This window comes from Bradyrhizobium sp. Ai1a-2, from assembly GCF_000426245.1.
Lineage (GTDB): Bacteria > Pseudomonadota > Alphaproteobacteria > Rhizobiales > Xanthobacteraceae > Bradyrhizobium.
Map to the genome: position 1 here is coordinate 57,672 of NZ_AUEZ01000010.1, position 56,154 is coordinate 113,825.

54 protein-coding genes (2 of these 54 running past the window's edge) are annotated in these 56,154 nt (G+C 63.3%); 36 read left to right on the top strand and 18 right to left on the bottom strand.

What is annotated here, in order from left to right; all coding sequences use genetic code 11:
* Positions 1–392 carry the 3' end of a glucose 1-dehydrogenase gene (locus tag K288_RS0109730; protein WP_027579373.1) on the top strand. 412 nt of this gene lie to the left of the window's left edge, so the window shows 392 of its 804 coding nt (coding positions 413–804); its start codon lies off the left edge, out of view; it ends in the stop codon at positions 390–392.
* 102 nt (positions 393–494) lie between these two features.
* Here K288_RS0109730 and K288_RS0109735 read toward each other — a convergent pair whose 3' ends face one another.
* Positions 495–2,039, bottom strand: a complete 1,545-nt coding sequence (locus K288_RS0109735; protein WP_027579374.1) for a sodium:proton antiporter — start codon at positions 2,037–2,039, stop codon at positions 495–497.
* 203 nt (positions 2,040–2,242) lie between these two features.
* On the opposite strand from K288_RS0109735, the gene K288_RS0109740 reads away from it, so the two are divergent.
* From K288_RS0109740 to K288_RS0109775, 8 genes are all read left to right on the top strand, one after another.
* Positions 2,243–2,956 carry a hypothetical protein gene (locus K288_RS0109740; RefSeq protein ID WP_043159565.1) on the top strand — a complete coding sequence of 238 codons (714 nt, stop codon included), beginning with the start codon at positions 2,243–2,245 and terminating at the stop codon, positions 2,954–2,956.
* A 119-nt stretch (positions 2,957–3,075) separates the two neighbouring features.
* Positions 3,076–4,983 carry a propionyl-CoA synthetase gene (locus K288_RS0109745; RefSeq protein WP_027579376.1) on the top strand — a complete coding sequence of 636 codons (1,908 nt, stop codon included), beginning with the start codon at positions 3,076–3,078 and terminating at the stop codon, positions 4,981–4,983.
* A 216-nt stretch (positions 4,984–5,199) separates the two neighbouring features.
* Positions 5,200–5,469, top strand: a complete 270-nt coding sequence (locus K288_RS0109750) for a hypothetical protein (RefSeq protein WP_027579377.1) — start codon at positions 5,200–5,202, stop codon at positions 5,467–5,469.
* A gap of 16 nt (positions 5,470–5,485) precedes the next feature.
* Complete coding sequence (locus tag K288_RS0109755; RefSeq protein WP_027579378.1) at positions 5,486–5,692, top strand: DUF6494 family protein; 207 nt, start codon at positions 5,486–5,488, stop codon at positions 5,690–5,692.
* A gap of 114 nt (positions 5,693–5,806) precedes the next feature.
* Positions 5,807–6,226 carry a RusA family crossover junction endodeoxyribonuclease gene (locus tag K288_RS0109760; protein WP_027579379.1) on the top strand — a complete coding sequence of 140 codons (420 nt, stop codon included), beginning with the start codon at positions 5,807–5,809 and terminating at the stop codon, positions 6,224–6,226.
* Entirely contained in the window at positions 6,223–6,876 is a 654-nt protein-coding gene (locus tag K288_RS0109765) for a hypothetical protein (RefSeq protein WP_027579380.1), read from the top strand. The genes K288_RS0109760 and K288_RS0109765 overlap by 4 nt, the downstream gene beginning before the upstream one ends.
* A gap of 212 nt (positions 6,877–7,088) precedes the next feature.
* A complete protein-coding gene (locus K288_RS0109770; protein WP_244443113.1) occupies positions 7,089–7,823 on the top strand; it encodes an OmpW family outer membrane protein in 735 nt (244 codons plus the stop codon).
* Positions 7,824–7,966: 143 nt separating this feature from the next.
* Complete coding sequence (locus tag K288_RS0109775; RefSeq protein WP_043159548.1) at positions 7,967–8,185, top strand: alkylphosphonate utilization protein; 219 nt, start codon at positions 7,967–7,969, stop codon at positions 8,183–8,185.
* Between the two features lie 238 nt (positions 8,186–8,423).
* Here the strand turns inward: K288_RS0109775 and K288_RS0109780 are convergent, their stop codons facing one another.
* Positions 8,424–9,122, bottom strand: a complete 699-nt coding sequence (locus K288_RS0109780) for a cell cycle transcriptional regulator TrcR (RefSeq protein WP_027579383.1) — start codon at positions 9,120–9,122, stop codon at positions 8,424–8,426.
* A 216-nt stretch (positions 9,123–9,338) separates the two neighbouring features.
* Between K288_RS0109780 and ispH the strand changes: the two genes are divergently transcribed.
* Genes ispH through rnhA form a run of 3 tightly spaced genes read left to right on the top strand, consistent with a single transcriptional unit; the run spans position 9,339 to position 11,758 of the window.
* A complete protein-coding gene (gene ispH, locus K288_RS0109785; RefSeq protein ID WP_027579384.1) occupies positions 9,339–10,307 on the top strand; it encodes a 4-hydroxy-3-methylbut-2-enyl diphosphate reductase in 969 nt (322 codons plus the stop codon).
* 6 nt (positions 10,308–10,313) lie between these two features.
* Entirely contained in the window at positions 10,314–11,294 is a 981-nt protein-coding gene (locus K288_RS0109790) for a homoserine kinase (RefSeq protein ID WP_027579385.1), read from the top strand.
* Positions 11,291–11,758: a ribonuclease HI gene (gene rnhA, locus K288_RS0109795; RefSeq protein ID WP_027579386.1), complete on the top strand. Its 468-nt coding sequence runs from the start codon at positions 11,291–11,293 to the stop codon at positions 11,756–11,758. The genes K288_RS0109790 and rnhA overlap by 4 nt, the downstream gene beginning before the upstream one ends.
* 302 nt (positions 11,759–12,060) lie before the next feature.
* On the opposite strand, the gene K288_RS0109800 is transcribed toward rnhA, so the two are convergent.
* From K288_RS0109800 to K288_RS0109815, 4 genes are all read right to left on the bottom strand, one after another.
* Entirely contained in the window at positions 12,061–12,546 is a 486-nt protein-coding gene (locus tag K288_RS0109800) for a peroxiredoxin (protein ID WP_027579387.1), read from the bottom strand.
* Positions 12,547–12,671: 125 nt separating this feature from the next.
* Positions 12,672–13,226, bottom strand: a complete 555-nt coding sequence (locus K288_RS0109805; protein ID WP_027579388.1) for a DUF924 family protein — start codon at positions 13,224–13,226, stop codon at positions 12,672–12,674.
* 20 nt (positions 13,227–13,246) lie between these two features.
* Entirely contained in the window at positions 13,247–14,935 is a 1,689-nt protein-coding gene (locus tag K288_RS0109810; protein ID WP_027579389.1) for a long-chain fatty acid--CoA ligase, read from the bottom strand.
* Between the two features lie 133 nt (positions 14,936–15,068).
* Entirely contained in the window at positions 15,069–16,535 is a 1,467-nt protein-coding gene (locus tag K288_RS0109815; RefSeq protein ID WP_027579390.1) for a D-alanyl-D-alanine carboxypeptidase family protein, read from the bottom strand.
* Positions 16,536–16,563: 28 nt separating this feature from the next.
* Here K288_RS0109815 and K288_RS53570 point away from each other — a divergent pair, with 28 nt between their 5' ends.
* Complete coding sequence (locus tag K288_RS53570; protein ID WP_160168954.1) at positions 16,564–16,734, top strand: hypothetical protein; 171 nt, start codon at positions 16,564–16,566, stop codon at positions 16,732–16,734.
* A gap of 33 nt (positions 16,735–16,767) precedes the next feature.
* Here K288_RS53570 and K288_RS0109820 read toward each other — a convergent pair whose 3' ends face one another.
* Positions 16,768–18,546 (bottom strand): glucan ABC transporter ATP-binding protein/ permease, encoded by a 1,779-nt coding sequence (locus K288_RS0109820; RefSeq protein ID WP_027579391.1) that lies wholly within the window; start codon positions 18,544–18,546, stop codon positions 16,768–16,770.
* A 163-nt stretch (positions 18,547–18,709) separates the two neighbouring features.
* Positions 18,710–19,768 carry an ABC transporter substrate-binding protein gene (locus K288_RS0109825; RefSeq protein WP_043159549.1) on the bottom strand — a complete coding sequence of 353 codons (1,059 nt, stop codon included), beginning with the start codon at positions 19,766–19,768 and terminating at the stop codon, positions 18,710–18,712.
* 239 nt (positions 19,769–20,007) lie between these two features.
* Between K288_RS0109825 and K288_RS0109830 the strand changes: the two genes are divergently transcribed.
* The 5 genes from K288_RS0109830 to K288_RS0109850 all read left to right on the top strand — a co-directional run bounded on the left by K288_RS0109830 (position 20,008) and on the right by K288_RS0109850 (position 23,398).
* The gene (locus K288_RS0109830; protein ID WP_027579393.1) at positions 20,008–20,427 is read left to right on the top strand and encodes a hypothetical protein; all 420 of its coding nucleotides are present in this window, start codon (positions 20,008–20,010) and stop codon (positions 20,425–20,427) included.
* 110 nt (positions 20,428–20,537) lie between these two features.
* Positions 20,538–20,933, top strand: a complete 396-nt coding sequence (hisE, locus tag K288_RS0109835) for a phosphoribosyl-ATP diphosphatase (protein WP_027579394.1) — start codon at positions 20,538–20,540, stop codon at positions 20,931–20,933.
* 62 nt (positions 20,934–20,995) lie between these two features.
* Positions 20,996–21,577, top strand: a complete 582-nt coding sequence (locus K288_RS0109840) for a YqaA family protein (RefSeq protein ID WP_027579395.1) — start codon at positions 20,996–20,998, stop codon at positions 21,575–21,577.
* Positions 21,578–21,667: 90 nt separating this feature from the next.
* Entirely contained in the window at positions 21,668–22,213 is a 546-nt protein-coding gene (locus K288_RS0109845) for a hypothetical protein (protein ID WP_043159551.1), read from the top strand.
* Between the two features lie 216 nt (positions 22,214–22,429).
* On the top strand, positions 22,430–23,398 hold the full coding sequence (locus tag K288_RS0109850; RefSeq protein ID WP_027579397.1) for a nitronate monooxygenase family protein: 969 nt from the start codon (positions 22,430–22,432) through the stop codon (positions 23,396–23,398).
* Positions 23,399–23,574: 176 nt separating this feature from the next.
* Here K288_RS0109850 and K288_RS0109855 read toward each other — a convergent pair whose 3' ends face one another.
* Positions 23,575–24,081: a DUF1543 domain-containing protein gene (locus tag K288_RS0109855; RefSeq protein WP_027579398.1), complete on the bottom strand. Its 507-nt coding sequence runs from the start codon at positions 24,079–24,081 to the stop codon at positions 23,575–23,577.
* Positions 24,082–24,338: 257 nt separating this feature from the next.
* Between K288_RS0109855 and upp the strand changes: the two genes are divergently transcribed.
* The 3 genes from upp (at position 24,339) to K288_RS0109870 (ending at position 28,064) form a co-directional block, all read left to right on the top strand.
* Positions 24,339–24,974 (top strand): uracil phosphoribosyltransferase, encoded by a 636-nt coding sequence (upp, locus tag K288_RS0109860; RefSeq protein WP_027579399.1) that lies wholly within the window; start codon positions 24,339–24,341, stop codon positions 24,972–24,974.
* Positions 24,975–24,985: 11 nt separating this feature from the next.
* Entirely contained in the window at positions 24,986–25,759 is a 774-nt protein-coding gene (locus K288_RS0109865) for a thioesterase family protein (RefSeq protein ID WP_027579400.1), read from the top strand.
* A 253-nt stretch (positions 25,760–26,012) separates the two neighbouring features.
* Positions 26,013–28,064 carry an ATP-binding protein gene (locus K288_RS0109870; RefSeq protein WP_027579401.1) on the top strand — a complete coding sequence of 684 codons (2,052 nt, stop codon included), beginning with the start codon at positions 26,013–26,015 and terminating at the stop codon, positions 28,062–28,064.
* Between the two features lie 154 nt (positions 28,065–28,218).
* Here the strand turns inward: K288_RS0109870 and K288_RS0109875 are convergent, their stop codons facing one another.
* Positions 28,219–29,781 carry an AMP-binding protein gene (locus K288_RS0109875; protein WP_027579402.1) on the bottom strand — a complete coding sequence of 521 codons (1,563 nt, stop codon included), beginning with the start codon at positions 29,779–29,781 and terminating at the stop codon, positions 28,219–28,221.
* 114 nt (positions 29,782–29,895) lie between these two features.
* On the opposite strand from K288_RS0109875, the gene K288_RS0109880 reads away from it, so the two are divergent.
* The 4 genes from K288_RS0109880 (at position 29,896) to K288_RS0109895 (ending at position 32,893) form a co-directional block, all read left to right on the top strand.
* A complete protein-coding gene (locus tag K288_RS0109880) occupies positions 29,896–30,873 on the top strand; it encodes a nitronate monooxygenase (protein WP_027579403.1) in 978 nt (325 codons plus the stop codon).
* A gap of 130 nt (positions 30,874–31,003) precedes the next feature.
* A complete protein-coding gene (locus tag K288_RS0109885; RefSeq protein ID WP_027579404.1) occupies positions 31,004–31,249 on the top strand; it encodes a hypothetical protein in 246 nt (81 codons plus the stop codon).
* 119 nt (positions 31,250–31,368) lie between these two features.
* The gene (locus tag K288_RS0109890) at positions 31,369–32,094 is read left to right on the top strand and encodes a hypothetical protein (RefSeq protein WP_027579405.1); all 726 of its coding nucleotides are present in this window, start codon (positions 31,369–31,371) and stop codon (positions 32,092–32,094) included.
* Positions 32,095–32,239: 145 nt separating this feature from the next.
* Positions 32,240–32,893 carry a hypothetical protein gene (locus K288_RS0109895; RefSeq protein ID WP_027579406.1) on the top strand — a complete coding sequence of 218 codons (654 nt, stop codon included), beginning with the start codon at positions 32,240–32,242 and terminating at the stop codon, positions 32,891–32,893.
* Between the two features lie 79 nt (positions 32,894–32,972).
* On the opposite strand, the gene K288_RS54665 is transcribed toward K288_RS0109895, so the two are convergent.
* Together K288_RS54665 and K288_RS54050 are read right to left on the bottom strand one after the other, a co-directional pair.
* Positions 32,973–33,275 carry a hypothetical protein gene (locus K288_RS54665; RefSeq protein WP_084799533.1) on the bottom strand — a complete coding sequence of 101 codons (303 nt, stop codon included), beginning with the start codon at positions 33,273–33,275 and terminating at the stop codon, positions 32,973–32,975.
* Between the two features lie 112 nt (positions 33,276–33,387).
* A complete protein-coding gene (locus tag K288_RS54050; RefSeq protein ID WP_201449654.1) occupies positions 33,388–33,564 on the bottom strand; it encodes a hypothetical protein in 177 nt (58 codons plus the stop codon).
* A gap of 362 nt (positions 33,565–33,926) precedes the next feature.
* Between K288_RS54050 and K288_RS0109910 the strand changes: the two genes are divergently transcribed.
* The 4 genes from K288_RS0109910 (at position 33,927) to ugpC (ending at position 38,260) form a co-directional block, all read left to right on the top strand.
* Entirely contained in the window at positions 33,927–35,261 is a 1,335-nt protein-coding gene (locus K288_RS0109910) for an extracellular solute-binding protein (RefSeq protein ID WP_027579408.1), read from the top strand.
* Between the two features lie 93 nt (positions 35,262–35,354).
* A complete protein-coding gene (locus tag K288_RS0109915) occupies positions 35,355–36,296 on the top strand; it encodes a sugar ABC transporter permease (protein WP_027579409.1) in 942 nt (313 codons plus the stop codon).
* Positions 36,296–37,147 (top strand): carbohydrate ABC transporter permease, encoded by an 852-nt coding sequence (locus K288_RS0109920; protein WP_027579410.1) that lies wholly within the window; start codon positions 36,296–36,298, stop codon positions 37,145–37,147. The genes K288_RS0109915 and K288_RS0109920 overlap by 1 nt, the downstream gene beginning before the upstream one ends.
* 21 nt (positions 37,148–37,168) lie before the next feature.
* Positions 37,169–38,260 carry a sn-glycerol-3-phosphate ABC transporter ATP-binding protein UgpC gene (gene ugpC / locus K288_RS0109925; RefSeq protein ID WP_027579411.1) on the top strand — a complete coding sequence of 364 codons (1,092 nt, stop codon included), beginning with the start codon at positions 37,169–37,171 and terminating at the stop codon, positions 38,258–38,260.
* 38 nt (positions 38,261–38,298) lie between these two features.
* On the opposite strand, the gene K288_RS45140 is transcribed toward ugpC, so the two are convergent.
* Positions 38,299–39,987 (bottom strand): alpha/beta-hydrolase family protein, encoded by a 1,689-nt coding sequence (locus tag K288_RS45140; RefSeq protein WP_043159552.1) that lies wholly within the window; start codon positions 39,985–39,987, stop codon positions 38,299–38,301.
* Positions 39,988–40,294: 307 nt separating this feature from the next.
* Between K288_RS45140 and K288_RS0109940 the strand changes: the two genes are divergently transcribed.
* Positions 40,295–42,448 carry an ATP-binding protein gene (locus K288_RS0109940; RefSeq protein WP_084799534.1) on the top strand — a complete coding sequence of 718 codons (2,154 nt, stop codon included), beginning with the start codon at positions 40,295–40,297 and terminating at the stop codon, positions 42,446–42,448.
* A gap of 240 nt (positions 42,449–42,688) precedes the next feature.
* On the top strand, positions 42,689–44,350 hold the full coding sequence (ggt, locus tag K288_RS0109945; protein WP_249762034.1) for a gamma-glutamyltransferase: 1,662 nt from the start codon (positions 42,689–42,691) through the stop codon (positions 44,348–44,350).
* Positions 44,351–44,530: 180 nt separating this feature from the next.
* Here the strand turns inward: ggt and K288_RS0109950 are convergent, their stop codons facing one another.
* On the bottom strand, positions 44,531–46,672 hold the full coding sequence (locus K288_RS0109950; protein WP_043159553.1) for a phospholipase C, phosphocholine-specific: 2,142 nt from the start codon (positions 46,670–46,672) through the stop codon (positions 44,531–44,533).
* 578 nt (positions 46,673–47,250) lie between these two features.
* On the opposite strand from K288_RS0109950, the gene K288_RS0109960 reads away from it, so the two are divergent.
* From K288_RS0109960 to K288_RS0109975, 3 genes are all read left to right on the top strand, one after another.
* On the top strand, positions 47,251–47,823 hold the full coding sequence (locus K288_RS0109960; RefSeq protein ID WP_027579415.1) for an OsmC family protein: 573 nt from the start codon (positions 47,251–47,253) through the stop codon (positions 47,821–47,823).
* Between the two features lie 208 nt (positions 47,824–48,031).
* Entirely contained in the window at positions 48,032–49,435 is a 1,404-nt protein-coding gene (locus tag K288_RS0109970) for an FAD-binding oxidoreductase (RefSeq protein WP_043159568.1), read from the top strand.
* Positions 49,436–49,574: 139 nt separating this feature from the next.
* The gene (locus tag K288_RS0109975) at positions 49,575–50,111 is read left to right on the top strand and encodes an OsmC family protein (RefSeq protein WP_027579418.1); all 537 of its coding nucleotides are present in this window, start codon (positions 49,575–49,577) and stop codon (positions 50,109–50,111) included.
* Between the two features lie 213 nt (positions 50,112–50,324).
* Here the strand turns inward: K288_RS0109975 and K288_RS45145 are convergent, their stop codons facing one another.
* Positions 50,325–51,302, bottom strand: coding sequence for a LysR substrate-binding domain-containing protein (locus K288_RS45145; protein WP_051334450.1), 978 nt, complete (start codon positions 51,300–51,302; stop codon positions 50,325–50,327).
* Between the two features lie 32 nt (positions 51,303–51,334).
* Entirely contained in the window at positions 51,335–51,493 is a 159-nt protein-coding gene (locus tag K288_RS53580; RefSeq protein ID WP_160168956.1) for a hypothetical protein, read from the bottom strand.
* Positions 51,494–51,631: 138 nt separating this feature from the next.
* On the opposite strand from K288_RS53580, the gene K288_RS0109985 reads away from it, so the two are divergent.
* Positions 51,632–52,855, top strand: coding sequence for an FAD-dependent monooxygenase (locus tag K288_RS0109985; protein WP_027579419.1), 1,224 nt, complete (start codon positions 51,632–51,634; stop codon positions 52,853–52,855).
* A 133-nt stretch (positions 52,856–52,988) separates the two neighbouring features.
* Positions 52,989–53,987 carry a tripartite tricarboxylate transporter substrate binding protein gene (locus K288_RS0109990; RefSeq protein ID WP_051334451.1) on the top strand — a complete coding sequence of 333 codons (999 nt, stop codon included), beginning with the start codon at positions 52,989–52,991 and terminating at the stop codon, positions 53,985–53,987.
* Positions 53,988–54,223: 236 nt separating this feature from the next.
* Here K288_RS0109990 and gtdA read toward each other — a convergent pair whose 3' ends face one another.
* Complete coding sequence (gtdA, locus tag K288_RS0110000) at positions 54,224–55,273, bottom strand: gentisate 1,2-dioxygenase (protein WP_027579421.1); 1,050 nt, start codon at positions 55,271–55,273, stop codon at positions 54,224–54,226.
* Positions 55,274–55,370: 97 nt separating this feature from the next.
* Positions 55,371–56,154, bottom strand: partial view of a 3-hydroxybenzoate 6-monooxygenase gene (locus tag K288_RS0110005; RefSeq protein ID WP_244443116.1) — the 3' portion only. It continues 410 nt past the right edge of the window; only the last 784 of its 1,194 coding nucleotides appear in the window; its start codon lies off the right edge, out of view — the gene reads right to left on this strand; it ends in the stop codon at positions 55,371–55,373.

Below are 56,154 nucleotides of genomic sequence, written 5' to 3' on the forward strand. Positions count from 1 at the left end.
GCGGCGGCTCGATCATCAACATCTCCTCGATCGCCTCGATCCGCCATCTCGGCATCTCCTATGTCACCTACGCCGCCACGAAGGCGGCCATGAACCAGATGACGCGCACCACCGCGGTGCAGTTCGCGCGCGACCATGTACGTGTGAACGCGATCCTGCCGGGCCTGATGAAGACGCCGATGGTGGCGAATTCCGCCGGCCTCGCCGCCAGCTATTCCGCGGGCGACGTGGAAGCGATGTGGCGCGCCCGCGACGCACAGGTGCCGATGGGCCATATGGGCGACGCCTGGGACGTCGCCAATGCTGCGCTGTTCCTGGCCTCGGATGAATCGAAATATATCACCGGCATCGAGCTCGTCGTCGACGGCGGCGTGACGCTGAAGGTGAGTTAGCGCGCAGCGCCGTAGGGTGGGCAAAGCGTAGCGTGCCCACCTTTCTTGCACCTGATGTGGATGGTGGGCACGCTGCGCTTTGCCCACCCTTCAAATTCTTCGCTACGCCTGCGCGCTCAATTCGGCACGGTCGAGTTCTTCCTCGACCTGGTGAAACGCGTCGTCGCCGATCTCCTCCGATTCACGCAGCTTCAGGAGCGATTGCCGGGCGGCGCTGATGGCGCGGCGCCGCAATGGGTCGGCGGGAAGCTCGCTCGAAGCGACGCCGCCGCTCGGATCGGTCTCGGCGCGCATCAGAAGCGCGCGGTACTCCAGCCTGAGGATTTCCGCCTCTTCGGACGGATCGCCGTCGATCTCCTCCAGCGCGGCACGAAAGGCGATGGCGCGGGCGCGCGCCGCCTCACCCGCCACCGGATCGTCGTCCTTCAGCCGCAGCGCCTCGATCAGCGGCCGCAGGGTCAGGCCCTGGATCACCAGCGTTCCAAATACGACCGAAAAGGCCGTCAGCACGATGAGGTCGCGATACGGAAAATCCTCCGGCAGCGCAAAGGCGGCTGCCAGCGTGACGATGCCGCGCATCCCGCACCACGAAATGACGAAGCCGCTCTTGATTGTCGGCGGGGGCGCCGTGCGCGACGGATGGAACAACCCCCATGCCAACAGCCGTCGAAAGACGGCGCCATAGCTCATCACCCACGCGATGCGCGCGAGGATCACGGCCGCCAGCACGCTCGCGGCAAAGATGCAATATTCCATGCGCACGTAGGCGTCGAGCCCGGCCCAGATCGGCTTGAGCTGCATCCCGATGAACATGAAGGCGAGCACGTTGAGCACGAACACCACGGTCTCCCACACCGCATAGGACGGGACACGCAGCCGGGCCGGCGTGCGTGCCGGTGCGGTGCGGGCCAGCGTGATGGCGAAGACCACAACGGTGAGGATGCCGGAAAGGCCGATTCGCTCGGCGATGATCCAGATCATGAACGTGCCGCCGAACTGGGTGATGATCGCGCTCGGCGCGTAGCTGATCCGTTGCGTCAGCAGTGCCGAAATCCTCGCGAACAGAAAGCCCGCGAGCAGGCTGCCGACGAGCGCCCACGCGACCGCGGGCGCGAATTCGTGCAGCTTCGCATGCTCGATCGCCACGGCGCCGACGGCGATGCGATAGATCAGCAGCGCGCTGGCGTCGTTGAGCAGGCTTTCGCCTTCGAGGATTTTCAGAAGCCGATAGGGCAGCTTGACCTGACGCAGGATCGCGACTGCCGCCGCTGCATCCGGCGGCGCCACGATGGCGCCGAGCGCGATCGCCGCGGCCCATGGCATATCAGGCTTGAACCAGTGCGCCACCAGGGCGACGGCCGCGGTGGTGGTTCCGACCGCAGCCAGCACCAGCATCGTCACCGGCAGCCAATTGTTGCGGAGATCGCGCAGCGAGGTGTCGAACGCAGCATCGACCAGCACGGGGGCCACGAACAGCGCCAGCGCCAGACTGGGTTCCAAGGTCCAGGACGGCCCCGACGGCAGGAAGGTCAGGAGCACGCCGCCGATCGCAAGGAAGGTCGGGTAGGGTACGTTGATCCGTCGCGCCACCGCCGACAGCGGAATGGCGACGAGCAGCAGGACGATGATCCATTCGAAGGTTGACACGCGTCAAATTCCCGTTGGCAAACGTATGCTAATCTAGCACCAGTTTGCGAGCCTGTGGGCAAGCGCGTAAATCGCGACAAATCTCCCGCTGTGCGCGGCACGCGTCGTTTGCTACCATTGGCTGAGATCAAGAATTCCTGCCGGACCAATCGATGCAATCCTGGCTCTTCATCCGACGCGTCATCGTCGCGTCGAGCTTTTGCATGGCGCTTGCGCAGCATGCAGCTGCAACCAGCGTGGAGGCGCTGAAGGATGTGCAGGCCGATCCTGCGCCATGCCTCGCCGCGGCCGGTGCAAATGATGATGACAAAACCGTCGATCTCTGCACGGCGCTGATCGACAATGAAAACACCGCCAAGGCCGATCGCGTCAAGGCGCTGACCGCGCGCGGTGATGCCTATGCCCGCAAGGACATGGTCGACCGCGCGATCTCCGATTACGACGCGGTGCTGGGACTGGATCCGACGCTTGCCGATAGCTTCAATGCGCGCGGCGAGCTCTGGCGCAGGAAGGGCGACCGACCCAAGGCGCTCGCCGATTTCGGCGCAGCGATCAAGCTGAATCCAGATCACGCCGCGGCGCGCGCCAACTACAAGTCGCTGGCCCTGGAGCTCGAGCGTCTGGGCGCGCTGATGGCCGTTGCCGGCAAGCCGAGTTTTGATTGCGCCAGGGCGCGCCGCGCCGTGGAGAAGGTCATCTGCGGCAATCCGGAGCTCGCCGATCTCGATCGCGAGATCTTTGCGGCGAATGCCAGGGCGGTCAGCGAGGCCGAGGACCCGCACGCGGCCCGCGCCCTGCAACGCGCGCAGGACGTATTCATCGCCCGCCGCAACGCCCAATTCGGCCGTCCCGGCTACGACCTGCAGAAGGCGATGAAGCAGCGGCTTGAGAAGCTGAACGGGGTCGACGGGCATTAGTTGCGGCTCTTCGCCCTGCGCTTTCGGCTTGAATCCGTGCCGCTTCCCGTGACAATGGCGGCAAGAGTGGAACGACAATCGCCGCCTCGTCACGGCCGGCGGCCGCCGGGAGGAACGCTATGAACATTCGCAAGAGCCGCTATCACGAGGTCCATGCCCGCTCGCTGGCTGATCCTGATGGTTTCTGGGGCGAGGCGGCGCAGGAGATCGATTGGATCGAACCGGCCAAGAAGATTTTCGATCCCTCGATCGGCACCTATGGGCGCTGGTTCACCGGCGCCGTCGTCAACACCTGCTACAACGCGCTTGACCGCCACGTCGCGGGCGGCCGCGCCGACCAGGTCGCACTGATCCACGATTCCCCGCTTACCGGCAGCGTCACGAAATTCACCTATGCCGAGCTTCTGAAGGAAGTGCAGACGCTCGCCGCAGTCATGCAGGATTTCGGCGTGGTGAAGGGCGACCGCGTCATCCTCTATATGCCGATGGTGCCCGAAGCGGTCGTGGCGATGCTGGCCTGCGCGCGGATCGGCGCGGTGCACAGCGTGGTGTTCGGCGGCTTTGCCGCAAAGGAGCTGGCCAGCCGTATCGACGACGCCAAGCCGAAGCTGATCTTCTCGGCGAGCTGCGGCATCGAGCCCGGCCGCATCGTGCAGTACAAGCCGCTGCTCGACGAGGCGATCAGGCTTGCGAGCGCCAAGCCGCAAGGCTGCATCATCCTGCAGCGCCCGCAGCAGGGTTGCGAGCTCACCGCGGGCCGCGATCACGACTGGGAGGGCCTGCGCCGCGCCGCGCTCGATGCCGGCAAGGCCGCGCCTTGCGTCCCGGTGCTCGCGACGGACCCGCTCTACATCCTCTACACCTCGGGTACGACGGGAATCCCGAAGGGCGTCGTGCGCGACAATGGCGGGCATCTCGTCGCGCTGAAATGGTCGATGTTCAACCTCTATGGCGTCAAGCCGGGCGAGGTCTGGTGGTGCGGCTCCGACATCGGCTGGGTGGTCGGCCACAGCTACATCGTGTACGGCCCGCTGTTACATGGCGTGACCTCGATCATGTATGAAGGCAAACCGGTCGGCACACCCGATGCCGGCGCGTTCTGGCGAGTGATCTCCGAGCACAAGGCGGTCGCGTTCTTCACCGCGCCGACGGCATTCCGTGCCATCCGCAAGGAGGATCCGGAAGGCAAGTTCATCCGGCAATACGATCTCGCAAATTTCCGCACGCTCTTCCTCGCCGGCGAGCGCGCCGATCCGCCGACGGTGGAGTGGGCGGAAGCACAATTGAAGGTGCCAGTGGTCGACCATTGGTGGCAGACCGAGACCGGTTGGTGCATTGCCGGCAATCCGGTGGGGCTTGGCATGCTGCCGGTCAAGCACGGCTCGCCGACGGTGCCGATGCCGGGCTATCGGGTCGATGTGGTCGACGAAGCCGCAAGGCCGGTGCCCGCGGGCACCATGGGTTCGATCGTGATCAAGCTGCCGATGCCGCCCGCCTGCCTGCCGACGTTGTGGGAGCAGGATGAGCGCTTCAAGGAAGCCTACCTCTCCGAATTCCCCGGCTATTACAAGACCTCGGACGCCGGCTACAAGGATGAGGACGGCTACATCTGGGTAATGGGGCGCACCGACGACATCATCAATGTCGCCGGCCACCGGCTCTCCACCGGCGGCATGGAGGAGATCCTGGCCGCGCATCCCGATGTCGCCGAATGTGCTGTGCTCGGCGTCAGGGATGCGATCAAGGGTGAAGTGCCCTGCGGCCTCCTGGTGCTGAAGGCCGGCGTCAGCCGCCCGCCCGTCGAGATCGAGAAGGAGATTGTCGCGCTGGTGCGCGAAAAGCTTGGGCCGGTCGCTGCTTTCAAGCTCGCCATCACCGTCGGCCGCCTGCCGAAGACGCGCTCCGGGAAGATCCTCCGCGGCACCATCAAGAAGATCGCCGACGGCGAAACATGGACCATGCCGGCCACGATCGAGGACCCCAAGGTCCTCGACGAGATCGGTGACGCGCTGAAGGGAAGGGTGTAATGCGGGTGTCGTTCCGGGGTGCGTCGAAGACGCGAGCTACGATGTGCAATGCACATCGGAGAACCTCGAGATTCCGCGTTCGATGCTAACGCATCGCCCCGGAATGACTGCGTTCAATTCTGAGACTCGCCCCGCGATAGCCAGGCAGGATGCCTTGATTTCGATGGATTGCCGGGGCAAATCGCGGCGATAACGACACGAACGAACGGACGGCTTATGCGACGTAACTCAACGCGATTCCCCATCGCACTCCTGCTGATTGCGCCGCTGCTCGTCGGCTGCCTCGAACGGAGAACGGCGCCGCTGGCCGATGCCGCGAGCGACGACGATGCGTTCTGCCGCGCCAACAACGTCCAGCAGGGCTCGCCCGAATATGTCGCCTGCCGCAAGGATCGCGACGTCCAGCGGCAGCAGGCCGATGCGCGCGCCGACCGCCGCCAGCGCAATCTTGGCGAATTCATGCTGAACAATCCGGTGAGGCCATGAGCCAGGGAGGAACGTCATGAACGAAGACGTCTTCAACGAAAGCCTGCGCCGATTCCTGAAGCGCGTCGGAATCACCTCGCAGCGCGAGATCGAGAAAGCCGTACGCGACGCCATCGAAGCCGGCAGCCTCAAGGGCAATGATAAGCTGACTGCGAAAATGACGCTGACGATCGACGCCGTCGGACTGAAACACGAAGTGACGGAAGAAATCGCGCTCGGATGAAGCCAGCGAGCAGCTATTGATGGCTGCTCGAGGTGAGGCAGTTGAAATCGAGCAGAGCCTATGCGAGTCTCACGCTTTGTGAATTGATATTGTTTTGGCCTTTAAACTACGGCGATGAGCGTGGAAATCGAGTTTCCGCTTGAATTCTTGGTGGCCGGAACCCCCGTTTCCTTATCTGCCAAGCGCCGGGAGTCAGTGGATCAGTGGAAGGCGCGCGTTATTGACGCGACGCGAGCGATCCTGCCAGAGGGGCATTTCGCGACGGAAGGCCCGGTCGCGGCAACATTGTTCTATTTCCCGGCTGCCGAGATGGCCGGTGATATCGATAACATTGTCAAGCCTGTGCTTGATGCATTGGGTAAGCACATTTATGTGGATGATCGGCAGGTTCATCGGGTTCTGGTTCAGAAGTTCGAACCTGGAAACGTCTTCGGATTTGGGACTCCTAGTCCGACCCTGCAGGACGCGCTAAATAGAACAAAGCCTATCCTATATGTTCGGTTGTCGAACGATCCATTCGAGGATCTGACATGACGAGTGTCCCTGGAAGCAGCGAAGCCGAAGTGATCGAAAGTCTTCTGCCCCGCTATCAGGCGGAGGGATTTGACGTCTATATAAATCCGTCCCCATCAATTCTTCCCCCCTTTATGCAGGAGTATAGGCCGGACGCCATTGCTCTCAGAAAGGACAAGAAGATCGCAATTGAAGTTGTCGGCTCAAACACAGGCTCCACTCAAAAGATAAAGACGCTGCAATCTTTGTTTGCCGATCGCGATGATTGGGAGCTCAGGGTGTTCTACGCGTCACCCGCAGTGTCCAGCAAATTGTTGGAGATCGCCTCGACTGCCGCAATCAACGAATCGATCCAGCGTATCGTTGATTTGAGTAATGCCGGCCATTCGCGACCCGCTCTCGTGATGGCATGGGCGACGCTCGAAGCCATCGGCCGAGCTTTGCTTCCGGATCAATTCCAGCGGCCGCAAACGCCTGCGCGTCTCGTAGAGGTACTTGGGTCAGCAGGATACGTTACGCCGGAAGAAGCCGATAGGTTGAGGGCAGCGATTGCGATCAGGAACGCAATAGTCCACGGTCAACTTGATTCCAGGGTTGGTCCGGAGTTGCTCGATGGCTTGGTTACCGTCCTGAAGACATTGGCGAAGCTGCTGGCGGCCGAAAACAGATAGTAACCTCGATGCGCGGTCACTCGTTACCGCTAAGACTGAATCGCATCGGCGTTTGCCGTGATACTTTTGCAACGGTGTGGCTTAATCGCGCCGTGTCCTGTCCGATTTGATCGGCATCAAATCCTTCACCGTCCCGCTTCTGGTCTGAGAGAGGCAACGCGCGACTTTCCGCGCGGACTTGGCGATGGGAAGACTTGGCGATGGGGAATTTGATGAGAACAACAAGAACAATCTGGACGGCTTCGCTGCTCGCCCTAGCGGCGGCGTTCGGCGGGGCCGCCACTTCGGCGCAGGCTGCGGATCTGGCGCCGGTCTACAAGGCGAAGGCGCCGCCGCTGGTGGAGCCCTTCAACCCGTGGATGATCCGCGTGCGCGCGCTCGGCGTGTTGCCGGATGGCGGCAACTCGGTCAACGTCTTCGGCGTTCCGGCTCTGTCGTCACCGAATTCGGGGCTCTCGATCAGCGACCAGGTGATCCCGGAGCTCGACATCAGCTACTTCTTCACCCCGAACATCGCCGCCGAACTCGTCCTCGGCGCGACCAGGCACCACATCAGCGGTACCGGGACGCTTAACGGGCTGGACATCGGTAAGGCCTGGCTGTTGCCGCCGACGCTGACGCTGCAATATCACTTCACCGGGCTCGGTGCGTTCAAACCGTATGTCGGTGCCGGCATCAACTACACCGTGTTCTTCAACCAGTCCGCGGCCAATACGCCGGTCGGCGGCCTTGCCGTGACGGATCTGCACATCAGCAACCAGGTCGGCGCCGCGGTCCAGTTCGGCTTCGACTACATGCTCGACCGCCACTGGGGTCTCAACGTCGACGTGAAGAAGCTTTGGCTGCGGCCGGATTACTCGGCAACCGTCAACAACGCGATACCAGTCACCGGGCGCGCCAATATCGACCCGTGGCTGGTGGGTGGCGGCGTCACCTACAAATTCTGACGCCGCGGGGGGGGGCGGCGCCGGGGGCCGGGCCCCGGCGCCGCCCGCCGCTTTGGTGCTGAGCCAGCATGAGATGACGGACGAGATCGAGTTGCGCTAAGACAGATCATTCCCATCTCAGCGCGCACCGCGGAAAGCATCACATGGACATCAAGGTTAGGGATTCAAACGGCACGCCGCTCGCCGAAGGCGACAGCGTCACCCTGATCAAAGACCTGAAGCTGAAAGGCTCGTCCACGGTCTTGAAACGCGGCACGGTGATCAAGAGCATCCACCTCACCGACAACGAGGACGAAATCGAAGGCCGCACCGACAAGGTCAAGGGCCTCGTCCTGCGCACGGAGTTCTTGAAGAAGGCCTGAGGGCGGCCATCCGCCGTCATCACCCGCCACCGGGTCGGCCGAACGGCCGCCCGATGACAGGCTCCGGCGGGTGATCCAGTGTTCCAGAGACGTCAGTCGTTGGACGATGAGCCGCTGAGCTGAATACCCCGTATTCGCAGGGTATGACGATGAAGCGCGGCTGCTACATCGTTCAAACAAAAACGCGGCGGTTTGATCCGCCGCGTTTCGCATGCCTCGCACCGAAAGCGAGGCAGCCTTATTCTTCCTGCTCTTCCTTCTTGCCGCCGATCGTCTTGAGTTTGGCGAACACGGCGTCGACGTTGAGATCGTCGCCGCCCTTCCTCTCGGCGGGCTCGAACTCCGGCTCCTTGCGCGTGGTCTCGGAGGCCGGCAGCAGCGTGGCACCACCATAGGTGGCGGCGGCGGGCTTCTCCTTGGCAGCGCGCTGCACCTCGAAATCGAGCTCGATCTGCGAACACAGGCCGAGCGTGACCGGGTCCATCGGGGTCAGGGTCGAGGTGTTCCAGTGGGTGCGGTCGCGGACGCTGGCGATCGTGGTCTTGGTGGTTCCGACCAGTCGCATGATCTGGGCGTCCTTCAGTTCGGGATGGTTGCGGACCAGCCACAGGATTGCGCTCGGCCGCTCATGGCGGCGCGACACCGGGGTGTAGCGCGGACCCTTGCGCTTGGCGGCCGCCGGCAGCACCACCTTGGTCTCGCCGAGCCTGAGGCGATAGTTGGGGTCCCTTTCGCCCCTTTCGATCTCGTCGCGGCTCAATTGGCCGGTCGAGATCGGGTCCATGCCCTTGATGCCCTGGGCGGCGTCGCCGTCGGCGATGGCCCGGACCTCGAGCGGGTGCATCTTGGTGAAATCGGCGACCTGATCGAAGGTCAGCGCGGTGTTATCGAGCAGCCAGACGGCGGTCGCCTTGGGCATCAGAGGTGCGTTGCTCATGGCAAATCTCCTTTGTGCTTCGCCCACCTCTTTGGAGGCGAAACCGGGGGGTCATCAGCGATGACGGGAATTAAGCCCTATATAATCCTTCGGGTACCGGGGGCGCAATGGTTCTGCTAGAGTGCCTTGACACCGCCCGAAATCGAGCCCAAGTCGTAGTCCAACTGACCGTTCCCTGCCCGCCGGCAAGGGGTGATTCGGTCGCGAGATCGCTCCATGCCAGCCAAACCAGACCTGAGAATCGTGCTTTGTTCGCCACGCGGCTTTTGTGCCGGCGTGGTCCGGGCCATCGACACCGTGGAACGGGCGCTGACCATCTACGGCGCCCCGGTTTATGTCCGGCACGAGATCGTCCACAACAAATATGTCGTGGACGGCCTGAAGAAGAAAGGCGCGATTTTCGTCGAGGAACTGGCCGAAATACCCGCGAATACCACCGCGCCGGTGGTTTTTTCCGCCCATGGGGTTCCGAAATCGGTTCCAGCGGATGCGCAGGCGCGCCATTTGTTCTCGCTGGATGCGACCTGTCCGCTGGTCACCAAGGTGCACCGGGAAGCGGCGATCCATTTCAAGCGCGGCCGGGAAATCCTCCTGATCGGGCACTCCCACCATCCGGAGGTGGTCGGCACGCTCGGCCAGCTGCCGGCCGGCGCCGTGACGCTGATCGAGACCGCCGAGGACGCTAAGACCTTCACCCCGAAGGATCCCAACAACCTCGCCTTCGTGACCCAGACCACGCTGTCGATCGACGATACCGCCGAGATCGTCGCGCTGCTGAAAGAGCGCTTCCCGAACGTCAACGGGCCGCACAAGGAAGACATCTGCTACGCCACCACCAACCGCCAGCTCGCGGTGAAGAAGGTGGCGCCGGTGGTCGATGCACTGATCGTGGTCGGCGCGCCGAACTCCTCCAACTCGCAGCGCCTGCGCGAGGTCGCCGAGCGCGAGGGCTGCCCGATCGCGGTGCTGGCGCAGCGCGCCAGCGACATCGACTGGGATCGCTTTGAGGGCATCAGGAGCCTCGGCATCACCGCCGGCGCCTCCGCGCCGGAAGTGATCGTCGAAGAGATCATGGACGCCTTCGCCGAGCGCTTCGAGCTGCATGTGGAGACGGTCTCGGCCGCGGAGGAAAACGAGTTCTTCCCGCTGCCGCGCTCGCTGCGTCCCGAAGCCGCCGCCGAGTAGTCGTTTATGGCGGTCTACACCGACGTCGCCGCCGAAGAGCTAGTGGAATTCCTCAAAGGTTACGACATCGGCGATCTCCTCTCCTACAAGGGGATTGCCGAGGGCGTCGAAAATTCCAACTTCCTGCTGCACACGAGCTGCGGTTCGTTCATCCTGACGCTCTACGAAAAGCGCGTGGCGGAGGACGACCTTCCGTATTTCCTGTCGCTGATGGCGCATCTCGCCGAGCGTGGCGTGAGCTGCCCGCAGCCGGCGCGAAACCGCAACGGCGAGGTCTATAGCCGGCTCGCGGGGCGGCCGGCTGCCATCATCAATTTCCTCGAAGGCATGTGGCCGCGGCGGCCGAACGTCGGACATTGCGGCGCCGTCGGCGAGGCGCTGGCGAAGATGCATCTTGCCGGACTCGATTTCCCGATGTTCCGGAAGAACCCGCTCTCGGTTGCCGGATGGCGGCCGCTGTTCGATCTGGCCAGCGCGCGCGCCGACAGCGTGCAGGTGGGCCTGCGCGATTTCGTCGAGCGTGAGCTCGCCTATCTCGAGGCGAACTGGCCCGCCGATCTGCCGGTCGGTGTCATCCACGCCGATCTGTTTCCGGACAACGTGTTCTTCCTCGGCGACAGGCTGTCCGGCCTGATCGACTTCCCGTTCTCCTGCAACGACATCCTGGCCTATGACGTGGCGATCTGCCTCAATGCCTGGTGCTTCGAGCCGGATCATTCCTTCAACGCGACCAAAGCGCGGGCGCTGCTGAATGCGTACGGCCGGGCGCGGCCGCTGTCGGACGGCGAGCGGGCGGCGCTGCCGCTGCTGGCACGCGGCGCCGCGTTGCGCTTCCTGCTGACGCGCCTGGTTGATTTCCTCAACGTGCCGGCCGGCGCGTTGGTGAAACCCAAGGACCCGCTGGAATATGTGCGGAAGCTGCGCTTCCATCAGAGCGTGAAGACGCTTAGCGACTACGGCGTGACGCAAGCAGGGTGCGTGGCGTGAGCGAAAAGCCGCACGTGATTGTTTTCACCGATGGCGCCTGCTCGGGCAATCCCGGCCCGGGCGGTTGGGGCGCGATCCTGAAATTCGGCGACGTCGAGAAGGAATTGAAGGGCGGCGAGACCCACACCACCAACAACCGCATGGAATTGATGGCGGCGATCTCGGCGCTGGAGGCGTTGAAGAAGCCCTGCGTGGTCGATCTCACCACCGACAGCCAATATGTCCGCCAGGGCATCACCGGCTGGATCTTCGGCTGGAAGAAGAATGGCTGGCGCACCGCCGACAAGAAGCCCGTGAAGAATGTCGAGCTATGGCAGCGGCTCGATGCCGCGCTGAAGCCGCACGACGTGCGCTGGCACTGGATCAAGGGCCACGCCGGCCACGCCGAAAACGAGCGCGCCGACCAGCTCGCCCGCGAGGGCGTCGCCATGGCGCGGCTGAAGGAGAAGGTCGGCGGTTCGTAGTTCGTAGGGTGCGTAGAGCGAAGCGAAACCCACCATCCGCGAGCTTGTGGCGCGGCTTGATGGGTTTCGCTTCGCTCTACCCCTCCTACGGGTTCTCAAGGAAACGAATTGCAGGGTAGGCAAAGCGCAGCGTGCCCACCGCTTCTTGCACCGAACGTGGATGGTGGGCACGCTTCGCTTTGCCCACCCTACGGCCTCTCCGTCGCCACCCGTCATGCGAGCGAAGCGAAGCAATCCATCTCACCGCTTGCGGAGGCGTGGATTGCTTCGTCGCCACGCTCCTCGCAATGACGGGTAGAGGCTTACAGCTGCGCCAGCAGCGTGTCGCCGCCGGAAACCTCGACCTTGCCCGGGGCCGGTTCGAGGTTGAGCTTCTTCACCACGCCGTCCTCGATCAGCATCGAATAGCGCTTGGAGCGAATGCCGAGCCCGTTGCCGGAGGCATCGAGCTCCATGCCGATCGCCTTGGTGAAATCGGCATTGCCGTCGGCAAGGAACAGCGCCTCGTCGCGCTGGTCGGTGTCGCGCTTCCAGGCGTTCATGACGAAGGCGTCGTTGACCGAGACGATCGCGATGGTGTCGACGCCCTTGTCCTTGATGGCATAGGCGTTGAGGAAGATGCTCGGCAGATGCATCTTGTGGCAGGTGCCGGTGTAGGCGCCGGGCACGGCGAACAGCGCCACCTTCTTGCCCTTGAAGACATCATCGGTGGTCCGCACCTGCGGACCTTCTTCGGTCATCACGCGAAACTTGGCATCCGGCAGTTTGTCGCCAACTTGGATCGTCATCGTCCATTCTCCCTGAATGAGCTGATGTTTTGTAGACCGTGCAGCCTGCGGGCACAATATTCGCTAACGTCGAAAATTCGCTGACGTCGAAACCGCAACGGCCGCGCGCTTTCACCGTTCCGTCATCATCCGGAAAATCCGCCTTCATCCAGGAAGGCCTGCTCATCGGGCGTGGTCGCGCGTCCCAGGATGAGGTTGCGGTGAGGGAAGCGGCCGAACCGTCGGATGATGTCGGCGTGTCCCTCCGCATATTCGAGCTGCTCCGTATTGCCGATGTTGCGGAACAGTTCGATGCAGCGCAGCTGGTCGGGCAGATGCTCCGAATGCATGAAGGGCATGTAGAGGAATTCGAGCAGGTCGGGATCAATCCGCGAATCCACCTCGCGGTCGATGGCACGGCGCGCCACATCGCGCGCCAGCAGATCGCTCGAATAGGTCAGCGCGTCGCCGCGGAACATGTTTCGGGGAAACTGGTCGAGCACGATGACGAGCGCGAGCGCACCGTCATCGCCAGCTTCCCATGACGATAATTCGCCGCCCGCCGCCTTTCGCCACAGGCCGAAATAGCGACGGCGCAATTCGGCGTCGAACGCGTCGTCGCGCGCGTACCAGCGGTCGTAGCCGGCCGCGCGCCAGAATGCCAGGATCTCGCCCGGCGTGACCTCGCAAGCGTCAGCCATGATTCAAGCGCCGGTGCGGCTCAGGCCGCCGCAGCCGGCTTCTTCTCGTCGCGCAGTTCGCGGCGCAGGATCTTTCCGACATTGGTCTTCGGCAGCTCGGTCCTGAACTCGATCTGCTTCGGCACCTTGTAGTTCGTGAGCTGGGTGCCGCAGAACTTGATGATCTCCTCGGCGGTGAGGCTCGGGTCCTTGCGGACGATGAAGGCCTTCACCGCCTCGCTGGTCTTGGCGTCGGTCACGCCGATCACCGCGCATTCGAGCACGCCCGGATGGCTCGCGATCACTTCCTCGATCTCGTTCGGATAGACGTTGAAGCCGGAGACCAGGATCATGTCCTTCTTGCGGTCGACGATCTTGGTGTACCCGTTCTCGTCCATCACCCCGATGTCGCCGGTGCGGAAATAGCCGTCCGATGTCATCACCCGCGCGGTCTCGTCCGGCCGGTTCCAGTAGCCCGCCATCACCTGCGGGCCCTTGGCGCAGATTTCGCCGGCCTGTCCAAGCGGCAGTTCATTGCCGTCATCGTCGCGGATCGAGAGATAAGTCGAGGGCACCGGCAGGCCGATCGAGCCGGAGAACTTGTCGGCGTCGGCGGGGTTGCAGGTCAGCGTCGGCGAGGTCTCTGATAGCCCGTAGCCCTCCGACAGCGCGCAGCCGGTCACGGCCAGCCATTTTTCGGCCACCGGCTTTTGCGTCGCCATGCCGCCGCCGAAGGAGGTCTTGAGCTTGGAGAAGTCGAGCTTGTCGAAGCCGGGCGTGTTCAACAAGCCATTGTAGAGCGTGTTGACGGCGGGGAAGCTGTTGATCTGGTATTTCGCGAGCTCCTTGACGAAGCCGGGCAGGTCGCGCGGGTTCGGGATCAGGAGGTTGACGCCGCCGGCGCGCACCGCCAGCAGATAGCAGGCCGTCAGCGCGAAGATGTGGTAGAGCGGCAGCGCGCAGACGATGAAGAGCTGGTCGACATGCGGTGGATTCTTCAGCGCCGGCTGCAGCCAGGCGTCGTTCTGCAAGACGTTGGCGACGATGTTGCGGTGGAGCAGGGTGGCTCCCTTGGAGACGCCCGTAGTGCCGCCGGTATATTGCAGGAAGGCGACATCGTCAGGCGTGATCCTGGGCCGGTTGAGCTTCAGGCCCCGGCCCGCAGCGACGGCGGTATTGAACGTGACCGCGCGCGGGATCGAGAACGGCGGCACCATCTTCTTCACCCGGCGCACCACCAGATTGACGATCACGCCCTTGAAGCCGAGCAGGTCGCCCATGCTGCCGACGATGACATGCTTGAGCGACGTCTTGCCCAGCACCTGCTGCACGGTAGCAGCGAAATTCTCCAGGACGATGATGGTTTCCGCGCCGGAATCCTTGAGCTGGTGTTCGAGCTCGCGCGGCGTGTAGAGCGGGTTGACGTTGACGACCGAGTATCCCGCACGCAGCACGGCGGCGGTCGAGATCGGATATTGCAGCACGTTCGGCATCATCAGCGCGACCCGCGCGCCCTTCTCGAGGCCCAGGCTCTGCAGATAGGCGCCGAGCGCGGTCGACATCTCGTCGAGCTCGCGATAGGTGATCGCCTTGTCCATGCAGATGAAGGCCTTGCGGTCGGCGAACTTCGCAAAGCTCTCCTCGAGCAGCTCAACCAGCGATGAGTATTGAGTGACGTCGATGTCGGCGGGCACGCCGGCCGGGTAGTGCTTGAGCCAGATGCGCTCCATGGGTCCCTCTCCTCGTCCCCGGACCTTGGCCCGGACTGCCTTCTTTTTGGCAGTATTGGGCTAGCCGGCTGCCGATGGCAAGCCGCCCGCGCCCGTTCGACGCATCAGCAGATCGGGGGATGTTGCGGCGCGGCTAACTGGCCGGCTTGCCGTCGCTCTTCGGCTTGGCGGCCGCCTTCGGCTTCGCCGGTTTGGCGGCGGCCTTGTCGCCCGCGGCCGCAGCGGGCTTCTCCGAAGGCTTTGCGGCAGCGCCATCCGGCTTGGCATTGGCATGCCGGGCAGCGGCAGGCTTGCCCGCTGGCTTGGCTTCCGGCTTCGCGGCTTGCTTGGTATCCGCCTTGGCCTGCTTTGCCGCCGGCTTGGCGTCGGACTTGCCATCCGGCTTGCCGTCCGACTTGGCATCGGCGGACGCGTCCGGCTTCTTGGCCGCGACATGCGTCTTCTTCTTGCGCGGCTTTGGCGTGTCCTTCTCGGTGTCCGCCGCAACCGCGGCGATCAGCGCCGCGCCCGTCCGGGTCGGGCCGGTATAGACCAAGACCGGCTCGGACCGCTCCGGCGGCTGCGCCAGCAAGTCGGCCGGCTTGAAGACAGGCGGCGGCAGGGCGGCGGCGAAGAAGCTTGCGCCGGTCTCGCCGCTGCTGGTGGTGCTGGCGATGGTGTCCTCGTCTTCGTCGCTGGCGGGCCGCTTGCGCTTGGGGCCGCACATTTCATCGCGCAGGTTCGGCGGCGTGGCGTCGATCGGCGCCAGATTCTCGACCGTGCCGAGCGAGGGCTTGAGCCAGGACAGGCCGCCGTTGTTGGCAAAACCGCGATCGAGCAGTTGCGCCGCACGCACAGCGCGCATGCGGCCGGACGAGGCACCGAGCACCACCGCGATCAGCCGCTTGCCGTCGCGCGTCGCCGACGCCACGAGGTTGTAGCCGGAAGCGCAGATGAAGCCGGTCTTGAAGCCGTCGGCGCCCGGATAGCGACCGATCAGGCGGTTGAAGTTCTGCGTGATCCGGCGGCCGAAGCGGATCGAGGGGATGTGCACGAAATATTCGTATTCGGGAAGGTCGCGGATGATGGAGCGGGCGAGGATCGCAAGGTCGCGCGCGGAGGTGATCTGGCCGTCCGCCGGCAGCCCGTTCGGATTGACGTAGCTCGTCTGCGTCATGCCGAGCCTTTGCGCCGCCTCGTTCATCATCGCCGAGAAGCCGTCGATCGATCCGCCGACGCCTTCGGCGAGCACGACCGCCATGTCATTGGCCGACTTCACCAGCATCATCTTCAGCGCATTGTCGACAGTGACCTGCGTGCCCGGTCGGAAGCCCATTTTCGACGGTGACTGCGAAGCCGCGGTCGGCGAGACCGTGAGCAGCGTGTCGAGCGAGATGCGGCCGTCCTTCACCGCTTTCAGCGTCACATAGGCCGTCATCAGCTTGGTCACCGATGCGGGGTACCAGGGCATGGTCGCGTTGTCGGCCTGCAGCACCTTTCCGCTATCGGCTTCCACCACCAGCAGCGCCTCGGCGTTGGTCGCGCGCGGCGCAAGCGCCAGCGCCGCGGCGGCGACGAAGAGGACAAGCGATCGGCGAAGCAGCGGGCGAAGAAGGTGCACTATCCTGGTCCGGTCCTTGGGGCCCGCCTTGAACAAACGCCCCGAACTAAAGGCTTTGGGCAAGGTGCGGCTTTCAGATGTGACGTTCCGGTTTCAAGCGTGTCCGGCGCCGGCCAATTTTGCGGCGGTGCAAACCCTATACCGGGTCGCCTTTGGAGAACAGAGGCCGGCCTATTTAATCGTGGACGAAATCGGCTGAATTTCGACAATTTCGCGGCCGCCAGAAACGCGGCTATTCCGCCTGCAGGCTCGCCCGCGCGTTCTCCTGGACCATGAACTGAGCCCGCGCCAGATCGGCAAAACGGCCGCCTTTCGCGACCAGTTCATCGAAAGTTCCGTCTTCGATCACCCGGCCATTGTCGAACATCAGGATGCGGGTGGCGTGGCGGATGGTGGAGAGGCGGTGCGCGATCACGAAGGTGGTGCGGCCCTTCATCACTTCATCGAGAGCAGCATTCACCTTGGCCTCGGTGACGGCGTCGAGCGCGCTGGTGGCCTCGTCGAGGATCAGGATCGGCGGATCCTTCAGAAGTGCGCGGGCGATCGACAGGCGCTGCCGCTCGCCGCCCGACAGCATGCGGCCGCGCTCGCCGGCATGGGTGTCGAATCCCTTCTCGCTGCGCTCGATGAATTCCAGCGCCTGCGCCCGGGCTGCTGCCGTGCGAAGTTCTTCGTCGGTGGCATCAGGCTTGCCGACGCGCAGGTTCTCGGCGATCGAGCGGTTGAACAGCAGCGCCTCTTGGAACACCACGCCGATATTCCTGCGCAGTGCGGTCAGCTTCAGCGCGCGGATATCCATGCCGTCGATCTTGATGATGCCCGACTGCGGATCGAAGGCGCGATGCAACAGCGCGATCGCGGTCGACTTGCCGGCGCCGGTCGGACCGACCAGCGCGATGGTCTGGCCGGGCAGCGCGGTGAAGGTCAGATCCTCCACCGCCGGCCGCTTGCCGTCATAGGAGAAGGAGACGTCGTGGAATTCGACAAGGCCCGACAGCCGGCCGCAGTCGACCGCACCGGGGCGGTCGCGCACCGCGGGCACCGCGTCCAGCACGTCGAAGAATTCCTTCAAGCGCGGCGCCTCCATGAACACGTTGTTGATGAAGCTCACCACCTGCTCGAGCTTCTGGATCAGCATGGTCGCGAACGAGACGAACATCACGATCTCGCCGACCGAGGTCAGCCCCTGCTGGTTCAGCACGATGCCGACCGTGAAGATCGCAAGCACGGTGATGGTGGTGGAGGCGCGGGTGATCACGGTCACCATTGCCCACCACGACAGCACGGGCATTTGCGCGGCGAGCAGCTTGTCGGCGACGAAGCGCAGGCCCTGCACCTCGGAGTCGATGCGCACGAAACTCTGCACCAGCGCGACATTGCCGAGCGCGTCGGAGGCGCGCGCGGAGAGATCGCTATAGTGCTCCTCGACCTCGCTCTGCATGCCGTAGGTCTTGCGCACCACCAGCGTGGTCAGCACGGTGAAGATGACGCAGAGCGCAAACAAGAGGAGCGCGAGCCGCCAGTTGATGTAGAGCGACAGCGGCAGCAGCACGACCAGCGACAGGATCGCGGCGAAATGCTCGCGGAAGAAGCCGAGCCACAGCCGCCACAGCGCATCCGTGCCGTTCAGCATAACCTTCATCAGCCGTCCCGAATGGGTGCCGGTGTGGAAGGTCATCGGCAGTTGCAGGATATGCTCGAAATAATCGGTCAGCACTGCCTGCCGCTGGCGGTGCGCGAGCCGGTCGGCATGCAGCGCCACGACGGCGCTACACCCGATCGTGAACAGGCCGAACGCGACCCAGGCCGCGAGCAGCGGCCATGGCGAGGCGGACGCGATCAGCCCGGTGACCGGCCTGCCTGAGAGTACATCGACGATCTTGCCGAACAGCACCGGCTCGGCGAATTGCGCGCAGGCGAGCAGGAGATTGGCGCCGGCCAGGATCCAGCCGAGCCGCGCCTCCTTGCCGAGCAGTTCGAGCACGCGAACGTAAAGACGAAGCAGCGACATGCCGCCATTCTAATCCGGGATCGCATGCAAGAACCAGAGCGCGATGGTCCTTCCCGCCGTTTCTCCACGTCATTGCGAGCGCGGCGAAGCAATCCATAGCGCGGCAAGCGGAAACATGGATTGCTTCGCCCCGCTCGCAATGACGGTGGTGACGCGACCTTGCTCAATTCACCGCGCGCCCGTCCGGCGGCGGCAGGAAGGCATCATCGAAAATATCCGCCGCGGTCGGCCGCTTCTGGAATTTGAAATCCTCCGCGATCTGCTCGATCGAGCGCTCGAACCTGACCGTATCGATGCCGCCAATGCCGTGTTGCTTCACTTCCGTGGTGAGGATGTTGTCGCTGATGATGGCGCGCAGCCGCTCGGCCTCGAGTTCGCGCGAACCGGCATCCATGCGGCTCACCACTTCGGTGACGGCTCGCGCGGGTTCCTTGATCGCAAGATGCGTTCCCGTGATCACCGCCCGCACAAAGCCCTTCACGGCCTCGGGTTTGGCGGCTGCCAGATTCGGATTGACGATCAGCGCGGCGCCATAGGCCTCGCAGCCGTATTCGGCGAAGCGCAGCACCGCGAGATCGTCCGCCGGCACGCCGCGATCGCGCAGATTGATCGGCGACAGATAGGAGAAACCGGTGACCGCATCGACCTGTCCGGCCGACAGCATCGGCTCGCGGACCGCGGGGCTGATGCTGCTCCGCTTCACGCTTTGCGGCTTGATGCCGTTCTGCCTGGCGACCGCGGGCCACAGCCGGATCGAGAGATCGCCCTCGGCGACGCCAAGATTCTTGCCCTCGATGTCGGAGAGCGCGCGGATGCCGCGGCTCCTGCGTGCGATGATGGCGTAGGGCGCGTGGTTGAACAGTACGAAGATCGCCTTGATCGGCGCCGCGCCATGCTGGTCGCGCGCGCGGATCAGCGTGTTGATGTCGACCAGCGCGAAATCGCTCATCCCCGCACTGACGCGCGTGATTGCATCCTGAGATCCGCCGGCGACGTTGGTGGTAACCGCAAGTCCCTCCGCGCTGAACAAGCCGGCGACGCCTGCCATCACGAAGGGCGAGACCGCCGCGTCGATCGGGCGGTCGAGCGTAAGCTGGATCGTGATGGGCTGCTTGTCTGCGCTCGCGCTCTGTGCGCGGCCTGCGCCAGACCACAGGCTGCCGCCGAGGCCGATCGCAAGGCCCAGGAAATCGCGGCGGGTGGAAGTTGAGGTTGCGCGCATGATCACGTCGAAAGGCGCGAGACAATCTGTCGCGCTGGCTATGTCGGTTTCGTGACACCGAACGCGCATTTTCAGGCGCTCAGCGGTGCCATTCTGCCGCTTCTAACCTGAATGCTTGATGACTGCCACGATTTCGCCAGGGATCGTTCAGCCTGCATTCCGTTTGGGGAACTTAGGATCGCACCAGTGGTTGGCTATTGGCGGCCCGACGGGCCGAGCTTCCACGGAGGACTACTCAAATGTTTGCGCGAAAAGATGTGTTTTCATCAATCGGTCGCGCTGCCGCGTTGGCTACCGTCGCGGCGGTCGCGCTGACGGCGGTCGAGCCGTCGATGGCCTATGCGGGCTCGGCTCCGAAAGCCAAGGAGGTTACGGCGCAGACCGGCACCAGCGACGTCACCGATATCAGCGCTCGCCGGCGATACTATCGCGGCGGCGGTGGTGGCGCGGCTGCTGCAGCGGCGTTTGCCGGCATCGTCGGCACCGGGCTTGCGATCGCCGCCGCCCAGAACCGCCGCGATTACTATGATTCCTACGGCTACTATGGTGGCGGCCCGGTCTATTACGGCGGTCCGGCCTACTATGGCGGCGGTCCGTACTACTACGGCTATGGCAGGGGCGTGCCCTACTATCGCGGTCATCCGCTCGCGAGCTGGTAAACGCAATCTTGATCGATATAACGCCACCGGCCCTCGCGGCCGGTGGATTTTTTTCGTCTACGGGCCAGCGCGTTAACACGCTCGCCAGAGGTTTGAATTAGGCTTGAGGAATGAGTGATTCGGTCGAGCGGCTCTATCAGGCGGTTCTCGCGGCCCGGCATCTTGATCCGGCGACGTCGCGCACCGCCCGGCTGTTTCAGCGCGGGCCGTCGAAGATGGCCAAGAAGCTGGCCGAGGAAGCGATCGAGGTCGTGATCGACGCCCTCAGCGGCAAGACCGACGCGGTGGTCCGCGAGAGCGCCGACCTTCTCTACAACCTGACTGTTTTATGGGCAGCCGCCGGGGTCAAGCCCGAGGATGTCTGGAAAGAGATGGAACGGCGCGAACATTTGCTCGGAATCGCCGAAAAACTGCCGAAGACCGGCGCCAGACTGCCCAAGCCGGCCGAGCCGGTTGTGCGGCGGCGAATTGTCGCGCTCGAAAGCAGCCTGCGGAAGCGGCGCTGACCCGCCAATAATCCTCCTTTGCCGGCATGGACAAATGCGCTCCATGATGGTTGATCGCGCCCATGCTGAAACGGATCTACGACTGGTGCATCGACGCCGCCGACAAACCCTACGCCGTGTGGATTCTCGCCGCGGTTGCCTTCGCTGAGAGTTCGTTCTTCCCGGTTCCGCCCGACATCATGCTGCTGCCGATGTCGCTGGCGCAGCCGAGGCGCGCCTGGTGGTTCGCGACCGTCTGCACGATCGCCTCCGTGGCCGGCGGCGTGCTTGGCTACGCCATCGGCGCACTGCTCTATGACTCGCTGGGCCACTGGCTGATCACGATCTACGGCCTCAGCGACAAGGTCGATGCCTTCCGCTCGTCCTACGCCGAATGGGGCGCGGTGATCATCCTGCTCAAGGGCCTGACCCCGATCCCCTACAAGCTCGTCACCATCACCTCGGGCTTCGCCGGCTATAACATCTGGCTGTTCGTGCTGTGCTCGATCGTTGCGCGTGGCGGCCGCTTCTTCATTGTCGCGGTCCTGCTCAACCGCTACGGCGATTTCATCCGCAAGGAATTGGAAAAGCGGCTCGGCTTCTGGGTCGCAATCGGCGCGATCGTGCTGGTGCTCGGTTTCTACATCGCCTTCAAGCTGGTCTGACGCGCGCGAAAAGTCTCTCTCCTCGGGATGAGATCGGAGGCTGTTGCGGAAAGCGCTTTGCCGCAGCGGCGTCGTCGGTTACCTTCGATCATGCTTGATCGACTCGGGCTTCTTGTTCGCATCGGACCGTCCACGGCCAAGGCGGGCCTCGCGCTGTCGATGCTGACAGCCTTCCCCGAGTTCGCCCTGCCGCAAGCTGCACCCCCGGCCTCGCTCGGGATCCAGTCTCAGCCGAACGAAACTCCGCAGCCGGCGCGCGAGAATCCGGGCCTCATCAACGAGATCAGCAAGCTGTTCGAAAAATCCAGGTCGATCCTGTCGCCCTTGAAGAGCCCGGGCCAGACCATCGACGACCTCAACAGCAGCGCCAGGGATGCCGGCGAGAGCCTGTCCGCTCTCACAAAACCGTCATTGATCGTCACCGGCCGCGCGGCCTGCCTGGTGGCGGCCAACGGCGCACCGGACTGCAAGGCCGGCGCCGACAAGCTCTGTCAGAGCAAGGGCTACAAGGAAGGCAAGAGCCTGGACACCGACGCCGCCGAGAAATGCTCGCCGATCGTGTTCCTTCCCGGCCACAAGCGCGGACCGAATGATTGCCGGACGGAAAATTTCGTCACACGGGCGATCTGCCAATAGTGCTGTAGCTCCCGTAGCCCGGGTGAAGCGCCAGCGTAACCCGGGTCCGCTCGGAGATACGGACACAGGGGTCCCGGGTTGCGCGTTCCGCTCCACCCGGGCTACGGCAATAGCGCGATGACGCAATACTTGACACTGGAAAGATTGCCTTGCTGGTATGATGTCTGGCATCTTAAGCCCAGTCTCGCTTCCAAGTAGCTCGAAGGATTTTCCCTGATGTCCATGCCTGCGTTATTCAAGGGCCGTCTGTCGATTCCGGTGATCGGTGCGCCGCTGTTCATTATCTCCGTGCCTGATCTGGTGATCGCGCAGTGCAAGGCCGGCGTGGTCGGATCGTTTCCGGCACTGAACGCGCGGCCGCCGGAGTTGCTCGACGAATGGCTGGCGCGGATCAAGGAAGAGCTCGCGGCCCATGACAGGGCGCATCCCGAGCGGCCCTCGGCGCCGTTCGCGGTCAATCAGATCGTGCACAAATCGAACAACCGGCTCGATCATGACCTCGCGCTTTGCGAGAAGCACAAAGTGCCGATGATCATCTCCTCGCTTGGCGCGCGCGAGGAGCTCAATCAGGCCGTGCACAATTGGGGCGGCATCGTCTTCCACGACGTGATCAATCAGAAGTTCGCCCACAAGGCGATCGAGAAGGGCGCCGACGGCCTGATCCTGGTGGCGGCCGGCGCGGGCGGCCATGCCGGCACGCTGTCGCCGTTCCCCTTCGTTACCGAGACGCGGCAGTGGTTCGACGGCCCGATCGCGCTGTCGGGCGCGATGGGCAACGGCAAGGCGATCCGCGCCGCGCGCGTCCTCGGCGCCGACTTCGCCTATATCGGCTCGGCCTTCATCGCGACGCAAGAAGCCAATGCGGTCGAAGGCTACAAGAACATGATCACCGGCTCGGCCGCCGAAGACATCGTGTATTCCAACCTGTTCACCGGCGTGCACGGCAACTACCTGAAGCCGTCGATCGTTGCCGCCGGCATGGATCCTGACAGTCTGCCGACCTCCGATCCCTCCAAGATGAGCTTCGGTACCGACGCCTCTGGCGAGCGGGCGAAGCCGAAAGCCTGGAAGGAGATCTGGGGCTCGGGCCAGGGCGTCGGCAGCGTCGAAAAGATCGTGCCTGCCGCCGAACTGATTGCGCGTTTCAAGAAGGAATACGAGGAAGCGGTCGATCCGCCATTGTGATCCATCAATTGGCGGTCCCGGCGCTACGCACGGGACCGCCAATGCTTTCCTGATTGGCCTGCAGCGCGGCCCTCTAGAGCATTTTCGGTTCTGATTGAATCAGAACCGAAGCTCTAGATTCTTGTTTTGACGCGTTTTCTTCACGCGAACCGGTGTCCACTTCGCTCGAAAACGCTCTAAGCGATCGGCAAATACTCGCAAGTGAATGCGAACGGCTTCTCGCTTGTGGCCTTGGCGAGCTGCAGGAAAAATCCGTAAGTCTGCATCGATGCGGTGACATCGACGGCCTTCTCGACTTCGAACAGATTGTCCTTGTGCGGCTCCGTCCAGTTCCTCACCTGCGCCAGCGCCTTGGCCTTGGCCGCGCCAGCATCCGCCGCCACGATCAGGACGTTCTTGTGCAGTTCGGCGAACTCGCGCCCATCGTAGCCGCCGAGATTGACGAAGAACAATCGGTCGGCGCCCTGGTCCGGTCCGTCCGCCGCTAGCCGCACATCGTATCCATCGGCTTGCTCGACGGCGCCCCAGCAATCTAGATGCAGGCTGTCGGGATCGCCCCACCACTGCCTGCGCAGATCGTCGTGGCAATCCTCCGCGCGCGCTCCGACCGAAAAGCGCACGTCGTGGAGTTCGACGTTCGAATTGCGGCAGTTGCCGCCGATATAGAACATGAAAAGCTTCACGGTGCGCTCCGAGCCGATCGCGGTCGTCCTATCTAGAGCAGTTGCGGTTCTGGTGGAATCAGAACCGAAGCTCTAGGTTTTTGGTTTGACGCGTTTTCTTCACGCGAACCGGTGTCCACTTCGCTCGAAAACGCTCTAGATGGATTTGACGGCCCGTCCAAGGCGTGGGGATAACCCCGGCGATAACGGGTTTGGTACTTCGGCGCGGCGTCACGAACCCTTGATGCGCCCGTGATGCCTGTGCGACAAATACCGCCATGAGCGCCGCCGCCGTCAACGTCGTCAACCATCCGCTGGTGCAGCACAAGCTGACGCTGATGCGCGAGCGCGACCGTTCGATCAAGAGTTTCCGGGAACTCGTGAACGAGGTCGGCATGCTGCTCTGCTACGAGGTGACGCGCGACCTGCCGCTCGAGCTGGTCGACATCGAGACGCCGCTGATGCCGATGCAGGCGCCGATGATCGCGGGCAAGAAGCTGACCTTCGCGCCGATCCTGCGCGCTGGTGTCGGCTTCCTGGACGGCATGCTCGCGCTGGTGCCGTCGGCGCGGGTGTCGCATATCGGGCTCTATCGCGATCCCGACACGCTGGAAGCGGTGGAATATTTCTTCAAGGCGCCGCACGATCTGGCGGACCGCACCGCGATCCTGATGGACCCGATGCTCGCGACCGGCAATTCCGCCGTCGCCGGCGCGAACCTCCTGAAGAAGCGTGGCGCTCGCGACATCCGCTTCGTCTGCCTGCTGGCCGCCCCCGAGGGCATCGCGCATTTTCAGCAGGAGCATCCCGATGTGCCGCTGTGGACCGCGGCCATCGATGAGCGGTTGAACGACCACGGCTATATCCTGCCTGGCCTCGGCGATGCCGGTGATCGCATGTTCGGCACCAAATAGGCCCTGATGTCATGGACCCTATCTTTCGCGTCGACGGCAACAAGGTCGTCACCAGTCCCGATGCCGCCGGCCCCTGGCATCCGCAGATGCAGCACGGTTCCGCGCCTGCGGCGCTGGTGGTGTGGGCCGCGGAGTCCCTGCCCACGCCGGTGCCGATGCAGATCGCGCGCATCACCATCGACCTGATGCGGCCGGTGCCGGTCGCGCCGCTCACAATCGACACCGAGATCTTGCGCGAGGGCCGCAAGATCCAGCTCTGCGGCGTGCGGCTCCTGGCCGAAGGTGTGCCTGTTGTCGCGGCCTCCGTGCTCCGGATCAAGTCGCAGGCGCAGGCATTGCCGCCTGATGTCGTTGATCTGCCGCTGGGGCTTCCCGGCCCCGATCAATCGATGTTCGAGCCTGCCGATAACGCCGGCAGTCCGTTCACGTCATGCATCTCGATGCGCGCCGCACGCGGCCGCTTCGGCATGGTTGGTCCTGCCGCGATCTGGTTTCGCGTCGACCGGCCGCTGATCGCGGGATCGCCGGTGTCGCAGGCGATGCGCGCGGTGGTCGCCGCCGATTTCAGTAACGGCACCTCGTCCTCGCTCGATTTCCGGGAGTGGACCTTCATCAATGCCGACCTCACCGTGAGCCTGGCGCGACAACCGGTCGGCGAGTGGATCCTGCTTGACGGCGAAAGCTGGGTCGGTCCCGATGGGGCAGGGCTTGCGATGTCGCGGCTCGCTGACGAGCGCGGCTATTTCGGCCGGGCCGTGCAGAGCCTGGTGATCGAGAAGCGTTAGAGCATATTCCTGTTTTGACACGCCTTCTTCACGCGAACCGGTATCCGCTTCGCTCGAACATGATCTGACGCGCGACGAAAAATCGCTGCCTCGCCTTGGAACGCTTCGATGCCGGACGAGTTTGGCCCTCGTTGAGGGCTATCATGACGTGTGTTGATTTAGCCGCCGGCGGACTGACGCTTGCCAGGCAAGTGTCAGCCGTCGGCGCTTGCTATCGTATTGCAGCCAAGCTTTTTCCCAACCGGAGTGTGCTGTGAGGCCGGGTCCTTCCTCCGAGCGTGCGGTGGTCCTTGCTTCGACCGAGCGTGAAGCGGTCGAGACTGCCAGCCTGGTCCGAGACGCCGGCTACTATGCCAACATCTGCAATGACCTCGCCGCGCTGAGGCGCGAGATCGCAAATGGCGCGGGCCTCGCCGTGATCGCCGACGACGCGATCAAGGGTGCGGATTTGACCGGCCTGACGCGATGGCTCAACGATCAGCCGGCATGGTCGGATTTCCCGATCGTGCTTCTGACCCAGGGCGGCAGCCCCGAACGCGATCCCGGCGCGGTGCGGCTCGGCAAGATCCTGGGCAACGTGACCTTCATCGAGCGCCCGTTTCATCCCACCACGCTTGCGAGCATCGTCGGCTCGGCGGTGCGTGGCCGGCGCCGCCAGTACCAGACGCGCGCCATCCTCGAAGACCTCACCGAAAGCGAGAGCCTGCTGCAGACCGCGCTCAATGCCGGCCAGCTCGGCGCGCTTGAATTGCATTTGCCGGAATTCGAGCTCGAGGCCTCGGACATCTGCAAGACCTATTTCGGGCGCCGTGCGAGCGAGCCGTTCACCTACCAGCAACTCCTCGACGCCGTACATCCCGACGACCGCGAGCGGCGACTTGCCGTGTTGGAGCAAAGCATCCGCACCAGCAAGCACTACGCGATCGAATACCGGGTGATCTGGCCGGACGGCTCCCAGCATTGGCTCGACGTGCGCGCCCGCGCCGTGCGGCGCCCAGATGGCAGCCTCAAATCGCTGGTCGGCGTCTGCTCCGACATCACCCTGCGCAAGACCGCCGAGATCGAGCGCGAAAACCTGCTGGCGCAGCTGGCAGCCGAGCGCACCGCGCTTTCGGAACTGACCGCGACGCTGGAGCAGCGCGTCGAGCAGCGCACCGACGACCTCCTGAAAGAAGTCGCCGCGCGCGAAAAGGCGCAGGAGCAGCTGCGCCATGCGCAGAAGATGGAGACCATCGGCCAGCTCACCGGCGGCATCGCCCATGACTTCAACAATCTCCTGATGGCGGTGATGGGCAATCTCGAACTCCTGCGCAAGCGCCTGCCGAGCGACCAGCGCCTGCATCGTCTCATCGACGGTGCAATGCAGGGTGCCGAGCGCGGCGCGTCGCTGACGCAACGGCTGCTCGCCTTCGCCCGCCAGCAGGATCTGCGCGTGGAGCCGGTCGATCTGCGCGCGCTGATCCAGGGCATGAGTAATCTGCTCGAGCGCTCGCTGGGGCCGCGGATCGCATTGCACCTTGACTTGCCGGAAGGTCTGCCGCCGGCAAGGATCGACGCCAACCAGCTCGAGCTCGCGATCCTCAATCTCGCGATCAACGCGCGCGATGCGATGCCCGATGGCGGCGCAATCGACGTCAAGGTGTCGGAATATCAGGCCGCGAAGGATCCGGCGCTCCTGCCGGGCAGCTATCTCAACCTGTCGGTGATCGACACGGGCACCGGCATGTCGCCGGAGATCCTGAAGCGCGCGATCGAGCCGTTCTTCTCCTCAAAGCCGCTCGGCAAGGGCACCGGGCTCGGATTGTCGATGGTGCATGGGCTCGCCGTGCAGCTCGGCGGCACGCTGCAGCTCTCGAGCATCGAAGGTCACGGCACCACTGCAACGCTGATGCTGCCGGTTGCGACGGCGCTGGCGGAAGCAGCCAGCCCGGCGCCGCCGGCACGAAAGCTCAAGCGCGCCGCGGTGATACTGTTCGTCGACGACGATCCCTTGATCGCGATGTCGACCACGGAGATGCTGGAGGATCTCGGCCACCGCGTGATCGGCGCCACGTCAGGCCTGCACGCGCTCGACATCCTCCGCAGCGACGAGCCGCTCGACCTGATGATGACCGATCACGTCATGCCCGGGATGACCGGGCTCGAACTCGCCGCCGCCACCCGAAAAGTGCGTCCGTCGCTGCCGATCCTGCTCGCCACCGGCTATGCCGAACTGCCCGACGGCGTGCAGGTCGACCTGCCGCGACTGGCGAAGCCCTATCACCAGGACCAGCTGCGCGATCGGCTTGATCAATTGCTGCGGTGAATATCGGGGCTTCTCTCCCCGTCATTGTGAGCGCAGCGAAGCAATCCATGCCTCCACTTGCGGAGAGATGGATTGCTTCGTCGCTTCGCTCCTCGCAATGACGGCGGATAGCGATGCGCCGCGCGCCGATCAACAATGCCGGGGCGCGAACGCATCACCCCACCATCCGGTCGCGGCCGGACCAGAAGCCTGCCTTCAGCACCTTCTTGTCGACCTTGCCGACGCCGGTCATCGGCAATTCCTTCACGAAGCGGATCTGCTTCGGCGCGTGCGCCGAGCCTTTCTTCGCTTTCACCAGGTTGATCAGCTCGTCCGCATCCGGCCGCGCGCCGGCGCGGGCGACGATGACGGCGGTGACCGCTTCGCCCCATTTGTCGTCGGGCACGCCGACGACCGCGACCATCGCCACGTCCGCATGCTGCGACAGCACATCCTCGACCTCGCGCGGGAAGATGTTGAAGCCTCCTGAGACGATCATGTCCTTCTTGCGGTCGAGGATGTACATGTAGCCGCGCTCGTCGGCCCGGGCGATGTCGCCGGTATGCAGCCAGCCGTTCTTGAGCGTCTCCGCGGTGATGTCCGGCCGCTTCCAATATTTCGCCATCACCTGCGGCGCGCGCACGCAAATCTCGCCGGGCTCGCCGGTTCCGACCTCCTCGTCATTGTCGTTCAGGATCCTCACGTCGCAGACCGCGATAGGGAAGCCGCACGACAGGAACAGCTCGGGCGTCTTCGGATCGTGGTCGGCCTTGCGCAGCACCGAGACCGGGTAGCATTCAGTCTGGCCGTACAGCTGCGAGAAGACCGCCCCGATCCGCTCGATGCCTTCGACCAGCCGGCTCGGCGACATCGCCGAAGCGCCATAAAGCAACAGTTCGAGCGAGGAGAGATCGGTCTTGTCCAGCAAGGGATGATCGAGCAGCACATAGATCATGGTCGGCACAAGCAGCGTGAAGTTGATCTTCTCCCGTTCGATGGTCTTGAGCACGGCCTCGGGATCGAAACCCTTGAGCATGTGTACGGTGCCGCCGCGCATCAGCGTCGGCAGCACCTTCGTCCCGGCGACGTGGCTGATCGGCGCCACCGTGAGATAGCGCGGCGTGTCGGGGATTTCGAAAGCGGCGAGGATCGCGCCGGCGAGGCCACCATTTTCGTGGTGATGGCGCAGCGCGCCCTTGGATTTGCCGGTGGTGCCGCCGGTGTAGTTCAGCGTCGCGATGTCGTCCGGCCGGGCGAGGCGCCGCGCCGTGGCGTGCCCCGCCTGCTCGATCGCCTGCAACAGGTCGATGCCGTAATCGGCGGGGCCGAGCGTGAACACGGTTTTGATGCCTGCGGCCTTCGCTGCGAGATCGCCGCCGCGGTCGCGGAAGGTCGCGGCATCGATGATCAGCATCTCGGCGCCCGAATCCTCGATCTGGAACAGCTGATCGTCCAGCGATCCCAGCGGATGCAGCGAGGTGATGGCAAGTCGTGCGAGCTGCGCGGCGACGCCGGCGCACCAGGTGTCGGCACGGTTTGCGGTCAGCAGTGCGACACGCGTGCCGGGCGCGAAGCCGAGTCGCATGAACACGTTCTGCATTCGCCCGATCAGGTCGGTGGCGCCCTGGTAGGTGATCGAGCCGCCCGGCCAGCTGAAGGCGGTGCGCGACGGATAGCGCGCCAGCGCCTGCAGCGTCTGCGCGCACGCCGGTGGAAACGCATGGAGCGGATCGCTCATCTGAAGAATGTCTCCCTGTCGATTTTGTGTCTGGCATCTCTTCGTGCCAATGTTGACGGTGACGCTAGCACAACAACGAAGCGGCTCAAGCCGGGAGAGGAAAGAAACGCTTTGCTGTCGAACAACTTTCGCTCGCGCTTTCGCGAACGTCTGTCGCTGCCGCTGATCGCGGCGCCGATGTTTCTGGTCTCCGGAGTCGAGCTGGTGACAGCCGCCTGCCGCAATGGCGTGATCGGCTCGTTCCCCACGGTGAATTGCCGCGAGACGGAACAGCTCGATCAGTGGCTGAGTGAGATCGAGACTCGCTTGCAGCGCCATTCCGAGGCGAGCGGCAAGGCAGCTGCGCCGATCTGTCCGAACCTGATCGTGCACCGCTCCAACGCGCGGCTGCAGCAGGATCTGGATGTGTTGTTGCGTCACAAGCCGGAGATGGTCATCACCTCGGTCGGCTCGCCGGCGCCTGTACTGGCGCCGCTGCACGGCGCCGGCGCACTGGTGTTCGCCGACGTCGCCTCGATCCGCCACGCCGAGCGCGCGGTCGAAGCCGGCGCCGACGGTTTGGTGCTGCTCACCGCGGGCGCGGGCGGGCAGACCGGCTGGCTCAATCCGTTCGTGTTCGTGCGCGCGGTCCGCGCCTTCTTCGATGGTCCGATCGTACTCGCCGGCGGCATCTGCGACGGCCATGCGCTCCGCGCCGCCGAAGCGCTCGGCTGCGATCTCGCTTACATGGGCACCAAATTCATCGCCACGCGCGAGAGCATGGCGGATATCAGCTACAAGCAGATGCTGGTCGCAACCGGCGCCGACGACATCCTGCTTACCACCGCCTTCACCGGCTTGCAGACCAACATGCTGCGCCCGTCGATCGAAGCGGCCGGCCTTGATCCCGATAACCTGCCGCAGCGCGGGGCCATCGACATCGGCAAGGATATCGACATCGGTGCCCGCGAAAGCCGCCCCAAGCGCTGGCGTGACGTCTGGAGCGCCGGCCATTCGGTCTCCGGCGTGACGGATGTCCTGGCGGTGGACGAACTGGTGGCGCGGACGGTCGAGGAATATCGTTCAGCGGCGCAGCATATCGCGCTCTCCTAGCTGTTACCTGTCCTGCCGTCCCCCATGTTCCCCATTTAACCCGGCATTAACCACGTTCGTCCCAACAATAGCCCGCGCAGGACAGCCCGCCGCCTCGGCCGCGCTGGCGCAGGATTTGAGGGGATGCGACGTGCTGCTTGAGGCTTTTCTCACCAAAACCCCCGCCACCCGCGATGAGCTCCGGGCTCGCGTCCGCCGCGCGCTGCAGCGCCATCCGCTCTGTCGCAACGTCGAATTCGACATCGTCAGCATGCCCCGCACCCGCCGGACCAACTGGACCATCAGCCTGCATTCGGTATCGGGGTCTGCGCTGTTCGAGGCCCATGACATCGTCGCCGACATCCAGGAAGCCTATGAGCTGGCCGCCGCGGCCTGACCTTCGCTTGTTTGGATACGATTTTTTCGCCTTTTCCGCGCCTTAGCGGTTTAGAGGGCATGCTAACGCCGCAATTGTCGTTCAGTTTCAAGGGAAGTCGGGCCGGGATGGAGACGTCGTTGACCAGGGCCATTACCATCATCGCGCTGACCTGCTTCCTTCTGGTTGGCGTCGCCGCCACCAGCATTTTGAGCCGTGACAGTGTGCCGATGCCGCGCAATGTTGCGGAGGAGACAGCGCCCGCTCATCCCGTCTCCAACAAGGAGAGCAAGAAGGACCGCCTTGCGGTGGTGGCCTACGCGCTCCCCGCCTATGAGCCGCAGCCGCAGACCCCGGCGCAGGCTCAGCTTCAGGCCCAGGCCCAGGCCGCCATTCCGGAGCTCACGGCCTCGCTGCGCCAGGCCTATGCCTCGACCGACCCGGCCGATGTCGGCCTGCCGAAATTGACTGAGCCGCCAGCGAACCAGCCGGCAACCGCCCAGCCGGCCACGCCGGCGCCCGCCAAGCCGAAGGCTGTTGCCAAGCCCGCGCTGCAGAAGAACTACGCGCTGCTCAGCGACGCGCAGATCGCCGGCATCAAGGACCGGCTGAAGCTGACCTCGTCGCAGGAATATTATTGGCCTGCGGTTGAGACCGCGCTCCGCGCCGTCGCCCGCAAGATCCACCAGAAGCGCCAGACCGACCCGAACGCGACCGGCGTACCGATCGATCCGGACTCCGAAGAAGTGCAGCAATTGAAATCGGCGGCAATGCCGCTCCTGTTCCAGTTGCGCGAAGACCAGAAGAACGAAGTCCGCTCGCTCGCCCGCATCATCGGCTTGGAAAAAGTTGCCGCGATGATCTGAGCGGCGCGCCACTTGCGCCCTCGCACTTTTTAATCTCCTCGATCAGCGGCGTTGCGCTTCGCCGCGCCAGCTTTCCCCTCGAGCGTTCCACAGGAACATCGCTTCCGCTCGCACGTTGCCTGCGGCGGACGAGAGGGAGCCTGTCATGCGCACAACGACCGCTTTTTTTGCGGGTGTGGGAACTGTGGTCATCGCGATCGCGGCAGGTCTGGGCGGCGGCATGGTGATTGCCGACATCATGAGCCCACATCAGCCAAGGCCCGGCGCAGAGCGGCTGACAAAGCTCGATCAGCGCAACACGGGGCCTGTCGCCACATCGAATGCCCCGGCTGAGCCGGTATCTTATCTCGCCGCGACCCAGGCCGCCGCGACCACCCCGGTGACCGTTAATCCGGCGCCGCAAACGACGCCGCAGCAAGCGGAGCCGGCGTCGCAAACCAACACCGCTCAAGCCGCCGCAGCGCCGAGCGAGCCCGAGCGCTCTGCCGCTCAACCAGCGGTCAACGCACAGCCGCCGGCGCAAGCCACGGCGCGCGCTTCGACCATTTCTTCCGGTGACGTGCAGACAAAACCGCGCGACGCCGAATCCAAGCGCGACGCCCGCCGCGCCGAGGAGCGGCGCAAAGCGGAGCGCCGTCAGCAATGGACCGAGCGTCGCCGCATCCGCGAGCCGCGCGAGGACGAATTGCGCGACGTCGAGCGTAGCGTGAGGGAAGACACCGAACGGTCACGTATCCTCGAGGCCGAGCCGGTAAGCGTCGGGACGCCAAGGATCAGGTTGTTCAGCGACGAGGATTAGTGCGTTTTCGAGCGAAGTGGTCGGTTCTGATTCAATCAGAACCGAAGCTCTGGTCTGGCAGTCGAGCGGCGATCTGCGATCAATGCAGCAGGTCGAACGCCGCCACGCGATTGATGTCGGCCAGGCGGCGATCGGCATTGCCCTGAAGATCGAGGCTTCCAACCAGGTCAAGCAGACGCTGATAGGCATGGTCCGCGACATCAACGGGCAGAGGCTCTTCATCAAAGGCCTCGATATAGCCGCCGACGAGATCGCTCAGCAGCCGGCACAAAGCCTGCTGCCCGGGCTCGTTCCTTACTAGCGCGTCAAGTTGTTGCTGGAAGTTTCGGAAGGTTCGCAAGCCATGGTGCTGCTGCGAGAGCCATCCATGCAAGTCGTTCATATGAGCCTCTTCAAGCTACCGAAGAAGCTACCGGCTTATACACGCGGCCGGCCTCTCGCGCCACCGCAATTTTTTTGCGCTGCAGCTCTTGAAGGAGATGGAACGGGCAACATCAACTTTCGTTGCGCCAGCCTCCCAACAGGAAAACCTTGCGCGGTCTGCGATTTGCTCCCGCCTGCGCCTGCACGTCGGGAAGATCGACGCTGCTTCGCTTCATCAGGACCTTGGCGATGATCCCGATGATCAAGAAGGGCGCCACATAGATCACGAACACTTCAAGTGCGCGCATGGGACCGCTCCATCGTGGACCCCCCCATCATAGCACAGGGCATTCTTCATGTCGGTAAGGAAGGTGCGCTACGCCGCGCCTGGGCGGAAGCGACGCATGGATTGCCAGAACGGTGCGGTGCAAAAGGTTACCCGGCAGAGCCGACGCTGTCCCGGTCTGGAGCCGGTTCGGGCGGGCTTCCGCCTCGCCACGCCGTTATCGAAATTGGACAGGCGTGCTAGTATCGACAGTTGTTCAAGCCCAAGTCTTAAGCCTAAGTCTCGAGCTCAGGTCTCGAGCTCAAGTCTCAAGCCCGAGTCTTTGGGTGACGTCTGCATGCAAAGAGGAGAATTCAACCTACGACATAACAGGGAGGACAGGTCATGGCTCGCATAAGTCGGCGTGAGCTTTTTAAGCTTTCCGGCGGTGGTGCAGTTGCGGCGAGGACTGGGGGATTAGCGTCAATTCTTGCCCTGAAGCAGGCGCCCGCCTACGCACAGGCAACGACGATTCACTGGCTGCGCTGGAACGATTTCGTTCCTGCCTCGGATGACGTGCTTCGCAAGGTGATCGTTCCCGAATGCGTCAAGGCGCTCGGCATCAAGCTCAACATCGAGATGATCAACGGCAATGACATCCAGGCACGCACCACTTCCGCGATTCAGTCGGGCACCGGTCCGGATGTAATCTGCGCGCTCAACAACTGGGCGCAGCTCTATCCCGAGAGCGTCATCGACGTCAGCGATGTGGCAGAGGAGATCGGCCAGGCGCAGGGCGGCTTCTACGAGGAATCACGCGTCGTCGCCAATGACGGTAAGAAATGGATCGCGGTCCCCTGGTGCGTGCTCGGCGCGCAGTTGGCGTACCGCAAGTCCTGGTTCGCGGAGATCGGGTACGACGCGCCAAAGTTCCCGCAGACCTGGGAGGAATATCGCGAAGCCGGCAAGAAGCTGAAGGCCAAGGGCCGGCCCCTGGGACAGACGGTCGGCCACAGCTTCGGCGATCCGCCGACCTATGCCTATCCGTATCTTTGGTCATGGGGCGGCAAGGAGGTCGAAGCGGGCGGCAGGACGGTGGTGCTGAACTCCAGCGCGACGGTCGATTCCGTCAAGTTCGCCGTCGGCTTCTGGAACGACGCTTATGACGAGGGTGGGCTCGCCTGGGACGACACCAGCAACAACCGGGCCTTCCTCGCCGGCACGATCAGCAGCACATTAAACGGCGCCTCGATCTATATCGAGGCCAAGCGCAAGCCCCAGGTCTATCTGACCGAAACCGGCGCCCCGCTGTGGCAAGACATCCTGCACGCGCCGCTGCCCAAGGGGAACGCCGGCCAGTTCGGCTATCACCTGCCGATGTCGAACATGCTGATGAAGTATGTGAAGGACCAGAAGGCCGGCAAGGAGTTCCTGCGCTGGATCACCTCCAAACCGGTCTATCAGGCATGGTTCGATTCCCAGCAGGGCTACTCCGTCGGAGCGACCACGGTTTGGGAGCAGGACAAGCTCTGGGAGAAGGACCCCGTGATGCTGCCCTTCCGGACGGCGGCGCGGGCCGGACGCTTCCCCGGCTACGCCGGACCGGCCGACCGCCGCGCAGCTGAGGTGCTCAGCAAGTACATCATGGTCGACATGACGGCAAAGGCGATACAGGGCATGCCGCCGCAAGACGCGGTGAAATGGGCGCACGACGAGGTCGCGAGGATTTATGCCGCTTGATGCCTCTTCTTCCGCGCGCTAGGTTTTGATCTCTCGCCCCGGTGCTGCGGCCCGCGGCCGCAGCGCTCCGGCAGCCGTTCGGAGAATCGCTCGATGGTCATCGACTCCGTCGCCGCTGCAAGACCCTATGTGGCCGCGCCGCGGCGCGGGCCGGTTACGCGAGTCCTTGAGAACGAGCGCTGGTTCGCTTTCTTCTTGCTGCTGCCGACCGCGGTGCTGCTCGGCCTCTTCATCGCCTATCCTTTCGTCAAGGGCGTGATGCTGGCGGTGACCGACGCCAAGGTCGGCGTGCCCGGAAACTTCGTCGGACTGCAGAATTTCGCAGTGCTGATGAACGACAGCATCTTCCGCATCGCGGTCTGGAACACGATCCTCTACACGGCGGTGACCACCGTTTTCAAGCTGGCGCTCGGCTTGTGGCTTGCCCTGTTGCTCAATCGCCATTTCAGGGCAAAGGCGCTGACCCGCGCCTTCATCCTGTTGCCCTTCATCATCCCGACCGTGCTCTCGACCTTTGCGTGGAAGTGGATGTTCGATCCGACCTTCAGCGTCATCAACTGGACGCTCTTTCACCTCGGCATCATCCGCACCCGCATCAATTGGCTGGGCGACCCCCAACTTGCGCTGATCTCGGTGATGATCGTCAATGTCTGGCGCGGCGTGCCGTTCTACGCAATCAGCCTGCTCGCTGGATTGCAGACCATCAACCCGGAACTGGCCGAGGCGGCCGCGATCGACGGCGCGCGGCCCTGGCAGCGTTTCCGCTACATCACCTGGCCTTTGCTGCTGCCGGTTACCATGGTCGTCGTGCTGTTCTCGGTAATCCAGACGTTCGCCGATTTCCAGCTCGTCTATATCCTGACCGGCGGCGGACCGGCCAACGCCACGCAGCTCTTCGCCACCTATGCCTATCAGGTCGGCGTCGGCACGGGTCTCTTGAGCGAGGGCGCGGCGATATCGCTCGCGATGTTCCCGGTGCTGCTTATCGTCGTCGTCGTGCAGCTCCTCTATATCCGCCGCGTGGAGACACACTGATGATAGAGGGTGCGCGCTGGCGTCGTTGGGTCTTCTTCAATCTCCCGCTCGTGCTGTTCGTGGTCGGGCTGCTGTTCCCGTTCTATTGGATGATGGTCACGACGGTGCGGCCGGACGCCGAGCTCTATCGTCCGTGGATGGCGCCGAACTACACGCCGTTCTGGACGCTCAATCCGACCCTCGACCATATCCGGTACCTCCTGGACGAAACGCTGTTCAGCAGATGGATGCTGAACACCTTCTTCATCTCGGTGCTGGCCACGGTGATCTCGCTGTTCTGCGGGCTCCTCGCCGGCTACGCGCTTTCCCGGCTCAAATTTCCGTTCGCCGGCAGCCTCGGCACCGGAATCTTCATCACCTATCTCGTGCCGCAGACGCTGCTGTTCATTCCGCTCGCCGATATCATCCGCAACTTCCGCCTCGGCGATACGCCCTGGGCGCTCGTTCTCACATACCCGACCTTCCTCATTCCGTTCTGCACCTGGCTGCTGATGGGTTACTTCAAGGCGATCCCGCGCGAGCTCGAGGAATGCGCCCGGATCGACGGCGCGACGCGCTGGCAGGCGATGGTCTACATCGTCTTCCCGGTCGCCGTGCCGGGTATCCTGTCAGCCGGAATCTTCGCCTTCACGCTGTCGTGGAACGAGTTCATCTATGCCCTCGTCTTCCTGTCCTCGCCGGAGCAGAAGACGGTCGCCGTCGGCATCACCTCGGAGCTTGTCCGCGGCGACGTGTTCTACTGGGGCTCGCTGATGGCCGGCGCCCTTCTCGGTTCGGTGCCGGTGGCGCTAATCTATTCGTTCTTTGTCGAGTACTACGTCGCCGGCATCACCGGCTCCGTCAAAGGGTGACGGTGAGCCAAAGGGTTGGCCATGTCTCGGGTCATCATCCGGAATTTGAACAAGAGGTTTGACGGGGTCCATGCCGTCAAGGACGTGAATCTTGAGATTCACGACAAGGAATTCGTGGTGCTTGTGGGTCCCTCGGGCTGCGGCAAAACGACCACCCTCCGCATGGTGGCCGGGCTCGAAACCATCACCTCAGGCGAGATCCTGATCGGCGACCGCATCGTCAACGAGCTGCCCCCGATGGACCGCGACATCGCCATGGTGTTCCAGAACTACGCCCTTTACCCGCACATGAGCGTCTACGACAACATGGCCTTCGGCCTGAAGATGCGCGGGTTCGATCGCACCGAGATCGCCAGCCGCGTGAAGGCCGCGGCCGAGATTCTTGGCATCGAGGAGCAGTTGCAACGCAAGCCGCGGCAGCTCTCCGGCGGCCAGCGGCAGCGCGTCGCCCTGGGCCGCGCCATCGTTCGACATCCGCAGGTGTTTCTGTTCGACGAGCCGCTATCGAACCTCGACGCCAAGCTGCGCATCCAGATGCGGGTGGAGATCAAGAAGATCCACGATCGCCTCGGCACCACCGCAATCTACGTCACTCATGATCAGGTCGAAGCGATGACGCTTGGCGATCGCGTGGTCGTCATGAAGGATGGTCTCGTTCAGCAGGTGGGCGAGCCGCTCGAGCTCTACAACGAGCCCGCCAACCGCTTCGTCGCAGGCTTCATCGGCTCCCCCGCCATGAACTTCGCGACGGTGGAAATGGCCGACACTGACGGCGCGCTCTGGGCCCGCCATGAGGGCATCCGCCTCAAGCTGCCGGCCGCCATCGCGGACCGGCTCCGGCAGCATGTGGGGGGGAAGGTCACGCTTGGCATCCGGCCGGAGGATCTGCGCGTCGCGTCCGGCAGTGACACGGCGGACCTCAGCTTCGATGCCGTGGTCGAGGTCATCGAGAAGCTCGGCTCCCAGATCCTCCTTGATGTGAGGGTCGGCCCCAACATGATGGTGGCCGCAGTGGAGCCGACCGTGAAAGCGAAAGTCCACGACCGGCTTCGCCTCGCGCTGAATCCCGACCGGCTGTACTTCTTCGACCGCGTGTCGCAAGCCGCAATCTGATGTTGTTGTAGCTCTGGCCCGCTCGGGATGGGGCCGTGTTACTCGGTAGCCGCGGCGAGGTGCGGCTTGGAGAGGTGCTGCTTCAGCCGCGTGATTCCTTCCGGCGCCCAGTCGCGAACGTCAGTCACCTCGATCCACGCGTCGATGTAGTGCGCCGGAGCATAGACGTGGCCGTAGCCGATCGGCGCCTCGGTCGCCATGAACATGTCCAGCATCAATTGGAAAAGAGTTGCAATCGGGTACCAGCGCAATTGCGGCGACACGTCCGGGCCGCGCGGCGGCCGCATCCAGTCCGGCTCGCGATAGAGGCTGCGGTAGTCGAAAAAGGTCGCCGGATCGCTTGCATATTGCAGGTAGACGATCCGCACCGGCCCCCACGGGGCATTCGGGCCTGGGCGCTCGGCGGCCTCTCCGTGCTGGTTCATGAACCGCACGAACGACCCATCGCGAAAGCGGGGAAGCCAGGCGGGCGATCCGGGATTGCGATGGTCGGTGAGCCAGCGCCAGAGCCTGCTCGAATAGGGCGGCCCGCTCCAGAGCGCGCCATTGAAGGGGTCGCCCATCACTTCGATCAGGTCCGTCGCCTGTTCGGAATTCGCAGCGCCAAGACTGATACCGTGGAGATAAAGCCTCGGCCGGCTCTCCTTGGGCAGCGTGATCCAATATCCGTAGATCTCCGTGAAGAGGGCGCGCGCGACATCAGCGCTGTAGCCCGGATCCACGAGCAGGTAGAGCCAACTGGCGAGATAGGAGTACTGCAGAGCGACGCTCGCCACGTCACCGTTGTGCAGATATTCGACGCTGTCGATCGCCGCCGGGTCGACCCAGCCGGTGCCGGTCGGCGTTATCACGACAAGGACGGATCGTTCGAAACCGCCGACGCGCTTCAATTCTTCTAGCGCAAGCTTGGCGCGCCGCTCAAGCGTGTCCGCCGATCGCAATCCGACATAGGCGCGAATGGGCGCGAGCGCTCGCTTGCCCGACAAAGTGCGTATGTCTTCGCTGGTCGGCCCCGAGGAGATGAACTCTCGTCCCTGCCGCCCGAGCTTGTCCCAGGCGAGCAGGGAAGCGCTGCTTCCGGTCTTCAAAGGGTCTGTGGGCGGCCGAGTCTCCGGCTCGATCATTGCGTCGTATTCCCGGAAGGACGACTCCGCGACGTGCAGGAACGTCCGGAAGAGAACTCCATTGATGACCGACCAGAACAGCGCAACCGCTGCGATGACGCCGATGACGTTAGACACCCGCCCTGGCAGGAAGCGATTGACTCTTGTCGCCACAAAGCGAAGCGTCAGTCGAAAGAGCCGCGCGAGCGCGATCAGGACTGCGAAAACCGTCAGCGCAATCAGGCTGACCTCGAGCGGATACACCGTGTCGACTGGCTCGAGTTTCATCAACACACGGATTGAATTCTGCCATTGCGCCGCCTGCCAGAGGGAGCTGATCGCAACGATCGCGCCAGCGGTGGCGGCGGCGAGCTTGACGACGCGCAGAGAGCGGCCGGTGAGTTGCGCGAGCTCCATATAGGCCCAAAGCCAAACGCCAAACACGCCGATGCCGTATCCGGCCGCAAGCGAGCATCCCGAAAGCACGCCCTGCGTCAAATATGTCCGTGGCAACAGTGTCGGCGTCAGCGATGCGGCAAAAAAGAGCGTTCCGACGAGAATGCTGCCGGCAGAGAATGAAGGCCATAGCTTTCTCTTTATGGCTGGGAATCGATTCGTAACCATCGTGCTGCGAGCGAAGTGCGGTCGGGAAAGCGCCGTTGAACGGATTGCAACAGCAGCGCGAGTATGCGGCGTACTGGCACAAGTGTCAGCCCTGTTTGCGAGTGGTCGCTCAATTGTCTTCGTGCCACCTGCTTTCGATACCAGCTTCGATGCCGTGGTCGAGGTCATCGAGAAGCTCGGCTCCCGAATTTCTCTTGGACGTCAGGGTCGGCCCCAGCACGATGGCGGCCGCGGTCGAGCAGACCGTCCGCCGGTGTGGAACCAAGGCCAGCGTCGGGAATTATCGCCCCCAAAGGGCGTTACGGTCATGGAGATACCAGCGATCGGCCGGAACGCCCATGTAGCGCGTCGCGAGGATCCAGTGCTGTCTGAGAAAGCTGCTCGGCAGTCGACCACTTTGGGGTTCCTCGCTGACGGCGGCGAGCTGAGCGCAATGATGCGCTCCCTCGACTGGTCCGACTCGCCGCTCGGTCATCCTGCCCATTGGTCTCAGGCGCTGAAGACGACGGTCGGCATGCTGCTGGCCGCACAGGCTCAGATTGTGCTGTTCTGGGGTCCCGATTTTGTTGCGCTCTACAACGACGCCTACGCACCGGGTATCGGCGACAAGCATCCGCACGCCCTCGGTCGGCCGGCGATCGAGAACTGGGAGGAACTGTGGGACGATCTCGAACCGCTCCTTGCCGGGGTCCGTCAAACCGGGAAAACCTTCGCCGCCAAGGATCGCCCCTTCTACATCGAGCGTCACGGTTACGGCGAGACCAGCTACTGGGATGTATCCTATTCGGCCGTGCCCGACGATGATGGCTCGGTCGGAGGCGTCCTTTGCATCGTCTCCGACACGACCGAACGCGTTCTGGCCGAGACACGGCTGCGCGCAAGCGAAGCACGTTACAGGGAGCTGAATACGAATCTTGAAGAGCGGGTTGCCGAACGCACGGCCGAGCGTCACTTGCTTGCCAGTATTGTGGAAACGACCGACGGGCAGATTCAAGCCCTTGATCTGAACCATCGCTGGCTGGCCATCAACGCGGCCTGTGCGGATGCGTATGAGCGCATCTATGGCAAGCGACCAAAAATCGGAGAGAAGCTGCAGGAGTTTCTTGCCGATCGGCCCGAGCATCTCGTAGCGGCAGTCGCAGTGTGGGAGCGGGCGCTGGGAGGCGAGACTTTCGCGACGATTGAGGAGTTCGGCGACCCCAAATATGACCGGCGCGTCTACGAAATGAAGTTCGAGACCCTTCGCGCCGCGGACGGCACGCGGATCGGCGCGTTCTTGACGGGGCGCGACATCACGGATCGTCTGGAGGAGCAGGCACGGCTCGCACAAGCCGAGGAAGCCTTGCGCCAGGCCCTGAAGATGGAGGCAATGGGCCAGCTCACGGGAGGCGTTGCGCACGACTTCAACAATTTGCTCACGCCGATTGTCGGCCTGCTCGACATGCTTCAGCGAAAAGGCATCGGAGGGGAGCGCGAGCATCGTCTGATCGCCGGAGCAGCACAAGCGGCTGAGCGTGCGAAAACGTTGGTTCAGCGTCTTCTCGCTTTCGCGCGTCGCCAACCGCTTCAGGCGGTCCCGGTAAATATTCGTCACCTCGTTGCCGAGATGGGAGATCTGGTCTCGAGCACGACGGGACCGCAAATCCAGGTGACGGTGGACGCGCCCGAAGCGCTTCCCGCGGCCATGGCCGACCCCAACCAGATCGAGATGGCGGCGATTCTGAACCTCAGCGTGAACGCCCGGGATGCGATGCCCGACGGGGGCGCGCTGTGTATCTCGGCCAAAGCCCAGACCATTGAAGGCGCACACCGGTCAAGATTGAACCCGGGCGCCTATGTCTGCATTTCGGTCGCGGATACCGGGGTCGGGATGGACGAATCGACGCTCGTCCGTGCCATCGAACCGTTCTTCTCGACCAAAGGCGTGGGGCAAGGAACTGGTCTCGGCCTCTCGATGGTCCACGGCCTTGCGTCGCAGCTGGGCGGAGCACTGACAATACAGAGTGCGCCAGGTGTCGGGACCACGGTCGAGTTGTGGTTGCCGGTTAGTCGTGCGGTTGCAGGGCCGATCGATACCGACCCTCAACCAGACCTGCGGCCTGCTGCTGTCGGCACAGCTCTGCTGGTCGATGATGAACCGCTCGTTCGAATGAGCACGGCCGAGATGCTTAGCGAACTCGGATATCGCGTTGTCGAAGCCGGATCGGCCGAGGATGCGCTTCAACGCGTCGAGGAGGGGGTTCGGCCGACGCTGCTTGTAACAGATCACCTCATGCCGGGCATGAGCGGTACGGATCTGGGCCGCACTCTTCGCGCCAATTATCCCGAGCTTCAGGTTCTCATCGTGTCAGGTTACGCCAAGAACGAAGGCATCACGCCGGATCTGGCGCGGCTCACCAAACCTTTTCGAAGCGATGAATTGGCGGCGAGCCTTGCCAACCTGTCCAAGGCCGGACGTTAGCTGACGCCACCCCCATTCAACTCCGGGCGAGGATGTTGGATCGTGACAAACGTAACCGTCTAAGGGTTGCTAAACGTGCGATCACGGCGTCTGCTCATGCAGATGAGCGTGCGCCCGAGGCGGGCTGCGCAGTACCGGAATTATATGACGATTAACATACAATGGATAGCTTTGTTCCTGGCTATGGTGGTGGGCGGGGCGCATGCGGCGACGCCGTTGGCGCTCGAGGCGCGGAATGGGATGGTTGTGAGTTCGCAACACCTCGCGTCTGAGGCAGGCCTGGAGATTCTGAAGGCTGGCGGCAACGCCATCGATGCGGCTGTCGCAGTCGGCTATGCCGAGGCGGTCGTAAACCCGTGTTGCGGCAATTTGGGTGGCGGCGGGTTTATGATGATGCATTTGATCGATGGTCGCGAGCGCTTCATCAATTTTCGCGAAACTGCGCCGGCCGCGGCGACTGAAAAAATGTTTCTCGACGACAGCGGCAATCCGATTCCGGGTGCCAGCCGATTTGGCTACAAGGCGGTTGCTGTCCCGGGCACGGTCAAGGGGCTGGATGCCGCCCTGACCGAATATGGGACGATGTCGCGCGCCGAGGTGATGGCGCCCGCGATCCGGCTTGCCCGCGATGGGTTCGTGCTGACCCGCGGTGACACCGACATCATGGATTATGCGGCAAGTCGGTTTCACAGTGACCCGGTGGTCGCAAGCATCTTTCTGCGGCAAGACGGAAGCAACCTCCAGCCGGGCGACAGGTTGGTGCAGCCAGATCTGGCGGTGACGCTCGAAGCGATCGCCAAGGACGGGCCGGACGCCTTCTACACCGGCCGAATCCCGGCTGCGGTCGAGGCTGCCTCGAAGGCGGGCGGCGGAATCCTGACAGCCGATGATTTTGGTCATTACAAGATCACCGAGACGGAGCCGCTGCACTGTACCTATCGCGGTTACGTCTTCGCCGCGGCGCCGCCACCGAGCTCAGGCGGCACGACGCTGTGCGAGATCCTGAATGTTCTCGAGGGCTACGACATGGCGGCGCTTGGCTTCCACTCGGCTGCCTCGATCCACGTCATGGCCGAGGCCATGCGTTACGCTTATCTCGACCGCAATACGTATTTGGGCGATCCCGATTTCGTTAAAAATCCTGTTGATCGGCTGTTGTCCAAGGACTATGCGGCAGCCATCCGAGCCAAAATTCCGCCCGACAAGGCGACGCCTTCGGAGGCGGTGCGGCCGGGACTCGAGGCGCGTGAACAAGGCGACACCACGCACTACTCGGTGGTCGATCACGCCGGCAATGCTGTTTCCGTCACCTACACACTCAACGGTCTGTTCGGCGCGGCGGTGATGGCGCCGGGCACTGGTTTCGTCCTGAATGACGAGATGGATGACTTCACCATCAAGCGCGGCGTGCCGAACATGTACGGTCTGGTGCAGGACCAGGCGAATCTCATCGCGCCGAACAAGCGCCCGCTGTCATCAATGGCCCCGACGCTGATCACCCGGAACGGCAAGGTCTTTGCTGTGCTCGGCAGCCCGGGCGGCCCGCGGATCATCACCATTACGCTTGAGGCGGCGCTCAATATGATCGATCACGGGATGGAGCCGCGGGAGGCCGTCGATGCGCCCCGGCTCCATCTTCAAGGGCTGCCTGATGAACTCGACTACGAGCCGCGTGCGATCTCACCTGACACCGCAAAGCTGCTGCGCGAGATGGGCTACAAATTGGTCGAACAGACGCCGTGGGGAGCAGCCGAGCTCATCGCGATCGGTCCTCCCGATGGCGGAGTTGCTGGTCCGCACTCGTCCGGCAATGATGCCGCGCAGAGCGGCAGGATGCGGCCCGGCTTTCTCTATGGCGCCCACGACGATCGCCGACCGGCCGGAAGCGCCGCGGGAGAATAGAGCGACGAAGGCGAAACAGAACGCCCGGGAGTTGGCTCCCGGGCGCCTTGCTGTTGTGTTTCGTCGGATCAGACCGGCTAGAGCATTTTCGGTTCTGATGGAATCAGAACCGATGCTCTAGATTCTTGTTTTGACGCGTTTTCTTCACGCGAACCGGTGTCCACTTCGCTCGAAAACGCTCTAACCGCTCGCCACCGGACGGCCCATGGCCGGATCGCTGATGCTGGGGCGGCCGCTCTCGACGTGACCGGCGAGTCGCCACTTGAAGCCCGCGTCGGTATCGACCGTCGCCGTCAGGTCATACCAGCCGTGGGTCTGCTGCAGGCGGACCATCGTTTCAATCCGCTGGCCGCGCTGCAGGCGATGCCGCTCGCTCCGTCCGGTATAGTTGTCGACGACCGTCACGACGCAGCCCGCGCCCTTGTTGGTGAGCGCGATCATGAGACCACGCAGATCGTCGCCGTCGTCACCATTGCAGATGTCGATCGAGTCGATGTCCACGAGCGCGACACTGGCGGAGATGCCGCCGCCATTGTAGCCGCGGAAGAAGCCGTTCGGTCCATAGACCGAAAGGTCATACTGGCCGGCGCTCGCCGCAAGATCCCAGACACCCTGCAGCGACTTGCCCTGCTCGACCGTGTAGCTCCACGGGCCGGTCGTGGTGTTGCCGGACCGCACGTGGAAGCAGACGCCCGCCTGTCCCGGATTGCTGAAGCGGATCGTGAACTTCTTCGCCGCATCGGCGCTGCCGTCGACGCGCAGGTTGTACGGCAGCGGACGGGCCGGGCGCACACCGGGCTCCTGCTGTGGCATGACCGGCCTGGTCGGCGGGACCGGGTGGTAGTTGTCGTAGCGGACGCCGGTCTTGATGTCGCTCGCCGGCGGCGCAACCGTGGGCGGCAACGGCGCCAGGCCTTCGTTCGGCGAACGGAAGTTGAAGGCGGAGGTGAGATCGCCGCAGACCGCGCGCCGCCAGGCCGGGATGTTGGTTTCGAACAGACCGCGCGCGGTGCGATGGAAGCGCTGCTCGATGAACCTGATGACCGAGGTGTGATCGAACACTTCGGAGCAGACGAACCCGCCACGCGACCAGGGCGAGACGACCATCATGGGCACGCGGACGCCGAGCCCGTAGGGACCTGCGACATTGCTGTTGTCGCCGGCAAAGAGATCGCTGGTGACGTCGACGGTCGACTGGCCATACGCCGATGACATCGCCGGATACGGGCCGACCACGTGATCGAAGAAGCCGCCGCCTTCGTCGTAGTTGATGAGCAGGACGGTCTTGCTCCACAGCTCCGGATTGGAGGTGAGGATGTCGAGCACCTTCGAGACGTACCAGGCGCCGGGACCGGGCAGCCAGTTCGGATGCTCGCTGAACGCTTCGGGCGCCGCGATCCAGGAAACCTGGGGCAGCGTGCCGTTCCTGACGTCGTTACGCAGGATGTCGAACAAGTTCTCGAAATTGCCGCCGTTGGCGATGTTGGTGCCGCGCCGCGCCTTCTCATAGAGCGGGCTGCCGGGCTGCGCGTTCTGGTACTGATGGAAATAGAGCAGCGAGTTGTCGCCGTAATTGCCGATCCACGGATTCTCGGTCCAGCCCCAAAAGCCGGCCGCGGTCAGGCCGAGGCCGATATCCTGATAGACTTTCCAGGAGATGCCGGCCTTCTCAAGCAGTTCCGGAAAGGTCGACCAGTCGTAACCGGCTTCGGCATTGGTGATGACCGGGCCGCCGCCCTTGCCGTCGTTGCCGTCCCAACCGGTCCACATGTAATAGCGGTTCGGGTCCGTCGGCCCCATCACCGAGCAGAAATAGGCATCGCAGATCGTGAAGGCGTCGGCCAGCGCGTAGTGCCAGGGAAGATCCTGGCGGTTCATATGGGTCATGGTCGTGGTCCCCTTGTTGGGGATCCACTTGTCGTAATTGCCTTTGTTAAAGGCCTTCTGGCCGTCATTCCAGTTATGGGCGACGTCCTCGACGTAGACGCCGCCGGCGTTGTCGACGCGGAACGGCATCACCGAGCCGGCGCCGTTCGGCTGCTGCCAGACCGGATTGCCGTTAGGCAGCTTGACCGCGCGCGGATCATTGAAGCCGCGCACGCCGCGCATGCTGCCGAAGTAGTGATCGAAAGCGCGATTCTCCTGCATGAGAACAACGATGTGCTTCACATCCTCGATCGTGCCGTGACGATTGAAGGCCGGAATCGCGTGCGCACGCTCGATGCTCCGCGTCAACGCGGCAGTTGCGGCCGAAGCGCCGAGCAGGCGCAGAAACTCGCGACGATTTTGCTGGTTGTTACTTTTATGTTTGCTACCCGACATCTCATTCACTCCCTAGGTGATGGAGCCGTCGAATAGGTGCCGCCCCTGACAATCACGTGACTGAGCGATTAAAGATGGATGACTGTTTTTCGTCGGCGCAGCGTGATGAACGAGGAAGGAAGATTCCGCGAGGCAACGTTCCGACCAAACGGCCAGAATGAATCGCCGCAGTAGCCGACGCAGTCAGCCTGGACTGCAATTGCGGAAGCAATGCCCCTTAACGCGTGGGACGTCGATTGGCACGAAGCCAGTCTTCGCGTCGTGACCGAAAGCATGGAAGTGCATCGCGTAAAGCGCGCCCAGTTCGCGACGGACGTGTTCACGGTGAAACGGAATCATCTGGAAAGGCGGGACAGCATCGATGGCTAGGGGTGCCACAAGCGCGCACCGAGTGGATGGGAAAGACAGCCATCGCACGTTGGTACAGCCGAAATCGGCAATCTTGGTACTGTTCTGTAAACAGTCGCAACGCATCTATTCGCTGGTACCAGCGACCAGAGCGATGCCGATGCATCAGCACCGATCAATGCAGACAACGCGGATCGCAGCCAACCCAACTCCAAGCAAAGGAGCCCCATGTGGGTGCATCAACGAAGACTGCCGACCCCACCGTTGTCAACAGCATCAATGTCGATGATCTGTTTGCGCTGATCGACCACGTCAAGCGCGAACCTGGCAAAGGCAAGACGAACTGGCACGTCATCACGACCTGGCAGGGTCAGACGCGGAGCCGCGCCGAAATCGAGCGTTATGAGCTCGGAGGAGAAAAGGTGCCACGCCGGTTCTCGATCGACATCGACGAGCCCCGCGAACTCGGCGGATCGAACAAGTTCGCCAATCCGCAGGAGCATCTGATCGCGGCGCTCAACGCCTGCATGACGGTCGGATACGTCGCGCAGTGCGCGGTGCGTGGAATCACCCTCGCAAGCCTGTCGATCGAAACCGATGGCGAGATCGATCTTCGCGGCTTCCTCGGGATCGATCCTGCCGTGCCGCCCGGCTACGAGACCCTCAGCTATACCGTCCGTATCAAAGGCAGCGGCACAAAGGAGCAGTTCGCCGAGGTCCACGAGGCGGTGATGGCGACCTCGCCCAACTTCTACAATTTGTCCCGGGCTGTGGCTCTCAAACCTGCCTTGATCGTCGAGTGATTGCATGATGGCGCAACCCCGGACGAAATCTCTGCGGTACAGCAGCTTGCCGCAGTCTCCCTGCACACCTGCACGCTCGGCATTGCGGGCTGGCAAGACCTAATCAACGGCAAACTGGTCGATCCGATGATCTCGAGGACCGCCAAACTGCTCGTGGCGATCAAGGTGTCTTGGCTTCGGACACAGCACTAGCAACAGGATGTATGTCATGACTTTCAGCGATTCGTTTCTGCCGCCAATATTGCTGGAGGATATCGCGCCCCTCGTGGCCGCGGTCGCGGGTTCGGTTCTGCTGCCGGGCGACGCGGGATACGACGACGAATGCGCCGTCTTCAACCTGAATCACGAACTGGCGCCTGCGGTGTTCGTGGTGGCGGAGAGCGCCGCCGATGTCCAGGCCGCCGTTACTTTCGCAGCAAGGCAGCATCGGCCGGTCCTGGTGAAGACGACCGGTCACCAGATAGTCGGCCAGGCGCACGGCGCGGTCGTGATCGCGACCCGGCGGATGAATGACGTGGCCATCGATGCGGTCGGCCGCACGGCCCGGGTCGGCGCCGGAGCGATATGGTCCGAGGTCGTCGAGAAGGCGGCCAAGGCCGGGCTGGCCCCGCTGAACGGGTCGAACCCCACCGTGGGAGTCTCCGGTTACACCCTGGGCGGCGGTCTCAGCCCGACCCTCGGCCGCTCCCACGGCTATGCCGCCGACCATGTGCGCTCGCTCGACCTGGTGACCGCGGACGGAGAACTGCGGCATGTCGACGCCGAGTCCGAACCCGACCTGTTCTGGGCGCTGCGCGGCGGCAAGGGCAACTTCGGAGTGGTCACCGCGCTGGAATTCGACTTGTTCGCGGTGCCTCGCCTTTACGCCGGCGGCATCTACTTCCCCGGTGAGCGGACGGCCGACGTGCTGAGAGCCTGGACCGCCTGGCACCCGAGCACGCCGGAGAGCATGGTCACGTCGATCGCCGTGATGCGGATGCCAGCGATGCCCGAAGTGCCCGAGCCTCTGCGTGGGAAGTTTCTGGTGTCGGTGCGGATCGCCTACAACGGCACGACCGCGGACGGCGAGCGGATGGTGGAGCCGCTGCGGGCGGTAGCTCCTGCAGTCTTGGACACGGTGCGGGACATGCCGTACGCCGAGGTCGCATCGATCCACAACGAGCCGACCGACCCGGTGCCCTACTACGAACGGGGCATCATGCTGCGAGAGTTCCCCGCGCAGGCGCAGGACAAGCTGATCGAACTCGTCGGTCCGGACGCCGACACCACCCTGGTGATCGCCGAGCTGCGTGCCCTGGGCGGGGCGTGGGATCGGGAGCCGGCGGTGCCCAACGCCGTAGCGACCAGGGGCCTGCCGTACAGCCTGCTGGGCGTCGCGGCTGGTCCGCTGTCGCAGGAGCAGCAACTCAAGAGGTCGGTGGCCGAGCTGCTCGACAGCATGAAGCCCTGGCAGGGCGACCGGCGGTGCGTGAACAACCTCGCGCCGGATGAGGCGGCCGACGCCGCGGCGATTTATGGGCCGGAGCGCTACGAGCGCTTGGCGTCCATCAAGAAGACCTATGATCCGGCGAACATGTTCCGGCTCAACCACAACGTGAAGCCGGCCGCCTGATGGGACACTGGCCGACCGCGGCGGGGCCGGACGTGATCAATTCGTCGATTTTGATTGTCGACAACTCCGGTCTCAGCAGCCGCAGGTTTATCCCGCCACCGGGGGCCCGGCAGCCGGCCCGTTTCCGACGAGGAGCACGATGTCCACACTCAATGAGTATCTCGACGAGAAGCGCCAGGCGATCGCCGTCCGCAAGTCGTGTATCGCCGCCGGCGACGGCGTCCCCATGACGCTGACTGCGCGAGTGCGTGCCGAGGGGCGCAGCGGCATCCGCCGTATCCGCATCCGAGACTTCCAGGTGATCAGCGACAGCGAGGCAGATTTCGCCGGCTACGATCTTGGTCCGAGTTCGCCCGAACTGCAGCTCGGCGTGCTCGGCAGCTGCCTGACCCACACCTTCCTGATCCAGGCGGCCACACTCGGCGTGCCGCTCGACTCACTGGAGCTGGAGATCACCGGCGTCTTCGATCCGCGTGCCGGTTCTCCCGGATTCGAACATGTTCCGATCCATCCGCACGAGATTCGCTATGTCGTTTTCATCGTCTCCTCCGCTGCGCCGACCGAGATCCGTGTGCTGCGGGAGGCGGTGGAGCGCAACTGCCCGATCCTGAATTTGCTGCGCCAGCCGCAAGCGATTGCGGGCGAGGTCCGGCTGACCCAGGCCGCGGACGCTTAGTTGGCGCTCCTCGTCTGATCCATCGCCGCCGGCGTCGAGCGCTCCGAAGATGTCGTCCGACCTGTCAAGCGGTCCCGGTGCGAAGCGTCAGACGCCGCTGCGCGTCGCTTGGTGCTGTCATCGAATTGGTGACGTGGACGAGGGCGAATGCCCGGAGGGATGGTCTCGTTCAGCAGGTGGGGCATAAGGCGTTCGAGCGAGGTTTCGACGGCGTCAAAGCTGTTTCTCAGAGCGAGATACAGTTGAGCGTCGGCTTCCGTTGGGACCAGTTTGCCCACCTGCCGTTCGAAGTGCCGGAGGTGCTGACGTGCCTGCTTGCGTCAGGAGCCATGCACGAAATGCCGAGAGCAGGGGATTGTCGGCTTTCTCTTCCGGGCAGGCGAAATAGTACGAGCCAACGCTTCTCAACGTGAGGCTCGACAGCACCTTCAGCTTGCCGGAGGTCAACTGGTCGGAAATCAGGAATTCAGGAAGCAGGGCGATGCCAAGACCGGAGTTGGCTGCGCTGATCAAAGTGGATTGAATATCGAAGCGTGGCCCGCGGATCACATTCGTGCCGCCAAGTTCCGCAGCCTCGAACCAGCGACGCCATGCATCGGGTCGCGTGGCCAGATGCAGAAGCCGCAATTCGGCAACCTCACTCGGTCGCAGTTCGCCGCGCTTGCCGATCAGCGTCGGCGATCCGACCGGCAGAAGAACTTCGTCGAACAGATAGTCTGCTTGCGTGCCGGGCCAGTCGGGCTCACCGAAGTATAGCGCACCATCGAGAGCGGTCTCGCTGAAGAAGAAGCGCGTGTTGCGCGCACTCACGTTGACGGCGATGCCGGGATTCCGAGCATAGAAGTCCGGCAGGCGCGGAATGAGCCATTGGGTGCCGACGGTGGGCAGCGCCGCGATTTCCAGAACCGTGCCGTCGGCCTCGTAGCCCATGATCTCGAGTGTATCGCGCTCGATCCGCTCGATCGTCTGCGCTACACGGGTGCTGTAGGCTGTTCCGGCACGCGTCAGGGTGATCCGCTTCTTGATGCGGTGGAAGAGTTTGACGCCGAGCTGCGTCTCCAGCTGCGCGATCTGGCGCGACACCGCACTTCCGGTCAGCGCGAGTTCGCTGGCGGCACGCGTGACGCTGAGGTGCTTGGCAACCGCGCTGAAGGCCATCAGCGCGCCGAGGCTGGGTATTCTGCGGCGCATAGTTCGTTCCAAAAACGCAAGATATTCGTAGATTAAATTGTTTGCATGCCTAAACATAAGGCAACAAACTGGTACGGATGACGAAAGTCCATTGAGCGGCGGCCTTCATCAAGGCAGCGCCCATCAATGGCGTTGGGAATTTCAAACTGCAGCGCCAGCCAACCTGCAGGCGCTTCAACGATCAACTTCAAGGGGCATATCCGTGGCGGTCAACAAATTGCATGACGAGTTCCACACGCTCGACAGCGGCAGACACGTTGACTGGCGGCCTTGTTCGCGGAGGCGCCGATGAGAGCCGATGCCCGAAATTTCTGCAAGAGGTCTGGATAATGAGTAATGCGAAGCCTGCCGTCATCATCGCTGGGGCAGGGCCGGTGGGCATGGTGGCCGCGGCAGATATGGTGCGGCAGAACATCCCGGTTCTGGTGCTGGAGAAGAACGACCAACTGAGCAGCGAGTCGCGCGCATCGACGTTCCATCCGCCCACGCTGGACATGCTCGATGATCTCGGTTTCGCCAGCACCCTGATTGCGCAGGGCCTGAAGGCGCCGACTGTTCAATACAGTTCGTCCGAAGACGGCGTGCTCGGGACGTTCGACTTCGCGGCGATTTCCGATCTGGTGCGGCACCCGTTCCGCCTGCAGGCCGAGCAGTTCAAGCTAACGCGCATCATTCTGGATGCCTTGTCCGGCAACCCGCTGTTCTCGATCGCGTTCGGCAGCGAAGTCAGATCCATCAAGCAGACGAGCGATGCCGTCGAGGTAGTGGTCAGAGCCCAGGGGCGCGACACCATGCATGAATGCGCCTGGCTGATTGGCGCCGATGGCGCGAACAGCATCGTACGCCGCAGCCAGGACGTGGAATTCGAGGGCTTCACCTGGCCCGAGCGCTTTTTGGTGATGACAACCCCGGTCGATTTCACGGTGCTTCGCCCGGGTGTGTCGTCGGTCAGCTATGTCGCCGATCCCGAGCGCTGGTACTTCCTACTCCGCATCCTCGGAGCGTGGCGCGTGATGATGCCGGTGGCTGCGGAAATCTCCGATGCCGAGGCGCTCTCCGAAGACTATGTGACGGCGTCGATCCGGCGGATCGTTCCCGCCGAGATGGAGGCCCCCATCCTCCACACGACGTTGTATCGTGTGCATCAGCGCGTCGCCGCGAACTTCCGGAAAGGTCGCACCTTCCTGGTTGGCGACGCCGCCCATATCAACAATCCGCTCGGCGGCATGGGCATGAATGGCGGCATTCACGACGCATTGAACCTGACGGCGAAGTTGGGTTCGGTCATCAATGGTACGGCCAATGAGCGTGTTCTCGCCGACTACGATCTGCAGCGTCGTACGGTCACGATGCAGGCCATTCAGGGCGACACCATTCGCAACAAGAAGAATCTCGAGGCGAAAGATGAGGCGGACCGCGCGCGTTTCCGCGACGACATTCGCGCCGCGGCCGCCGATCCGGAAAAGGGGCGCGCGCTCTTGCGCCGAATTGCAATGCTGGACTCGCTCGAGCGGGCAGCTTCGCTGCATGTCGCCGCGGCCCACCAGGGATGATCACCAATTCTCTCTTGGACGATGTCGACGGTAACCGGCTTATCGGCCGGGTAAGAACCACGTCAGTGGACGCACCAGTGAACTTGGAGGAGTCAATGCCATGGTTCCCAGGATGTCATGCAGGATGTTCAGAATGCGAAGCAATGATCTGCCGATGAAGTGGGCGACGTTTATTTTGGCGGCACTGCTATCGCCGGCATTCTTCGGGGTGCCCGGCACGCTGGCGGCTGGATTCCCTGAAAAGATCATTACGATTGTCGTCCCGTATCCTGCCGGAAGCACCGCCGACGCGATTCCACGATTGGTGGGTCCGTTGATGTCCAAGTCGCTCGGTGTTCCGGTGATCATCGAAAATCGCGGCGGCGCAAACGGCTCGATCGGGGCGGTCCGCGTCGCTTCCTCACCAGCGGATGGCCACACGATCCTGCTTGCGACGACTGGCATGCTTACAATCAACCAATGGATCTATGAAAAGCCGACGTACAATCCTGAAAAGGATTTCACGCCGATCACCAACGGCGCTTCGACGCCGAACATCATCGTCGTCAATCCGTCGGTCAAGGCAAGCTCGCTGAAGGAATTGGTGGCGCTGGCCAAGGCTGAGCCTGGCAAGCTGACATTTGCTTCGGCCGGCAATGGAAGCACGAGCCACCTGTGCGGCGAGACCTTGAAGGTGCTCCAAGGCATTGATGCCGTTCACATACCGTACCAAGGAGCAGCTCCGGCACTCCAGGATGTTGTCGGTGGTCAAGTTTCTATGATGTGCGACAACCTGTCGAATGTTGTCCAGCAGGTGCAGAGCGGAGCGCTGAGACCAATTGTCGTGACCGCGCTTGAACGAAGCAAGCAGCTGACCGATGTGCCGACGTCCCCGGAAGCAGGATCACCTGATCTCCTCGCAGGCAACTGGTACGGCTTTGTTGCTCCATCGGCGACCCCAAAGGACGTGATCGAGAAGCTCAACAAGTCCATTGTGGAGGCCTTGCGAGATTCGACCGTCTCAGCTCGTCTGGAAGGCCTTGGTTTGACTGTGATCGCTGATGAGCCCGCCAAGTTCGGAGAAACCATCGCAAAGGATTCTGCGCGGATGGAAAATATTGTAAAGCGTGCAAAAGCAAAGGTTTCCAACTGACGCTGTCGATCAGAAGGCACCGATGATCCCGGTGAGAAGCACTTGCAGCACGAAGACGCAGGCTGCCGCTACGGCACCCAACGCCTGCAACCGCCTCTCGCCCACAGAAACGTGTGTGTGCCCGCGTCAAAACGCGCCCGCGCCCCTTGTAATCGAACAACACGAACGCCAACCGTGATATAATTCGAGCGTTTCTACATCCATTGACGTTTGCGGACTTGTCCAGCGTTTGCGGATCACATCCCGCTTCGGGCCTCATTGCTTCGCTGCTGCCGCAACAGCGCCAGCTTCTCGAGTGCGGCACGGTCGGAGTAGCTGAACAGCACGGCGTCGACGTCCGCTTCGAGCGTCGTCCAGGTCCAATTCGGAATGACGAAGATGTCGTGCGGGCCGAAGCTGAAGGTTCGGTTGCCGACATGCGCGCGGCCGCGCCCCTCGACCGCCATGACGATGGTCGATTCTGTGGATCGGTACGGCGCGCCAGAAAAACCCCTCGGCAGCAGCTGAATGAAGGCAGCGATCGTCGGCAGCACGAATTCCCCAGACAATGGATTGCTATATCTCAGCTTCAATCCGTGGCAGGGATCCCACTCGTTCGTCCTGCGAAGCGCTTCGAGCGCTTGCCGTGTCGTGTCGTACGGATACCGGAAAACGGGAGAATGAGACGTGCTCACGACAGGCTCCAAGGGCAGCAGTCCCGAACCGTAGCGTGCGCGGGAATCCTCGGCGGGCCTCGCTTCGGGATAGCGCCGCTCGTCGAATTCTTCCGAGAACGTCGCGCCTAGATGATTAACCAACGGGATATCAAGTCCATCGAGCCAAATCATTGGTCCCTTACTATCCTTGCCGTGGTCGTGCCAGAACCAAGCCGGCGTCAAAATCAGGTCGCCCGGATTCATGGAGGTCTTCTCACCGTTTATCGCCGTGTATGCACCGCCGCCTTCGATCACGAATCGCAAGGCTGATTGCGTATGGCGGTGAGCGGGTGCGATCTCTCCTTCCTTGATCATCTGAATCGCGCAGAGCAGCGTCTTTGTGGTCCCTCGCTGCAGGGCTGGGTTGTTCAGCATCAGGACGCGGCGCTGCGCTTCTTCCGCCGAGATGAGCTCGCCGGCTTCGAACAGCGCGGGCCGGATGTCGGCAGCGAAATCCCAGAACACAGGTTCGCAGTTCGCCACTGGCTCGCTGGGAACGGCCTCCGTCATCACCGTCCATAGCGGCGTCAGTCCGCGCTGCGCCATGCGCCCGTAATAGGCGTCGCGCATCCTCTGAAGATTGTCCGACATACTCGCCTCCTTGCTGTGTTACTCACGGATGCGTTGCATCAACCAGGCTTGCCCATGGGGCTTGCCTCAGGTGTGGATTTCGGGTCGGCGGGAATTGTCAGGCCGCGAGGCATGCGTCGGCACGCCAGCCATAGAGCCACTCCAACGCATCGTAGAAGCGCTCCGGCGTTCGACCCTTCCAAAGCTCGTTGCGCACGATCCGCTCCATTCCCTTGGCATGGATGAGCCGGCCGAACTCGCGCGCCGACAACACGGCGCGAGCGGTGCGGGCGATGCGGGACCGCTCGTAGAGGCCGAACGCCTGAGGCAAGTCGTCTGGATGGATGCGAATGGCGGCGCCGAGCGTCACCGCGTCTTCCAGCGTCATGCACGCTCCCTGGCCGAGATACTGCAGCATCGGATGCGCAGCATCGCCAAGCAGGGTTACATGACCGCTGCTCCAGCGATCGAGCGGTTCGCGGTCCGCCGTCGCCCAGCGTTTCCCACTATTCAGCAGCGACAGAAGTTGGTGCGGCCGCCTGTCGATGCCGACGAAGTGAGACAGAATCTCCTCCTGGCTGCCCTCAGTGACGCCCCAGGCTTCCTGCCTCTCGCTATGGAACGTGACGACCAGGTTGTATTGTTTTTGGTCGCGCAGCGGGTAATGCACTAGGTGGCAGTTCGGCCCTGCCCACACCACCGGCGCGTTTCCCTGCAGCTCGACTGGAAAGTCGCCGGCCTCGATCATGGCGCGATAGACGACGTCTCCTGAAACCCGCGGCGCGTCGCCGATTAGCCGCTGACGCACCGCCGACTTCACGCCATCGCAGCCGATCAGCGCGATCCCGTCATGGTGGCCGCCGTCGGCATCGATCGCGGTCACGCCGCGCGTGGTCTGCTCG

What these genes read in the sequence shown, in the direction of transcription:
- K288_RS0109740 (WP_043159565.1), top strand. Translation starts at nt 2,243, where the DNA reads ATGGCGCTTGCGCAGCATGCAGCTGCAACCAGCGTGGAGGCGCTGAAG.
- K288_RS0109745 (WP_027579376.1), top strand. Translation starts at nt 3,076, where the DNA reads ATGAACATTCGCAAGAGCCGCTATCACGAGGTCCATGCCCGCTCGCTG.
- K288_RS0109750 (WP_027579377.1), top strand. Translation starts at nt 5,200, where the DNA reads ATGCGACGTAACTCAACGCGATTCCCCATCGCACTCCTGCTGATTGCG.
- K288_RS0109755 (WP_027579378.1), top strand. Translation starts at nt 5,486, where the DNA reads ATGAACGAAGACGTCTTCAACGAAAGCCTGCGCCGATTCCTGAAGCGC.
- K288_RS0109760 (WP_027579379.1), top strand. Translation starts at nt 5,807, where the DNA reads ATGAGCGTGGAAATCGAGTTTCCGCTTGAATTCTTGGTGGCCGGAACC.
- K288_RS0109765 (WP_027579380.1), top strand. Translation starts at nt 6,223, where the DNA reads ATGACGAGTGTCCCTGGAAGCAGCGAAGCCGAAGTGATCGAAAGTCTT.
- K288_RS0109770 (WP_244443113.1), top strand. Translation starts at nt 7,089, where the DNA reads ATGAGAACAACAAGAACAATCTGGACGGCTTCGCTGCTCGCCCTAGCG.
- K288_RS0109775 (WP_043159548.1), top strand. Translation starts at nt 7,967, where the DNA reads ATGGACATCAAGGTTAGGGATTCAAACGGCACGCCGCTCGCCGAAGGC.
- K288_RS0109780 (WP_027579383.1), bottom strand. Translation starts at nt 9,122, where the DNA reads ATGAGCAACGCACCTCTGATGCCCAAGGCGACCGCCGTCTGGCTGCTC.
- ispH (WP_027579384.1), top strand. Translation starts at nt 9,339, where the DNA reads ATGCCAGCCAAACCAGACCTGAGAATCGTGCTTTGTTCGCCACGCGGC.
- K288_RS0109790 (WP_027579385.1), top strand. Translation starts at nt 10,314, where the DNA reads ATGGCGGTCTACACCGACGTCGCCGCCGAAGAGCTAGTGGAATTCCTC.
- K288_RS0109800 (WP_027579387.1), bottom strand. Translation starts at nt 12,546, where the DNA reads ATGACGATCCAAGTTGGCGACAAACTGCCGGATGCCAAGTTTCGCGTG.
- K288_RS0109805 (WP_027579388.1), bottom strand. Translation starts at nt 13,226, where the DNA reads ATGGCTGACGCTTGCGAGGTCACGCCGGGCGAGATCCTGGCATTCTGG.
- K288_RS0109810 (WP_027579389.1), bottom strand. Translation starts at nt 14,935, where the DNA reads ATGGAGCGCATCTGGCTCAAGCACTACCCGGCCGGCGTGCCCGCCGAC.
- K288_RS0109820 (WP_027579391.1), bottom strand. Translation starts at nt 18,546, where the DNA reads ATGTCGCTGCTTCGTCTTTACGTTCGCGTGCTCGAACTGCTCGGCAAG.
- K288_RS0109825 (WP_043159549.1), bottom strand. Translation starts at nt 19,768, where the DNA reads ATGCGCGCAACCTCAACTTCCACCCGCCGCGATTTCCTGGGCCTTGCG.
- K288_RS0109830 (WP_027579393.1), top strand. Translation starts at nt 20,008, where the DNA reads ATGTTTGCGCGAAAAGATGTGTTTTCATCAATCGGTCGCGCTGCCGCG.
- hisE (WP_027579394.1), top strand. Translation starts at nt 20,538, where the DNA reads ATGAGTGATTCGGTCGAGCGGCTCTATCAGGCGGTTCTCGCGGCCCGG.
- K288_RS0109840 (WP_027579395.1), top strand. Translation starts at nt 20,996, where the DNA reads ATGCTGAAACGGATCTACGACTGGTGCATCGACGCCGCCGACAAACCC.
- K288_RS0109845 (WP_043159551.1), top strand. Translation starts at nt 21,668, where the DNA reads ATGCTTGATCGACTCGGGCTTCTTGTTCGCATCGGACCGTCCACGGCC.
- K288_RS0109850 (WP_027579397.1), top strand. Translation starts at nt 22,430, where the DNA reads ATGTCCATGCCTGCGTTATTCAAGGGCCGTCTGTCGATTCCGGTGATC.
- upp (WP_027579399.1), top strand. Translation starts at nt 24,339, where the DNA reads ATGAGCGCCGCCGCCGTCAACGTCGTCAACCATCCGCTGGTGCAGCAC.
- K288_RS0109865 (WP_027579400.1), top strand. Translation starts at nt 24,986, where the DNA reads ATGGACCCTATCTTTCGCGTCGACGGCAACAAGGTCGTCACCAGTCCC.
- K288_RS0109875 (WP_027579402.1), bottom strand. Translation starts at nt 29,781, where the DNA reads ATGAGCGATCCGCTCCATGCGTTTCCACCGGCGTGCGCGCAGACGCTG.
- K288_RS0109895 (WP_027579406.1), top strand. Translation starts at nt 32,240, where the DNA reads ATGCGCACAACGACCGCTTTTTTTGCGGGTGTGGGAACTGTGGTCATC.
- K288_RS54665 (WP_084799533.1), bottom strand. Translation starts at nt 33,275, where the DNA reads ATGAACGACTTGCATGGATGGCTCTCGCAGCAGCACCATGGCTTGCGA.
- K288_RS54050 (WP_201449654.1), bottom strand. Translation starts at nt 33,564, where the DNA reads ATGCGCGCACTTGAAGTGTTCGTGATCTATGTGGCGCCCTTCTTGATC.
- K288_RS0109910 (WP_027579408.1), top strand. Translation starts at nt 33,927, where the DNA reads ATGGCTCGCATAAGTCGGCGTGAGCTTTTTAAGCTTTCCGGCGGTGGT.
- K288_RS0109915 (WP_027579409.1), top strand. Translation starts at nt 35,355, where the DNA reads ATGGTCATCGACTCCGTCGCCGCTGCAAGACCCTATGTGGCCGCGCCG.
- K288_RS0109920 (WP_027579410.1), top strand. Translation starts at nt 36,296, where the DNA reads ATGATAGAGGGTGCGCGCTGGCGTCGTTGGGTCTTCTTCAATCTCCCG.
- ugpC (WP_027579411.1), top strand. Translation starts at nt 37,169, where the DNA reads ATGTCTCGGGTCATCATCCGGAATTTGAACAAGAGGTTTGACGGGGTC.
- K288_RS45140 (WP_043159552.1), bottom strand. Translation starts at nt 39,987, where the DNA reads ATGGTTACGAATCGATTCCCAGCCATAAAGAGAAAGCTATGGCCTTCA.
- K288_RS0109940 (WP_084799534.1), top strand. Translation starts at nt 40,295, where the DNA reads ATGGAGATACCAGCGATCGGCCGGAACGCCCATGTAGCGCGTCGCGAG.
- ggt (WP_249762034.1), top strand. Translation starts at nt 42,689, where the DNA reads ATGGTTGTGAGTTCGCAACACCTCGCGTCTGAGGCAGGCCTGGAGATT.
- K288_RS0109950 (WP_043159553.1), bottom strand. Translation starts at nt 46,672, where the DNA reads ATGTCGGGTAGCAAACATAAAAGTAACAACCAGCAAAATCGTCGCGAG.
- K288_RS0109970 (WP_043159568.1), top strand. Translation starts at nt 48,032, where the DNA reads ATGACTTTCAGCGATTCGTTTCTGCCGCCAATATTGCTGGAGGATATC.
- K288_RS0109975 (WP_027579418.1), top strand. Translation starts at nt 49,575, where the DNA reads ATGTCCACACTCAATGAGTATCTCGACGAGAAGCGCCAGGCGATCGCC.
- K288_RS45145 (WP_051334450.1), bottom strand. Translation starts at nt 51,302, where the DNA reads ATGCGCCGCAGAATACCCAGCCTCGGCGCGCTGATGGCCTTCAGCGCG.
- K288_RS0109985 (WP_027579419.1), top strand. Translation starts at nt 51,632, where the DNA reads ATGAGTAATGCGAAGCCTGCCGTCATCATCGCTGGGGCAGGGCCGGTG.
- K288_RS0109990 (WP_051334451.1), top strand. Translation starts at nt 52,989, where the DNA reads ATGCGAAGCAATGATCTGCCGATGAAGTGGGCGACGTTTATTTTGGCG.
- gtdA (WP_027579421.1), bottom strand. Translation starts at nt 55,273, where the DNA reads ATGTCGGACAATCTTCAGAGGATGCGCGACGCCTATTACGGGCGCATG.